Source organism: Rubrobacter aplysinae, from assembly GCF_001029505.1.
Classification (GTDB): Bacteria; Actinomycetota; Rubrobacteria; order Rubrobacterales; family Rubrobacteraceae; genus Rubrobacter_A; species Rubrobacter_A aplysinae.
The window spans coordinates 1-55,538 of record NZ_LEKH01000016.1 but is presented as its reverse complement, the minus strand read 5'-3'; the positions used below and the strand labels follow the sequence as shown (position 1 = coordinate 55,538).

General features: G+C 65.7%; 59 protein-coding genes and 3 tRNA genes. 23 read left to right on the top strand and 39 right to left on the bottom strand.

All coding sequences use genetic code 11. The features are described from left to right. The first annotated feature begins 475 nt into the window (after positions 1-475). Positions 476-1,189 carry a DUF3105 domain-containing protein gene (locus ABD53_RS13235; protein WP_053058066.1) on the top strand — a complete coding sequence of 238 codons (714 nt, stop codon included), beginning with the start codon at positions 476-478 and terminating at the stop codon, positions 1,187-1,189. Between the two features lie 138 nt (positions 1,190-1,327). Here the strand turns inward: ABD53_RS13235 and ABD53_RS13230 are convergent, their stop codons facing one another. The 6 genes from ABD53_RS13230 to ABD53_RS16145 form a co-directional block, all read right to left on the bottom strand. Further along, positions 1,328-1,633: a hypothetical protein gene (locus ABD53_RS13230; protein ID WP_047866282.1), complete on the bottom strand. Its 306-nt coding sequence runs from the start codon at positions 1,631-1,633 to the stop codon at positions 1,328-1,330. 89 nt (positions 1,634-1,722) lie between these two features. After that, a complete protein-coding gene (locus ABD53_RS13225) occupies positions 1,723-2,043 on the bottom strand; it encodes a hypothetical protein (RefSeq protein ID WP_160309695.1) in 321 nt (106 codons plus the stop codon). 51 nt (positions 2,044-2,094) lie between these two features. After that, positions 2,095-2,907, bottom strand: a complete 813-nt coding sequence (locus tag ABD53_RS13220; RefSeq protein WP_152670777.1) for a hypothetical protein — start codon at positions 2,905-2,907, stop codon at positions 2,095-2,097. 242 nt (positions 2,908-3,149) lie between these two features. Further along, positions 3,150-3,539: a DUF2267 domain-containing protein gene (locus ABD53_RS13215; protein WP_047866279.1), complete on the bottom strand. Its 390-nt coding sequence runs from the start codon at positions 3,537-3,539 to the stop codon at positions 3,150-3,152. Positions 3,540-3,673: 134 nt separating this feature from the next. Beyond that, complete coding sequence (locus tag ABD53_RS13210) at positions 3,674-4,045, bottom strand: hypothetical protein (protein ID WP_047866278.1); 372 nt, start codon at positions 4,043-4,045, stop codon at positions 3,674-3,676. Positions 4,046-4,436: 391 nt separating this feature from the next. Then, positions 4,437-5,195 carry a helix-turn-helix domain-containing protein gene (locus ABD53_RS16145; protein ID WP_053058065.1) on the bottom strand — a complete coding sequence of 253 codons (759 nt, stop codon included), beginning with the start codon at positions 5,193-5,195 and terminating at the stop codon, positions 4,437-4,439. A 205-nt stretch (positions 5,196-5,400) separates the two neighbouring features. Between ABD53_RS16145 and ABD53_RS13200 the strand changes: the two genes are divergently transcribed. The 4 genes from ABD53_RS13200 to ABD53_RS13185 all read left to right on the top strand — a co-directional run bounded on the left by ABD53_RS13200 (position 5,401) and on the right by ABD53_RS13185 (position 8,483). After that, positions 5,401-6,681 carry an AI-2E family transporter gene (locus ABD53_RS13200; protein ID WP_047866277.1) on the top strand — a complete coding sequence of 427 codons (1,281 nt, stop codon included), beginning with the start codon at positions 5,401-5,403 and terminating at the stop codon, positions 6,679-6,681. Between the two features lie 89 nt (positions 6,682-6,770). Next, positions 6,771-6,986: a hypothetical protein gene (locus ABD53_RS13195; protein WP_047866276.1), complete on the top strand. Its 216-nt coding sequence runs from the start codon at positions 6,771-6,773 to the stop codon at positions 6,984-6,986. Positions 6,987-7,085: 99 nt separating this feature from the next. Beyond that, the gene (locus ABD53_RS13190; RefSeq protein ID WP_047866275.1) at positions 7,086-7,535 is read left to right on the top strand and encodes an Hsp20/alpha crystallin family protein; all 450 of its coding nucleotides are present in this window, start codon (positions 7,086-7,088) and stop codon (positions 7,533-7,535) included. Between the two features lie 144 nt (positions 7,536-7,679). After that, complete coding sequence (locus ABD53_RS13185; protein WP_053058064.1) at positions 7,680-8,483, top strand: formate/nitrite transporter family protein; 804 nt, start codon at positions 7,680-7,682, stop codon at positions 8,481-8,483. A gap of 112 nt (positions 8,484-8,595) precedes the next feature. Here the strand turns inward: ABD53_RS13185 and ABD53_RS13180 are convergent, their stop codons facing one another. Together ABD53_RS13180 and ABD53_RS13175 are read right to left on the bottom strand one after the other, a co-directional pair. Further along, positions 8,596-8,850, bottom strand: coding sequence for a hypothetical protein (locus ABD53_RS13180; RefSeq protein ID WP_047866274.1), 255 nt, complete (start codon positions 8,848-8,850; stop codon positions 8,596-8,598). A gap of 231 nt (positions 8,851-9,081) precedes the next feature. Next, positions 9,082-9,465: a matrixin family metalloprotease gene (locus tag ABD53_RS13175; protein ID WP_152670776.1), complete on the bottom strand. Its 384-nt coding sequence runs from the start codon at positions 9,463-9,465 to the stop codon at positions 9,082-9,084. A gap of 248 nt (positions 9,466-9,713) precedes the next feature. Between ABD53_RS13175 and ABD53_RS13170 the strand changes: the two genes are divergently transcribed. Together ABD53_RS13170 and ABD53_RS13165 are read left to right on the top strand one after the other, a co-directional pair. Next, entirely contained in the window at positions 9,714-10,055 is a 342-nt protein-coding gene (locus ABD53_RS13170) for a hypothetical protein (protein ID WP_047866272.1), read from the top strand. A gap of 396 nt (positions 10,056-10,451) precedes the next feature. Continuing rightward, positions 10,452-10,524: transfer RNA gene (locus ABD53_RS13165), tRNA-Ala, on the top strand. Positions 10,525-10,535: 11 nt separating this feature from the next. On the opposite strand, the gene ABD53_RS13160 is transcribed toward ABD53_RS13165, so the two are convergent. The 4 genes from ABD53_RS13160 to ABD53_RS16140 form a co-directional block, all read right to left on the bottom strand. Beyond that, positions 10,536-11,027, bottom strand: coding sequence for a DUF4385 domain-containing protein (locus ABD53_RS13160; RefSeq protein ID WP_047866271.1), 492 nt, complete (start codon positions 11,025-11,027; stop codon positions 10,536-10,538). A 25-nt stretch (positions 11,028-11,052) separates the two neighbouring features. After that, the gene (locus ABD53_RS13155; protein WP_047866270.1) at positions 11,053-12,105 is read right to left on the bottom strand and encodes a DNA topoisomerase IB; all 1,053 of its coding nucleotides are present in this window, start codon (positions 12,103-12,105) and stop codon (positions 11,053-11,055) included. Positions 12,106-12,284: 179 nt separating this feature from the next. Continuing rightward, positions 12,285-13,106, bottom strand: a complete 822-nt coding sequence (locus tag ABD53_RS13150; protein WP_047866269.1) for a ZIP family metal transporter — start codon at positions 13,104-13,106, stop codon at positions 12,285-12,287. A 292-nt stretch (positions 13,107-13,398) separates the two neighbouring features. Beyond that, positions 13,399-13,995 carry a hypothetical protein gene (locus ABD53_RS16140; protein WP_152670775.1) on the bottom strand — a complete coding sequence of 199 codons (597 nt, stop codon included), beginning with the start codon at positions 13,993-13,995 and terminating at the stop codon, positions 13,399-13,401. Positions 13,996-14,021: 26 nt separating this feature from the next. On the opposite strand from ABD53_RS16140, the gene ABD53_RS13140 reads away from it, so the two are divergent. After that, on the top strand, positions 14,022-15,113 hold the full coding sequence (locus ABD53_RS13140) for a Nif3-like dinuclear metal center hexameric protein (protein WP_047866292.1): 1,092 nt from the start codon (positions 14,022-14,024) through the stop codon (positions 15,111-15,113). Positions 15,114-15,163: 50 nt separating this feature from the next. Here ABD53_RS13140 and ABD53_RS13135 read toward each other — a convergent pair whose 3' ends face one another. Beyond that, complete coding sequence (locus ABD53_RS13135; RefSeq protein ID WP_047866268.1) at positions 15,164-15,619, bottom strand: hypothetical protein; 456 nt, start codon at positions 15,617-15,619, stop codon at positions 15,164-15,166. A 119-nt stretch (positions 15,620-15,738) separates the two neighbouring features. Between ABD53_RS13135 and ABD53_RS13130 the strand changes: the two genes are divergently transcribed. Then, a complete protein-coding gene (locus tag ABD53_RS13130; protein ID WP_047866267.1) occupies positions 15,739-16,068 on the top strand; it encodes a hypothetical protein in 330 nt (109 codons plus the stop codon). A gap of 72 nt (positions 16,069-16,140) precedes the next feature. Continuing rightward, positions 16,141-17,712 (top strand): murein biosynthesis integral membrane protein MurJ, encoded by a 1,572-nt coding sequence (gene murJ, locus ABD53_RS13125; RefSeq protein WP_152670774.1) that lies wholly within the window; start codon positions 16,141-16,143, stop codon positions 17,710-17,712. A 413-nt stretch (positions 17,713-18,125) separates the two neighbouring features. Here murJ and ABD53_RS13120 read toward each other — a convergent pair whose 3' ends face one another. The 6 genes from ABD53_RS13120 to eat form a co-directional block, all read right to left on the bottom strand. Then, positions 18,126-18,587, bottom strand: a complete 462-nt coding sequence (locus ABD53_RS13120) for a C40 family peptidase (RefSeq protein WP_084709665.1) — start codon at positions 18,585-18,587, stop codon at positions 18,126-18,128. Between the two features lie 319 nt (positions 18,588-18,906). Continuing rightward, positions 18,907-19,674, bottom strand: a complete 768-nt coding sequence (locus ABD53_RS13115; RefSeq protein ID WP_047866265.1) for a 3-oxoacyl-ACP reductase — start codon at positions 19,672-19,674, stop codon at positions 18,907-18,909. 2 nt (positions 19,675-19,676) lie between these two features. Beyond that, positions 19,677-21,038: an aldehyde dehydrogenase family protein gene (locus ABD53_RS13110; RefSeq protein ID WP_047866264.1), complete on the bottom strand. Its 1,362-nt coding sequence runs from the start codon at positions 21,036-21,038 to the stop codon at positions 19,677-19,679. After that, entirely contained in the window at positions 21,022-21,783 is a 762-nt protein-coding gene (locus ABD53_RS13105) for a gamma-glutamyl-gamma-aminobutyrate hydrolase family protein (RefSeq protein ID WP_235401617.1), read from the bottom strand. The genes ABD53_RS13110 and ABD53_RS13105 overlap by 17 nt, the downstream gene beginning before the upstream one ends. Before the next feature lie 14 nt (positions 21,784-21,797). Further along, positions 21,798-23,144 (bottom strand): glutamine synthetase family protein, encoded by a 1,347-nt coding sequence (locus tag ABD53_RS13100; RefSeq protein ID WP_047866290.1) that lies wholly within the window; start codon positions 23,142-23,144, stop codon positions 21,798-21,800. A gap of 60 nt (positions 23,145-23,204) precedes the next feature. Beyond that, the gene (gene eat / locus ABD53_RS13095; protein WP_047866262.1) at positions 23,205-24,659 is read right to left on the bottom strand and encodes an ethanolamine permease; all 1,455 of its coding nucleotides are present in this window, start codon (positions 24,657-24,659) and stop codon (positions 23,205-23,207) included. Between the two features lie 244 nt (positions 24,660-24,903). On the opposite strand from eat, the gene ABD53_RS13090 reads away from it, so the two are divergent. Beyond that, positions 24,904-25,638: a GntR family transcriptional regulator gene (locus ABD53_RS13090; protein ID WP_327287078.1), complete on the top strand. Its 735-nt coding sequence runs from the start codon at positions 24,904-24,906 to the stop codon at positions 25,636-25,638. A gap of 15 nt (positions 25,639-25,653) precedes the next feature. Here the strand turns inward: ABD53_RS13090 and ABD53_RS13085 are convergent. Continuing rightward, positions 25,654-25,729: transfer RNA gene (locus ABD53_RS13085), tRNA-Arg, on the bottom strand. 148 nt (positions 25,730-25,877) lie between these two features. Here ABD53_RS13085 and ABD53_RS13080 point away from each other — a divergent pair. Genes ABD53_RS13080 through dtd form a run of 3 tightly spaced genes read left to right on the top strand, consistent with a single transcriptional unit; the run spans position 25,878 to position 27,531 of the window. Continuing rightward, positions 25,878-26,627 (top strand): metallophosphoesterase family protein, encoded by a 750-nt coding sequence (locus ABD53_RS13080; RefSeq protein WP_047866260.1) that lies wholly within the window; start codon positions 25,878-25,880, stop codon positions 26,625-26,627. A gap of 25 nt (positions 26,628-26,652) precedes the next feature. Further along, on the top strand, positions 26,653-27,048 hold the full coding sequence (locus ABD53_RS13075; protein ID WP_047866259.1) for a DUF2203 domain-containing protein: 396 nt from the start codon (positions 26,653-26,655) through the stop codon (positions 27,046-27,048). Positions 27,049-27,090: 42 nt separating this feature from the next. Next, the gene (gene dtd / locus ABD53_RS13070) at positions 27,091-27,531 is read left to right on the top strand and encodes a D-aminoacyl-tRNA deacylase (RefSeq protein ID WP_047866258.1); all 441 of its coding nucleotides are present in this window, start codon (positions 27,091-27,093) and stop codon (positions 27,529-27,531) included. A gap of 27 nt (positions 27,532-27,558) precedes the next feature. Here dtd and ABD53_RS13065 read toward each other — a convergent pair whose 3' ends face one another. Beyond that, positions 27,559-28,335, bottom strand: coding sequence for a class I SAM-dependent methyltransferase (locus tag ABD53_RS13065; protein ID WP_047866257.1), 777 nt, complete (start codon positions 28,333-28,335; stop codon positions 27,559-27,561). A gap of 158 nt (positions 28,336-28,493) precedes the next feature. On the opposite strand from ABD53_RS13065, the gene ABD53_RS13060 reads away from it, so the two are divergent. Both ABD53_RS13060 and ABD53_RS13055 read left to right on the top strand, forming a co-directional pair. Beyond that, the gene (locus ABD53_RS13060) at positions 28,494-28,838 is read left to right on the top strand and encodes a hypothetical protein (RefSeq protein WP_047866256.1); all 345 of its coding nucleotides are present in this window, start codon (positions 28,494-28,496) and stop codon (positions 28,836-28,838) included. A gap of 218 nt (positions 28,839-29,056) precedes the next feature. After that, complete coding sequence (locus tag ABD53_RS13055) at positions 29,057-30,991, top strand: ABC-F family ATP-binding cassette domain-containing protein (protein ID WP_047866255.1); 1,935 nt, start codon at positions 29,057-29,059, stop codon at positions 30,989-30,991. Between the two features lie 123 nt (positions 30,992-31,114). On the opposite strand, the gene ABD53_RS13050 is transcribed toward ABD53_RS13055, so the two are convergent. The 6 genes from ABD53_RS13050 to ABD53_RS13025 all read right to left on the bottom strand — a co-directional run bounded on the left by ABD53_RS13050 (position 31,115) and on the right by ABD53_RS13025 (position 35,883). Beyond that, positions 31,115-31,188, bottom strand: a tRNA-Pro gene (locus ABD53_RS13050). A 134-nt stretch (positions 31,189-31,322) separates the two neighbouring features. Then, on the bottom strand, positions 31,323-32,480 hold the full coding sequence (locus ABD53_RS13045) for an N-acetylmuramoyl-L-alanine amidase (protein WP_047866254.1): 1,158 nt from the start codon (positions 32,478-32,480) through the stop codon (positions 31,323-31,325). Between the two features lie 169 nt (positions 32,481-32,649). After that, on the bottom strand, positions 32,650-32,916 hold the full coding sequence (gene groES / locus ABD53_RS13040) for a co-chaperone GroES (protein ID WP_047866253.1): 267 nt from the start codon (positions 32,914-32,916) through the stop codon (positions 32,650-32,652). Between the two features lie 141 nt (positions 32,917-33,057). Further along, the gene (gene trxA / locus ABD53_RS13035; RefSeq protein WP_047866252.1) at positions 33,058-33,393 is read right to left on the bottom strand and encodes a thioredoxin; all 336 of its coding nucleotides are present in this window, start codon (positions 33,391-33,393) and stop codon (positions 33,058-33,060) included. Between the two features lie 166 nt (positions 33,394-33,559). Then, positions 33,560-34,513, bottom strand: coding sequence for a 1-phosphofructokinase family hexose kinase (locus ABD53_RS13030; RefSeq protein ID WP_047866251.1), 954 nt, complete (start codon positions 34,511-34,513; stop codon positions 33,560-33,562). A gap of 191 nt (positions 34,514-34,704) precedes the next feature. Continuing rightward, positions 34,705-35,883: a D-alanyl-D-alanine carboxypeptidase family protein gene (locus ABD53_RS13025; protein WP_053058060.1), complete on the bottom strand. Its 1,179-nt coding sequence runs from the start codon at positions 35,881-35,883 to the stop codon at positions 34,705-34,707. Between the two features lie 267 nt (positions 35,884-36,150). Between ABD53_RS13025 and ABD53_RS13020 the strand changes: the two genes are divergently transcribed. Next, the gene (locus ABD53_RS13020) at positions 36,151-36,690 is read left to right on the top strand and encodes a thioredoxin domain-containing protein (protein ID WP_047866250.1); all 540 of its coding nucleotides are present in this window, start codon (positions 36,151-36,153) and stop codon (positions 36,688-36,690) included. 399 nt (positions 36,691-37,089) lie between these two features. Here the strand turns inward: ABD53_RS13020 and pyrF are convergent, their stop codons facing one another. The 7 genes from pyrF to ABD53_RS12985 all read right to left on the bottom strand — a co-directional run bounded on the left by pyrF (position 37,090) and on the right by ABD53_RS12985 (position 41,557). Further along, positions 37,090-37,956, bottom strand: coding sequence for an orotidine-5'-phosphate decarboxylase (gene pyrF / locus ABD53_RS13015; protein WP_047866288.1), 867 nt, complete (start codon positions 37,954-37,956; stop codon positions 37,090-37,092). A gap of 190 nt (positions 37,957-38,146) precedes the next feature. Continuing rightward, complete coding sequence (locus tag ABD53_RS13010; protein ID WP_407690114.1) at positions 38,147-38,455, bottom strand: HU family DNA-binding protein; 309 nt, start codon at positions 38,453-38,455, stop codon at positions 38,147-38,149. A 77-nt stretch (positions 38,456-38,532) separates the two neighbouring features. Beyond that, positions 38,533-39,069, bottom strand: a complete 537-nt coding sequence (gene pyrE, locus ABD53_RS13005) for an orotate phosphoribosyltransferase (RefSeq protein ID WP_047866249.1) — start codon at positions 39,067-39,069, stop codon at positions 38,533-38,535. Beyond that, positions 39,066-39,389 (bottom strand): hypothetical protein, encoded by a 324-nt coding sequence (locus ABD53_RS17335; protein ID WP_047866248.1) that lies wholly within the window; start codon positions 39,387-39,389, stop codon positions 39,066-39,068. Before ABD53_RS17335 ends, pyrE begins: the two co-directional genes overlap by 4 nt. A 71-nt stretch (positions 39,390-39,460) precedes the next feature. Next, entirely contained in the window at positions 39,461-39,715 is a 255-nt protein-coding gene (locus tag ABD53_RS12995; protein ID WP_047866247.1) for a hypothetical protein, read from the bottom strand. 2 nt (positions 39,716-39,717) lie between these two features. Next, a complete protein-coding gene (locus ABD53_RS12990; protein WP_047866246.1) occupies positions 39,718-39,978 on the bottom strand; it encodes a metal-sensitive transcriptional regulator in 261 nt (86 codons plus the stop codon). Beyond that, on the bottom strand, positions 39,971-41,557 hold the full coding sequence (locus ABD53_RS12985; protein ID WP_235401615.1) for a UDP-N-acetylmuramoyl-L-alanyl-D-glutamate--2,6-diaminopimelate ligase: 1,587 nt from the start codon (positions 41,555-41,557) through the stop codon (positions 39,971-39,973). The genes ABD53_RS12990 and ABD53_RS12985 overlap by 8 nt, the downstream gene beginning before the upstream one ends. A 353-nt stretch (positions 41,558-41,910) precedes the next feature. Here ABD53_RS12985 and ABD53_RS12980 point away from each other — a divergent pair, with 353 nt between their 5' ends. Together ABD53_RS12980 and ABD53_RS12975 are read left to right on the top strand one after the other, a co-directional pair. After that, the gene (locus tag ABD53_RS12980) at positions 41,911-43,026 is read left to right on the top strand and encodes a sigma-70 family RNA polymerase sigma factor (RefSeq protein ID WP_047866245.1); all 1,116 of its coding nucleotides are present in this window, start codon (positions 41,911-41,913) and stop codon (positions 43,024-43,026) included. A 32-nt stretch (positions 43,027-43,058) separates the two neighbouring features. Next, positions 43,059-43,877: an inositol monophosphatase family protein gene (locus tag ABD53_RS12975; RefSeq protein WP_047866244.1), complete on the top strand. Its 819-nt coding sequence runs from the start codon at positions 43,059-43,061 to the stop codon at positions 43,875-43,877. A gap of 38 nt (positions 43,878-43,915) precedes the next feature. Here the strand turns inward: ABD53_RS12975 and ABD53_RS12970 are convergent, their stop codons facing one another. Further along, positions 43,916-46,306 carry a transglycosylase domain-containing protein gene (locus tag ABD53_RS12970; protein WP_053058057.1) on the bottom strand — a complete coding sequence of 797 codons (2,391 nt, stop codon included), beginning with the start codon at positions 46,304-46,306 and terminating at the stop codon, positions 43,916-43,918. Positions 46,307-46,423: 117 nt separating this feature from the next. Here ABD53_RS12970 and ABD53_RS12965 point away from each other — a divergent pair, with 117 nt between their 5' ends. Beyond that, entirely contained in the window at positions 46,424-47,623 is a 1,200-nt protein-coding gene (locus ABD53_RS12965; RefSeq protein ID WP_047866243.1) for an aminotransferase class V-fold PLP-dependent enzyme, read from the top strand. A 118-nt stretch (positions 47,624-47,741) separates the two neighbouring features. Then, positions 47,742-48,329, top strand: coding sequence for a biotin transporter BioY (locus ABD53_RS12960; protein WP_053058056.1), 588 nt, complete (start codon positions 47,742-47,744; stop codon positions 48,327-48,329). A gap of 16 nt (positions 48,330-48,345) precedes the next feature. Here the strand turns inward: ABD53_RS12960 and ABD53_RS12955 are convergent, their stop codons facing one another. Beyond that, positions 48,346-49,029 carry an HAD-IA family hydrolase gene (locus ABD53_RS12955; RefSeq protein WP_047866242.1) on the bottom strand — a complete coding sequence of 228 codons (684 nt, stop codon included), beginning with the start codon at positions 49,027-49,029 and terminating at the stop codon, positions 48,346-48,348. Beyond that, positions 49,029-49,862: a 5'/3'-nucleotidase SurE gene (gene surE, locus ABD53_RS12950; protein WP_047866283.1), complete on the bottom strand. Its 834-nt coding sequence runs from the start codon at positions 49,860-49,862 to the stop codon at positions 49,029-49,031. Before surE ends, ABD53_RS12955 begins: the two co-directional genes overlap by 1 nt. 285 nt (positions 49,863-50,147) lie before the next feature. On the opposite strand from surE, the gene ABD53_RS12945 reads away from it, so the two are divergent. After that, positions 50,148-51,134 (top strand): glucosyl-3-phosphoglycerate synthase, encoded by a 987-nt coding sequence (locus ABD53_RS12945; protein WP_047866241.1) that lies wholly within the window; start codon positions 50,148-50,150, stop codon positions 51,132-51,134. A 61-nt stretch (positions 51,135-51,195) separates the two neighbouring features. Here ABD53_RS12945 and ABD53_RS12940 read toward each other — a convergent pair whose 3' ends face one another. Both ABD53_RS12940 and fusA read right to left on the bottom strand, forming a co-directional pair. Continuing rightward, positions 51,196-52,176, bottom strand: a complete 981-nt coding sequence (locus ABD53_RS12940) for an NAD(P)-dependent alcohol dehydrogenase (protein ID WP_047866240.1) — start codon at positions 52,174-52,176, stop codon at positions 51,196-51,198. Between the two features lie 114 nt (positions 52,177-52,290). Then, entirely contained in the window at positions 52,291-54,342 is a 2,052-nt protein-coding gene (gene fusA / locus ABD53_RS12935) for an elongation factor G (protein ID WP_047866239.1), read from the bottom strand. 147 nt (positions 54,343-54,489) lie between these two features. Here fusA and ABD53_RS17045 point away from each other — a divergent pair, with 147 nt between their 5' ends. Beyond that, positions 54,490-55,434 (top strand): hypothetical protein, encoded by a 945-nt coding sequence (locus ABD53_RS17045; RefSeq protein ID WP_152670772.1) that lies wholly within the window; start codon positions 54,490-54,492, stop codon positions 55,432-55,434. Positions 55,435-55,538 lie beyond the last annotated feature (104 nt).

Sequence of the window (55,538 nt, the reverse complement as noted above, 5' to 3'; positions counted from 1 at the left end):
TAGGGGACCATACCCACCCTCTCCTCCTGGAGCCCCGGCTCCTTGAAGCTCCCGGCATTGTTGCAGATGCCAGGGATGCCGGGCAAGTCGGTATAGAAACGGTATCGAGGAGAGGTTCATCTTCCGCAGCGGTCTCTACGCCGGGGCGTGCTCCGGGTTCTCCTACACGCGAATACACGCGAAGCGCGCCGCCGGACGTTACGGTCTGGATGCCGGGGACGTTCTCGTGAAACCCGCGAAGGAGACGAGCGTCTCCTGGACGCGTTATACGCAGGGCCCCACCCAAGAGCTTCCGCTCACATCGGGGAGGCAGACCACAGTCCAGCACAAAGTAATACGACGCACTATTTCGGCAAACGGTAAGCTGTTAAATTCATTTAGGCTCAATTATACGGCACAGTATCCGGAAGCAGTTCCCGCCCGGAACCGGCTCCGGCGACGTTCAACCACGGGAAACACTGGAGAGTAGGAGAGCGTGGAGAGCACGAAAACCCGTATCCCGGCGGTCTTTCTCATGCTCGCCCTCGTGGTGCTGTCCGCATCCTGTGGCGGGGGCTCGGGGGAGGCCGATTTCGAGACTACGAACGGCACCGCGGCGACCTCGAAAAGCGGAGAGGAGCGGGCCTCTAAGGCCTCTGGAGCCTCTGAAAGCGGGCTAACACCGGCGGAGGCGACCGTCGGTCCGGAGGAGAACTCGAGCATGCTGCCGGCGGGCGGCGGAGAGCCAGACCCGGCACAGCCGCCACCGGAGAACCCGCCGGAAGGCGTAAAGACGTATCCGGCAACGACGAACGGCCTCGTCGAGGGCGAGGTGGACTACGAGCGGACGCCGCCGACCAACGGAGACCACGGCCCGCTGTGGCAGAACTGCGGGTTCTATCCGGAGCCGGTGCGGGACGAGAACGCGGTCCACAGCCTGGATCACGGCGCGGTCTGGATCACCTACGGGCCGGATCTCCCGCAGCGGCAGGTGGATACCCTGCGCTCTTACTCGGACGAGGAGTATGTGCTCGTAAGCCCGTATCCGGATCAGCCCGCCCCGGTGACCGTGACCGCCTGGAGAAACCAACTCCGTCTCGAAGAGGCTGGCGACCCCCGACTCGATCAATTCGTCGAGCAGTTCCGTATTAGCCAGACGGCTCCGCTCTCCGGTAACGGCTGCTCCGGAGGCACGGGAAGCCCAGTCTGAACATTCCCTGGCGGTGGCACATCCTGACGGAGTGGGCTTATCTGTGCTGCCGGGCTCTTTCCGGGACTTTGTCGAGCTTTGTGGGACTTTACGGGAGGTTTGATCGGCCGTCTACACGCGCCCCGGGCCGGGTGATCCTTATCCTTCGCGCTCCTCCGGGCGTGGCTCGTGGCTCATGTCCGGTGCGCGCGTAAAGTCGTCCAGCCCGGAACCGGAGATCAACTCCGGCTCCGATACGTTATCCAGGGCCTCGTCTAGCTCCGCCTCGCTGCTCGCGCCGGACAGCCCGAGCCGGGTGGTTAGCATGTCCCCGAGCTCCTCGTCGGAGAGGTTTTCGACCTCGGAGGTCAGCTCGCTCATCCGCGCCTCACTAAGCTCGGCGGCCTCAAAGTCGTTGATCATGAGCGAGATCAACTTCCGCTCCCTCTTGCTCCGGTCGGCCATTAGCGGCCTCCTCCCTGTAAACGGACGTGAATAGCGTGGATGATGCGAATGGCCCGGATGAAACCGGGTGTACCTACCGGGCTCTCGGGCTAGGAGAGCTCTCCGGCGGCCTTGTCGGTCAGCCCTCTTACCTCCGCGTGGCGCAGCGGGGTCACCTCCGAGCCTGAGGTATGACACTCCGCGTCCAGATAGCCTTCTTCCACCAGGTCTATTAGCAGCCTGTGGGAAGAGGGCTTGTCGAGGCCGAAGTCGCTCCCCAGGCTCTCTACGGTGTCAGCGTCTAGCTTCACGTAGCCGCCCCCCGACGACTGGCCTCCCTGTGCCTCCTGCTGACGGCCCAGCCAACCGCGAACCGCCTGTAGCATCTGCTGTGTCTGGTGCTCGCTGAACTCCGTAAGTGCCATCGCCATCTCTCCTTCTACTCCAGGTACCCTGGGCTTGGCTGATCGTTTACTGATGCTTTACTGATTGTTAGTGGGTTCGGAGGCGGCGTCGGAAGAGGCCCAGTCCGGCGTGGTGCGGGCGGCCCAGGAGCCGTATGTACTGCTCCCGTCATGCCCTTCTTTTCGGCCCTGGGGCCTCTGCTCACCGTCCGGCTGCTGCTCCTGACCGTCTTGCCCCTCTTGACCTTCTTGGTCTTCTTGGTCTGAGTGCTCTCCTTCGTCCCGCTGCTGCTCGAACTCCTCCGCGCTGTCCGGGGACTGGTCGCCCGTGCCGCCCGGCAGCCGCTCTTCCAGGACCTCGACGAGATCGTCCATGTCCCGGCGGGTGGCGTTGCGGATGCCCTGGTAGAGGAGCGGGTTTATGCCGTAGCTCTCGTCGTAGTCATCCCCGTTCATGCCCTCGTAGAAGGTCCTTACCCGGATACCGTGCTGGAGGCCTTCCTCCTTGAGCGTCTCCTCGAGAGAGTGCATGTCGTCCCAGAGGCACCGGATCTCCCCGCCCGGCGCAAGGAAGTCCATGCCGTCCCTGAGGTAGAAGAGGTCGGTCAGGACGAACCCGGTCGAGCTCTTTATGTTCGCCGAAAAGTCGAAGCCTATGTTCTTCGCCGGACCGCCGCCGACGTTGCGCACGACGAGGTCTATCTCCGGCAGCCTCCGGTAATCGGCCTCGACGATGATCTGGGGCCGCCCGCCGGAGATCCTCTGCTCCCGCTGCTCGTCTATGGTGTATCTCTGGAGCTTCACGAGCCGCCAGTACAGGTAGGCGAAGATGAAGCCCACCAGAATGCTGGAGACGGTGGAGGCTATCTGGGTGATGGTCATTACGCTCAATGTGGTTCTTCCTCTGCTCTTCTTCTGCTCTTCTTTGCTCTGCGGTTCTATCTTCTGCGCTTCTATCTACTCTTGCCTGATCTTCCTTGCCCGGCTCTCTTATCGAGAGCTTATCGAGCTCGGAGAGCCGCATACTGGCCCAGTTTGCTCCCACTCCCGGTAAAGGCTCCTGTAAGGGACTGTACGGGAAATGCGCGTAAGTTCCTACCCCGAGGGGCTCCTGGCTCCGCGTTTTAGCTCCGTTAGCTCCGCTTGTTGAAGAGCGGCTCGAACTCCTCCGGGAGCTGGCGCTGGATGTCCGCGAGCTCGCCGCCGGTCACCGCCCGCGTGAGCTGCTCCATCACCGTGCTAGCGTGCTCCACGGCCGCGTCCGGCGAGGAGACCCCTTCCCGCTCGGCGACCCTCAGGTAGAACTCGTCCAGTGAGAAGGGCTCGGCCTCCTCCGACTGATTACCGGACTCTAGCTGTGTCTGTAGCTCGGCGGGCAACTGGGCCGCGAGGTTCTCCGCCTCTCCGCCGCTTATGCGCTCGCCGAGGGTGGACAGCGTTGCCTGGATGGCGAGCTCGGCGTCGCCCGGGGCCCGGGTCTGTATCTGCTCGTTTACCCGATTCACAAACTCCTGATACTGCACGTCCGCTCCTTTTCTCGTCTCTGCACTCTTAGCTCTGGTATTTAGGCCGTAGCTCTACTTTCCCCGCGCCACGGCGCAAGACCGCACTCCGCCGCGCACTCCGTGGCGGCCTCGCGTGGTCTTGCGCGGTCTCGCTAGCTGGAGATGGAGGCCGCCTCGTTGGAGAGCAGGCCGCCGAGGGCCTTGAGCTTCTCCTCTACGCCGGGACCGGCCGAGGTGCCCCTTTTATCCGCCACGGCCTGGACCTTGGAGCCGAGCTTGTTGAGCAGCTCGCCTACGGCTCCGGTATCCAGTCCGCCGTCGCCGACACCCTTGTCAAGCTCCTCACGGAGCTGGAGAAGATCCCGCGATATGTCCACGAGATCCTCCTCGCCGGAGGCTTCCAGCTTACGCTGCCAGCCGGAAACTTCAGCTATAGCCCTATCCAGCACCAGCTCTCTTACCCCGTTTCCGAGGTTCGTGAGCGTACTGTCGAGGTCCTGGGTACTTATCTGCGCTTCTGACATCTCTTCATCCTTTCTCTTATCGTCTTTCAGCCTCTATGCCACGTTGTAGCAACGTCTTTTCACCACCAGAGAGACCCCCGCCGGGGTACGCCGGGACCGGGGAGACGGCCTATCGCAACCCGACCGCTCTCCGGGAGGACACCCGACTCCAGGCCGGGGCCTCGGACGCCGCCAAGCCCCGCACCCTCGTCGGAGAGCGAGATCCACCGGCCACGAGGCCGCTCACGGTCCAGGCGTATCCGAGAGTGAAGGAGTCTCATCCGTCTACCGGCTCATCTTTTCCCGGTAACCCTCTAACGAAACCCTCTCTGGCTACGGCCCGGCTCCCGCGCCTTTCCCGAGCCTACCGTATCTCCCGAAAAATCTGATCAGAGCCTGCTCCCCTAACCCCCTAATCCGGGGGCGTGGGGCTGGTACGGCTCAGGGACATCCCCTCCTCGGAGAGCCATATGGAGCCAGAATGCTGGAGCTGGGCCCGGCGGTCACCACCGTCCGGCCACTCCCCGAGCGCCTCCTCGAGCACGCTGGTCTTGACCACCACCGAGCTACCCTCGACGAACCTGGTAAGCGACCTCTGCTGCTCCAGCGAGGCGTCCAGGCTCAGCCGCTCCTCCCAGTTGAAGGCGGCCCAGACCGAGCGTCCGTCCACGGGCTCTTCAGAGGCGAGCCGCTGGAGCTCCTCGGCCCGCTGCCCCGGCTTGGACACGTCCGCCAGCATCCGGAACCGCCCCTCTCCCTCCAGCCTCCGGGCCTCGAAGCCGTGCCGTTCGAGAGAGGACTTCAGCCGCTCGAGGCCGGTCCCCGAGGCACCGGCGTGGTACTTGATCAAGACCCCGCCACGGGCCTCACCGACCTTGAAAAACGCCGCATCCAGCCGGTGCATCAGGTCCACGCTCTGGGCGATGCCGAGCACGTTGTCCGGCACCTCGATAAAAGACCTCAGCCTGCCGGCCAGCGTCTCGGGCTGCTCGCCACGCTCCATGAACTCCTCCAGCGCCCCGCGCCGGATACGCCACAGTCGCCCGGCCTTGAAGCACGGCAGCCGGCCGTCCCGGCACCAGCGGTGTACCGTGACGTTTCCGACCCCCAGGTAAGCGGCGACCTCCCCCACCTCCAGTATCTCCTTGCTCTCCGATAATGCGCCCCGCAATGCGCCCCCTCTGGCAGCCCGGTCCACGCGATCCACCTTCCCGCCGCCTGCCACGACCTACGGATATACGACAAAACGATTACGACTAAGCTCTTGAGAGTATTTTAGTGTACTCTAGCGCACTTTTGGGTAAGAGGCAACACCGGCGCGAACGGCAGGGACTGAACACCGGCGCGAACGGCAGGGACTTTACGAGAGGAAGGTAATGCCCGAGAGGTCCGAGAGGCACGAGAGGTACGAAGAGGATGGTCCGCGCAGGCTGGTCATCGCCGACTACGTGCAGTACATAGCACTCGCCGTCGGCATATTGCTGCTCGTGGTGCTGGTGCGCCAGCTCGTGGGGGTGCTCTTGATCTTCCTCGCGGCGGCGATACTGGCCTACGTGCTCAACCCGGTCGTGAAGCGGCTGGAGGGCCGGAGGGTACCGAGGGTCGTGGCGGTGCTCGGGGTCTTCGCCGTACTGGGGACGGTGCTCGGCGTGGCGGGGCTGGCACTGGTCGTGCCGGCGGTCCGGCAGATACAGAGCCTCTTCAGCAACCCCCAGATCCTGGTGGACGGCGCCACGCAGCTCGTGGACCGCGCCCGGTCCATCCCGTACCTCGGGGATCAGATCGGCAGCCTCGACCGCCAGTCCTTGATGAGCCGCGCCCAGAAGGCGGCGCCCTCCGGGCAGACCGTCTCCAGGGCGCTCACCGGCTTCGTCGGCGGCGTGTTCGGCACGGTATTCAACCTTTTCCTGCTCGCGATCATCTCCATCTACCTGCTCGTGGACCGCGAGAGGGTGACGGGCGCGGCGCTCTGGGCGCTGCCGGAGACCGTGCGCGACCAGACCGTACAGATGCTGGAGGTGGTCGAGCAGCGTTTCGTCAAGTTCATCAAGGGTCAGCTCCTCCTGTGCCTGCTCATGGGGGTCATAGGGTGGGCGATAGTGCAGTTCACCATCGGAAGCTACGCCATAGCGCTCGGCCTCTGGGTCGGGCTCATGGAGTTTATACCCGTGATCGGGGCATTCCTCGGGGCCGTGCCGGCGGTCGCGGTGGCGTTGCTCGTGAGCCCGGTCCAGGCCCTCGTGGTGGCCGCCCTCTTTCTCGTGGCCCAGCAGATAGAGGGCAACATCCTCGTCCCGAAGGTGATCGGCGACTCCGTGAACGTCCATCCCCTTTGGGTGCTCTTCGGCGTGATGGCCGCCTCCACCCTCTACGGCATCGTCGGAGCCCTCTTCGCCCTGCCCGCCATAGCCATAATCTCCGCCGCCCTCGGCTACCTGAGACAGACCTTGCTCTTCGAGCCGTGGCGTAAACCCCCGGTCTCGAAGGCCGGCACACCGGCCGGGAGAGGGGACCGGGGCACGCCGCAGACTCCCCCGCAAGCCCGCGACGGCGGCCCCGAGCGCCCCCCGGAGACCGGTTCCGAGCCTGCGCCGACCTTCCCGGGAGACCGCCGTGGCGAGATCGGCGGGCAAAGCGGACGAGACCGCCGGGAATGATGCCGAAAAGAATTTTAGAGCACTTTGGTTTAATGAAGCGCACTCTAGGGTACTCTTGGTTTCGTAAGCAAACCTCGTAAGGAGGAAACATGGTTGGCGGAACCGATAACACCGGCCTCAGCGATCGGGTATACAACCTCATCAGCGTGCTCAATCGCGCGGCCGAGGGCGGCTACACGTACGCCCAGTACATAGACGACGCCGAGAAGGAAGGCGACACCGAGCTGGCGCAGTTCTTCCGGGAGTCCCAGCAGCAGGACGCCGAGAGGGCGCAGAGGGCGAAGTCCCTCCTGGGCCAGCGCTAGGCTCTAGCCAGGCTGTACGGGGGAGGCGGAAGCCCGCTTCCCCCTGCGCGGCGGACGCTAGTGCGGGCGCTCAAAGCCTTGCACGGAAGGAGTTGAGGCATGACGAACCCGTTTAGAGGATTCTTCGACAGCATAAGCGAGAACAACCGGGCCGTGGAGAACTGGATGAGCGGTCCCCATCCGGGGGAGGTACAGAAAGAGCGGGGCCACGCCGACGCCTGGACACCGGAGTTGGACGTGGTCTCGGAAGGCTCGGACCTGGTGATGCTGGTCGACCTTCCCGGAGTCAGGGAGGACGGCATAGACCTCTCGCTGTCGGATGGTATTCTCACGATATCCGGGCAGAAGAGCTCGCGCGACACTAGCGGGGAGTACTACGCCCGGGAGCGCCGCTTCGGCTACTTCAGGAGGAGCGTGACGCTGCCGCATGGTGTGCGGGCGGACGGCGTCGAGACTTCCCTGGAGAACGGGGTACTTGAGATCTCGGTCCGGGATTACGCCACGCTCTCCGAGCCACAAAGCGTCAAGGTTGGGAACAACCAGAGCTAGGACTCTCCGGCGGCCCCGACCACGAGGCACGCCAGCAAATCCAGCACATCCGGCGCATCCGGCACGATAAGCGGTGCTACACGGTGCGGAGCTGTGTAGTGAGATGATGCGGTAAACACCACCTTTTAGAGAGACCGGGTTCGCATGGCCGCCTCGAAATCGGCGCAGCAGATACTAGAGACCGTCATACAGGACGGCAAGAACGAGTTGGATCGGGCGAGCGCCGGTCTGGCGGTTAGCGGTTTTGCTGCGGGTCTCAACGTCTCTTTCGCCACGGTCGCCCTCGCCATCGTCGCCTCCCTGACGGGCGGGGTGGGCCTCGCGGCATACGCCGTGTATCCACTGGGGTTCCTGATCGTCATCCTCGGCAGGTCGCAGCTCTTTACCGAGAACACCGTAACGCCGGTAACGGTGGTACTGGCCCAGTCCCGGCGGCTGCCGAACATGCTCAGGCTGTGGGCCATTGTATTTATCTTCAACGTCCTAGGCACCCTCGTGTTCGCGGTGGTCGCGTACTACGGGAAGCTCCTCAGCTCGGGCGGCATGGAGTACCTGCTGGAATACGTCTCGAGCAAAAACGCCTACGGCTTCTGGACAACCGGCGTGAAGGCCGTCTTCGGGGGCTGGCTGGTGGCGTTGATAGCCTGGCTCGTGGCGGCCTCCCAGGACACGATCTCCCAGATCTTCTTCGTCTCGGCGCTCTCGGCGCTAATACCGGCGGCAGGGCTGACTCACTGCATCGCGGGCTCTTCGGCGGTGCTGATGGGGGTCTTCTCGGGCGACGTGAGCGTCGCGGAGTACCTCGGCGGCTTCATGCTGCCCACGACGATCGGTAACATAGTAGGCGGCCTCGTGCTGGTAACCCTGCTGAACTACGGGCAGGTCGCGGGCTCCAAGGTAACCACCCGCCTATCGAAGGTTACGGCCTCGGAGGGCGCGGACGAGTAGAGAGACCGGATAGGCTAGATAGGCTCTCCCGTTTACGGTCTACGTGAGGCTCTATCAGAGACGACGAGCCGGGGTAAACAAGGTTGCTCAGCAGAGCGGGAGAAGGGCCAGCCTACTCGCCCAGCTCGTTTATATCTTCCGTCGTGTGGTCCACGAGCCAGAGCTTGCTCAGGCCATCCTGCCAGACGGTTCCTCTGCTCCCGGTCTCGCGATACTCCCAGACGTCGTAGCCCCTCTCGGCCAGGAACCCCGCCGCCTGCCAGACCGTCTCCGTCTCGCTTTCCTCCTCCAGCTCGTTTCTGAAGTGGGCGTCCCAGATTTCCTGCGCCGTAAGCCCCTGTAGCTCCCCCACGCCCTTTCTGCCCATAGCACCCCCCGAGTCTGACCGCGGGCCAAGCATAGCCCTTACTTACAGAGATTATAGAGATTCTACTACGAGGGCCTGGCCTCCAGGCTCGCGTGTCTTGGCGCGCTCCTCCGTGAGAGCCGGCCAGGATATCCGGCGGATTCACCCGGCATCCAGAAGTTCCCGGACCGGCTCCCGGATCGAACGGAGATTTCGAGCAGGAGGCGGAAAAGCCTCCTTACCCTCCCTATGCTACAGCCCGGTGATGAAGATCACGGGGTTCATGATGGAAGAGTAGGCGCTGTGCAGCAGGCCCCTGGAGTGCCCCATCTCGTGTGCGACGACCCGCGCGAAATCCTGTGGTCCGGCGCCCAGGTTATTCAACAGGCACTGGTTGACGATCACCTTGCCATAAGTCTGGTACCCGTCGGAGAACCAGTTATAGGTACCGACCGAGCCTCCACCGAAGCAGGAGTAGACCACCGGCACGTACCCGTCGCTATCGATCCCGGCCGAGCCGGTGCTCGCCTCGGCTTTACCCACCGTCAATGCCACCACGAGAGCCATGCAAAGACCCACGATGCAGACCCTCACGGCACGGACGGCACGGGCGTCACGGCCCATCCACCTTTCCATTAATTTTCCCCCTCCTGGTCTCGCTCTCCCGCGCCTGCCGGAGCACCGGTGGCACGGAACGACTATTACTACAGTCGGGAACCATATATTAATCGGGTTCCGATCGCCAGCGGCCCGTACCGGATAGCGAGTTATTCAGAGTTATTCAGAGTTATTCATCTTGCGGCTACGCCCTATATGAAGGGTCTGGAGAAGTTCTACCCGCAAGGGCTTTGAGAGCGGGAGCTTTGATGATAACTTTGTGACCGATGATCTCGTTCCTGCGCACGATGTTCGACAAGAAGCCCAAGGTCCCGGACCCGGGCCAGAGGGTACTGCTACTCGAAAACGAAGAGTGGCGCGTGGGCTACAGGGCGGTCTCCGAGCCGATCACCGCCGAGACGGGGGAGATCGTGATCCTGGTCGCCGGGGAGGAGGAGTTCCGGGCGGCCCGCTGGGACAATCGCCTCGCCGACGGCAAGCCCTGGCCGGTCTCCCGGATGACGGTGCCCCGGCGCGACGAGCAGCGCGCCAGACGTAAAGCCCGGCGGGACGCGCGCCGTGGGGCCCGGAATGGACGCAAGTTAGAGAGCCCAGAGAAAAACCGGTAGCCCTGATCCTGGCCCAGGTGTCAGAACCTTTCTCCTACAATGTACGACCATTGCCGTGAAATACGACTCTGGCCCGGGAGCGGGTTGAGCAAGCCAGCGACTCCCCCCTCTTAGCTCCCGGGGGGCGTCTTTGGTTGCATAGGCTCGGGCTGGATCGGCTACGGTAGGAGCGGGCTTCGAAAAGGCTCTCCATGAGGCGCCGAAAAGCGGCTATAGGCACGGCTGGATCAGGCCTCCCCGCCCCTTCACCTTTCCGGCACCGGGAAGGTGCGCAGGACCGGCAGTTCGCGAGGGTGGGGAGCACGACACGGCCAACAGCCGCCACCGGCGGCCCGGCTCTAACCGCTTGAATTTCGATGACCGGCTGTTAGGATTGCGAGGCGCTGGCAGGTACCAGGGCCCGTAGCTCAGTTGGGAGAGCGCCGCCTTCGCATGGCGGAGGCCGGGGGTTCGAGTCCCCCCGGGTCCACTTCAGGCCGGTTATTCCGTAGGGTCCTCGCCGGACTTCTCCCTCTCCGCCCAGTTTCTACGCCGACCCGCGTAGTACTCGTCGTCCCGGGCGAGCACGTACTTCTCGTAGAAGATGCGAGCCGCCGCGGCCTTCTCACCGTCCAGGGCACCCTCGTCCTGGGGTCTTACCTTTTTAGACTCCTCCTCGTACTTGCGGCCCGAGCGGTGGTTCGCGTAGCGCCGGGCCCGGGTGTAGCCCATCTGTAGAAACTTGCGAGCCATGTCCATACCGACGAAGTCACCGGCTTCCCGGTACTCAAGGAATATGGCGTATATCTTCTCCGAAGATTCACGGGCTATCCCGGGGGTCTTGAAGCGCCAGTGCGGGAGGATCTCGGACTTGTAGGGCTCCACGAGGAGGACGCCCTGCTCGCCTCTACCCGTCTTGTAGAGCTCCGGCCTCTTCCGGAAATCCGTGTTCTCGAAGTCCAGCCCGTAGTCGAACTCACCCTCGACGCCCACTCCAAACCTCCATCCTCCGGGTCCTCTATGCCGCCTCTTCCAGCTCCCGGCGCAGACGGCCGCCGAGCAGCCCGAGCAGGGCCTCCTCTTCTTCCGTAAGCCCCTCCTGCTCGGCGGCTATGACCTCCTCCACCCGGTCGGCACCGCGCGCTATCACGGAGCCTTCGAGGTAGTGGTCTATGAGGCGCGGGCTCACGTAGGAAGCCCGGGCGATGTCGCGGGTGTTGCCGAGTCTCTCTGCGGCCTCGTCGACCGCGGCGAGCACGTTCTTCTGGGCCGCCTTCTCGTCCTCGGCGGCCCCGAGCTCGGAGAGCTTTACGGCGGCGACCAGGGTGCCCGCCCAGGTGCGAAAATCCTTTGGCGAGAACTCCTCGCCCACGACCCGCTTTACATAGGCGCTGAGGTCCCTGGACTTCACGTCCCGGACCTCCCCTTCTCCAGTGCGGTACTTGAAGACCTCGTTGCCGGGCAGGGCCACGCACTCCTCGACGACGGTCCTCAGACGCCGGTCGGTCACGGCCTGACGCCGGACCCGGCCCCACTTGCCGGAGTACTCGAAGATTATGGTGTCTCCGTCTATGGTGAGATGACGCTCGCGCAGGGTCGCGATGCCATAGGTGCCATTCTTGGCGTAGCGCTCGTCCCCGACCCGGAAGTAGGCCACGTTCATGAGCCGCGTCATCGCGGCCAGCACCTTCTCCCGGTCCGGCCCCTCGCGGCGGAGGTGGGCGCTGGTGGTCTGTCGCATCCCGGGCAGGGCGTCGGCGAAGCGTAGCACCCGCTCGAACTTCTCCCGCTCTTTCTGCTCCCGGTAGCTGGCGCTGTACTGATACTGTAGCCTGCCGCTCGTGTCGTAGCCGACGGCCTGCACCCTGGCGCCGGGGCTCTTCGCTATCCGGGCCTGCCGCCAGGCCGGGGGGACCTTCAGACCCTGTATGCGCTCCAGGGTCCGCCCGTCACGCACGGTCTCGTTCATCTGGACGTAGCGGTAGAAGAAACCACTCTCCTTGGTGCCGAGCCGCCGGATACCAGTGCGGAAGAGCACGTGTTCCCCCGCCTTCTGCGCTTTCTGCGCCATCCTCGCTTCCGTGCTCCTTCCGCAAACCGTTTGCACCGCCCGTCCCGCATGTCCTGAGCGGGTTGTTCTGGTTCTTCTAGATATTCCAGGTTATGCAGCCGGATCCCTTGCGGTCCCGTAAGAGCGGCCACAACCCGGCGATTTCCTGTCGAACGCCGATGAAAGGCCGGTGGGGGCGGCTAACCCAGGGCCACGTCGAGGGTCATCATCACGGCGAAGCCGAACATCAGGGACATCGCCGCTATGTCCGGGCTGCCGCGCTTGGCCTCCGGTATCAGCTCCTCGGCGACGACGAAGATCATGGCCCCGGCCGCGAACGCGAGGGCGTAGGGCAGTATCGGCTGCGCCACGACCACGGCGACCGCCCCCACGACCGCGGCTATCGGCTCGACGATCCCGGACATCTGCCCGAAGAAGAAGCTCTTGCCCGGCGACATCCCCTCGCGTCTCAGGGGCATGGAGACCGCCGTCCCCTCGGGGAAGTTCTGGAGCCCGATCCCGATGGCCAGGGCGATGGCCCCGCCCAGCGTGGCCGCCGGCACGCCCGCCCCGAGCCCGACCCCGACCGCCCCGAAGGCGACCCCGATGGCGAGTCCTTCGGGTATATTGTGCAGCGTAATCGCCGAAACGAGCAGCACGCTGCGGCGCCAGTGCGTCTCCACCCCCTCGGCCTCGGTTATCGAGAGCCCGGGATGCAAGTGCGGTAGAACGCGGTCCAGCAGCCGCAAGAAGACGCCGCCTAGCAAGAACCCGATGAGCGGCGGCACGTACTCCGGCAACGACCCTGCGCCCGAGAGCTCGATGGCCGGGGCGAGCAGCGACCAGAAGCTGGCCGCGATCATGACCCCCGCCGCGAAGCCGAGCATCCCGTCCAGCAGCTTGCGGGGTACCTTCTTCGTGCCCAGTACCAACGCCGCTCCGAGGGCCGTCATGCCCCAGGTGAAGACCCCGGCGAGCAGAGCCTGCAAGACCGGCGGCATGCCCGCCAAAAACTCACTCATCCCGGCCCCCCGACGCACCCGGCCACCAACGCACCCGGCCCGCAGATCCGTCCAACCGGCTCAAGTTGTCCCGCACCTGTTGCACGCTTCTCCGCCGCCGCGACCATCCGAGTAACAATCGGCCCTGGATCACGTAACAAGCCTCCCAACTAGATAAAGTAAATATTTTAGCCTAGGCTAAAATAAAACGCAGCCGAGGCTCTTTGTCAAGCCGGGCCCACTACGCCCAGGCGGGTGAGGGAGTTTCCGGGACGAGCCCGGGCCGGGCTCTGTGTGTAGCTCTATTTCGGGCTCAGGTGAGCAGGAACACGACGAGCCCTCCCAGGGTTCCGGCCAGCGCGCCGGAGGCTATCTGTCCGGGGGTGTGGCGTCCGGTCGCGGTCCTTGCCCACCACACGGGCGGTAGCAGGAGCACGGCGGAAAGGCCCCAGGGGCCGAAGGCGTGGGCCAGGGCGATGGCCGCGCCGCAGACGGCGGCGGCGTGGAGCGATATCTCCTCTTCTGGGACCAGGATCGCCAGCAGGGTAACGAGCGTCGCGTGCACGAGCACCACAGAGCCGAGGCCGAACGGGACGCCCAGCAGGGTGAGGAGCGCCCACGCCAGGAGGTACTGCGCCGCCACGACACGCACCGGCCGCAAGGCCCCGCCCCGTGAGAGACGCGCCGGGTCGCCGAGCCTCACGTTACGGCGCAGGTAGCCTAGATACGCGGTGGAGAGCCCGGAGGTCAGTAGCAGGCACAGCGCGGCCCAAAGCGTCCCCGCAAGAGCAGACTCCGCCCCCGCTACCCCGAGCGCGAGGAACAGCGGCGCGGAGATCACGGGCATCCGGGTGGCGTTCGAGAAGATCCAGACGAACCAGACGCTTTGGACGAGTGCTCCGGGGCTCACGTCCGGCGGATTGTACAATGCCGCCCATGAGCACAGCCACCACTACCGTAAGAGACGTAGCCCGCGCCGTGGAGCGCGTGGCCCCGCCGTCGCTGGCCGAGAGCTGGGATAACTGCGGCCTGCAGGTCGGAGACCCGGACGCCGGGGTAAGCCGCGCGCTGGTCGCGCTCACCCCACTGGAAGAGGTCTTCGAGGAGGCGGAACAAAGAGGCGCGGACTTTCTGCTCTTCCACCATCCCCTGATCTTCGGCGGGCTACACTCGGTGGACACCGGGAGGTATCCGGGCGGCCTGATCTCCCGCGCCATAAAGAGCGGCGTCGCGGTCTACGCCGCGCACACCAGCTACGACTCCGCCCCGGACGGGGTCTCGGTCGCGCTCGCCCGCACCCTCGGACTAGAAGGACCACTGGACGTGATCTCGGCCCGCGGCGGGCTGCGAAAGCTCGTGGTCTTCGTCCCCGAGGAGGCGCTCGGCAGCGTTTCAGAGGCGCTCGACAGGGGCGGGGCGGGCGTGATCGGGGACTACACCCGCTGCACGTTCCGCACGCCGGGCACGGGGACCTTCCTGCCGGGCGAGGCCTCGGAGCCGTACTCCGGTGAGCGCGGCAGGCTCCAGCACGAGAGCGAGATCCGCCTCGAAACCGTCGTCGCAGCCCACGATGCCCCCCGCGCCCTGAAACTAGCCCGTAAAGCCCACCCCTACGAGGAGATGGCCTACGACCTCTACCCCGTCGACGGCCGCCCCGAGGGCTGCGGCCTCGGGCGCGTGGGGGAGTTGCCGGAGCCGCTATCTCCCCGGGAGCTAACGGAGCGCGTCTCGGCGTCTTTAGGCTTCGAGGCCCGGTTGGTGGCCGATCCCGGCGTTCGAGAGATCCGGCGCGTAGCCGTGCTCGGGGGTTCGGGCGGCTCGTTCCTCGGCGAGGTGGCGGCCTCGGGAGCGGATGCCTACGTCACCGGAGATCTCAGCTACCACCACGCACTGGACGCGGAGCACCTCGGTCTCGCCGCGATAGACGCCGGTCACGGACCGAGCGAGTTCCCCGCGCTGGCCCCACTCGCCGAGCGACTCGGGGAGATGGTAGACGTGCCGGTGGAGGTTAGCCGGGTGCGGCGCTAGCTCTGTCAGGTCCGCTCTCACGGCCGCCCTCACACCCGCGACACCGAAGCTTACTCGTCCTTTAGCCGCAGGTACTCGTCCACGCGGAGCTTGAAGGTGGTCGCATGCTCTGCGCCCCCGGAGTCCACCACCACGAGACCGAGCTTTGGCGTCCCCGTACATCCGGCGTCCTGGAGCCTGCTGGAGAGCTCCTTGGCCCGCATCCAGAGAGTCGCGGAGCCGTCTGGCGGTATCTCTCGTGGGAGCCCGCCCCTATCATTCTCCTCGCCACTCCCTCCACTCCCGTCGCCGCCAAGCTCGCCCGTGAGATCCAACACGGCACCCCGCCCGGCCCGCAGGTAGATCCTCTCGGCAACCGCAGCCTCAGGGCCCGGGTTGTATACCGTAAACAGCACGTAGAGCGGCGAGACGTCGCCGTTTTTCAGGGGGAAAGCGCCAAGCGACTGCTCCGGCCGCAGCCTCCCCGCGCCACGCCGCCCGAATAAACCCAGGATGCCCGAGACCATACCGGGATTCTACGCCACGCGAGGGAGTCTCGGAACTCCCTGAGAACGCTTTCGCTTAAACGGTCTCCGGCACGGGTTATCCTGCGCGAAGAGTTTGGCATTGTAAGGAGGGAGACGCGGTGAACGCCGAGCAAGGGGCCTCCGGCGAGGTGCTCGTAAAGATACACAAGCACCTGCGGTACGCCTTCGTCTTGCTGGGGCCGGATGCAGGGTCCACCAGGAAACGTATAGACCAGGCGCAGTACGAGATAGAGCGGCGCCTCGGGCGACGGCCGATGCTCCTCGAAGGCGAGTGCCCGAGCAAGCCCGCCTTAGAGCACCTCCTGGAGGCAGATGCCCTCGCGGGAGAGCACCTCGGACCCGGGAAGCGGGCCAGGAAGATAAGGCGCTCGATCCACGAGGCTCTCTCCGAGGGCGACCACGAGATAGACAGGATCGACAGAATCTAGCACCGAGAGCCACCTGGTTTGGTCCGCGGAGCGGTTAGACATCCCGAAGGTCCGGGGGTTAACATCCCGCGGGTGTCCGCCCTCCTAAAGTCCGTGGTCTCCATGTCGGTGGCTACGGCGCTATCCAGAATCACGGGCTTTCTGCGTACCATGACCCAGGCGGCGACGCTCGGGACCGGGGTGGTGGCGAACGCCTACACCTTCTCGAACACGCTGCCGAATCAGGTGTACGAGCTGTTCATGGGCGGGCTACTCTCGTCAATCTTCATCCCCATCCTGGTCGAGCGCCTCACCAACAACGGAGAGGAAGACGCCCGCCGGTTGGTGGGCGCGCTGCTCACCCTGATCCTGCCGGTGCTGACCGCCGTGGTGGCCGCCGGGGTCGTCTTCGCCCGGCCCATAGTCAGCTTCACGACGGGCTGGAGCGGCGCGACGGGCGGGGAGACGACGGAGCTCGCGGTGCTCTTGTTCAGGATCTTCGCGGTTCAGATACTCTTCTACGGCCTCGGGGCGCTCGGGATAGGTATCCTGAACTCCCACCGGTATTTCTTCCTACCGGCCATAGCCCCGGTGCTGAACAACCTGGTCGTGATCGCCGCCTTCGGCGGCTACGCGCTCCTGGCCCCGGAGAGGCTTGAGGCCGCGATCCTGCTCCTCGCCTGGGGCACGACCCTCGGGGTCGCGCTGATGGGCGCGGTCCTCGTGCCGACGGCGTACCGGCTCGGATACCGGCCCCGCCTCAGGCTCGGGCATCCGGCACTCGGCACGGCAGCCCGGCTCGCGGGGCCCATGTTCGTGTTCGTGGCGGCCTCGGTCGGGGTACAGCTCTTCGCCTACTACCTCGCGACCCGCTTCAACGCGGCCCCGGACCTGCAGTACGCCTTCGTGGTCTTCCAGCTGCCGTACGGGATCTTCATCGTCTCCATAGCGATGGCCCTGATGCCGGACCTCTCGGAACGCTTCGCCCGGGGCGATGTGGGAGGCTACCGCCAGACGCTCTCCTCCGGCATCAGGACCGCCTCGTTCATCTCGGTCCCGGCGGCGGTCGGCATGGCCACCCTTTCCGTGCCGGCGATCGGGCTTCTGTACCAGCGCGGGGACTTCGACCTCGGGGATACACGGTTGGTGGCGGCCATACTCGCATCCTACTCCTTCGGACTCGTGGGCTACTCTGCCTACTTCGTGCTCGCCCGCTCGTTCTACGCCCGCCAGAACACCCTGACGCCGGCGGCGATCAACGCCGGCCTGCTCGCGCTGTACGTGGCCTCGGCGGTCTCGCTCTCCGCCCTGTTCGGCATCCGGGGCGTCGCCCTGGCGTTCACCGTCTCCTACGGTGCGACCGCCCTCGTCCTGCTGGCGGCGATGCGGCGTGAGGTCGGGGGCGTGGACGGACGCCGGCTTGCCTCCTCCCTGCTGCGAATAGGGCTGGCCGGGGCGGTTATGTATGCCGTCGCCTCGGCCGGGACGACCTTGCTGGGAGAAGGCTTCGAGACCCTCCAGTACGCGCTCACCCTGTTGCTCGTCGGCGCCGTGTCCCTCGCGGCCTATCTCGCAGCGGCCCTGATGCTGAGGATCGAGGAGCTGCGCTCCGTGGCCGCGCTACTAAGACGAAGGTCCTCTTCGGAGGCCGGTAACCAGGAGTAGTGCACCATCGGATACCGCCTCGTGGCCCGCACCCCTCGGCGATAAGAATGGAAGCATGAGAGAAGCACCCTGACCGTCACGCGACCGGACGACTCTCCGATAAAACGTAGCCGTCAAAGCCTCGGAGCCTCGGAGACCAGGAGAATGTTAGAGAAGACCACGACCCGTCTGCTCGACCGGGTGCAAAAACCCCGACGCTCCGGTGAATAACGGGCTCGCGTGGTATCCCCATTTTATATTCCATCAGGTGAGACGCATGAGCCGTGAGATAGAAATGCCAACAGACAGAGCGGGCGACAGGGAAGACAACAAAAAAGACGGGCGGGCACCCGGAGGCACCCACCCGCCAGAACTACCCGGAGACGCCGCCAGAAGGCGACGCCCCCGTGGTCCGGGACGCTTTCTTAGGCCCCTTAGGTAACGTCCTTCGCGCCGACGTAGCCCCAGTACTGCCCTATCGGAGTCTCGGTCACGCCGACGCCGTGCTTGGCGCTCACGACCGTGCCCTCGCCGGTGGCGATGCCGACGTTCGAGATGCCGCCGTAGCCGTCGGTGAAGAAGACCAGGTCGCCGGCCCCGGCGTTCGAGGCGGAACCATAACCATACTGCGCGGCGGGGCTATCCGGCAAGGATACGCCGAACTGCGACATGACGCTCATGGTAAGGCCCGAGCAATCCACACCATAAGGGGTAGCCGCCGAAGCGCCACCGAAGACGTAGGGAGTGCCGATCCAGCTCCTCGCCTCCTGTACGATCTGCTGATCCGTGGCCGTCTGAGCCTCGGCTTCCTCGGAAGACCCTAGCAAAAGAGCCACCGACAGAAGCATCGCGGTTGCAACGAGCACCGCTAAACGTGTTACAGCAACATTCTGCATCTATGCCCCTCCAGACATACGTTAACCAACAGGCGAAGAGGATAGAGCATAAAGCCCGCTCTGTCCGAGCACCAGGTTATTTTTTTCACGTCGCGTCGTGTAAGAGGCGGTCTTTAGGGCTCGCCGCATCCGCCTCTGATGGATGGGCGTCGAGGGAGCCCTACACCCTGGCTCCCGGCCTACGTATGTTCCGAGACGGGCAAAATAGTAAGCTAGCAAAGTTCTCGGCGCAGCGGCGTATCGCCTATGGCGTCCAGTATGCTTTCCGAGATACCGCCGTTACGCGCCGACCTTTGATCCACCATAGCCTCCCTTCCACCTACTCCGGGGTAACGTACGCCCCGGAGAGCCCGCCGTCCACCATGAAGGTCGAGGAGGTGATGTAGGAGGACTCGTCAGAGGCCAGGAAGAGGGCGGCGTTGGCGATCTCCACGGCCTCCGCAAAACGGCCCATGGGCAGGTGAACCATTCTGCGGGCGGCCTTCTCCGGGTCATTGGCAAAGAGCTCCTCCAGGAGCGGGGTGCTGACCGGCCCGGGGCACAGGGCGTTGACCCTTATGCCCTCGCGGGCGAACTCCACCCCCAGCTCGCGGCTCATGGAGAGGACGCCGCCCTTGGAGGCGGTGTAGGAGATCTGGGACGTGGCGGCGCCCATCACCGAGACGAACGAGGCGGTGTTTATGACCGATCCGCCGCCCCTCTCCCGCAGGTACGGTATCCCGTACTTGCAGCACAGGTATACGGACTTCAGGTTCACGTCCTGCACCCGCTGCCAGACCTCGTAGTCCGTGTTCAGGATGGACTCGTCGTCGGTCGGGGAGATTCCGGCGTTGTTGAAGAGGACGTCTATGCCGCCGGAGCCCTCGGCGGCCTCCCGGTACATCCGCTGCACGTCCTCGGGAGCGGTGACGTCGGCGTGTATGTAGGAGCCGCCGACCTCCGCGGCGGCGTCCTTGCCCGCTCCGTGGTCCAGGTCGACCACGTACACGCTCGCCCCCTCCTCGGCGAAGCGCCGGGCGCTCTCGCGGCCTATGCCGCCCGCTCCGCCGGTTATTACCGCGACCTTGTCCTGCAGGCGTCCGGGCATGGCTAGTCCTCCTCCGTCTTGAAGTAGACGCTCTTTGGCTCGGAGTATTGCTCCAGGGCGTGCGGGCCGAGCTCGCGCCCGACGCCGGACTGCTTGAATCCGCCGAAGGGCGTAGAGACCCGTACGGAGGTGTTGGAGTTTATAGAGAGCACGCCGCTGTCTATGCCGCGGGCCATCCGCATCGCCCGCGCACCGTCGCGGGTCCAGATCGAGCCGGAGAGACCGTAGATCGTGTCGTTTGCGAGCCTTAGAGCCTCCTCCTCGCCCTCAAACGGGATGACCACGGCGACGGGGCCGAAGATCTCCTCCCTCGCGGCCCGGTCGGAGATGCTCACCGGCGAGAGCACCGTCGGCGCGAACCAGAAGCCCTTGCCTCCGGGCGCTGAGCCCTGGGCCGCCACCGGCGCGCCCTCCGGGACGAACGAGGCGACCTTCTCGCGGTGCTCGGCGGAGATGAGCGGCCCTATCTGGGTGTCCTCGCTCATGGGATCGCCCACCCGCAGGGCCTCTACCGACTCCTTGAGATACGAGAGGAATTCATCGTAGACGCCCCTCTCCACCAGGATGCGCGAGCGGGCGCAGCAGTCCTGTCCGGCGTTCTCGAACACGGCGAACGGCGCGGAGGCCGCGGCGGCCTCGAGGTCGGCGTCGGCGAAGACGACGTTCGCCGACTTGCCGCCGAGCTCCAGCGTCACCCGCTTAATGGTGCCGGCAGCGGCGGACATGATCCCCTTCCCCACGCCGGTTGAGCCGGTAAAGGCGATCTTGGCCACGTCCGGGTGCTCGGCGAGGGTCTGGCCAACCGTGCTGCCGGGTCCGACGACCACGTTTATCACGCCCTCGGGGATGCCGGCTTCGAGGGCGATGCGCTCGAACTCCAGCGCGGTTAGCGGTGTGATCTCGGCCGGCTTCAACACCAGGGTGTTGCCGGCGGCGAGCGCCGGGGCCATCTTCCAGCTGGCGATGGTCAAAGGGAAGTTCCATGGCACTATGAGCCCGACCACGCCCAGGGGCTCCCGGAAGGTCATGGTCACGCCGCCGGGGACGGGGATGGTGTCGCCGAGCAGGCGCTCCGGGGCCGCAGCGTAGTAGTGGAACGTCTCCGCGACCATCCCCATCTCGGCGCGGGCGTCGGAGATGGGCTTACCGGTGTTCCTCGACTCCAGAAGCGCCAGACCCTCCTGCTCGTCGTCCAGGGCCGCGGCCAGCCGCCGGAGCATGCGGGCCCGCTCGTCCGGGGCGACGGCGCTCCATTTCGGAAAAGCCTCGTTCGCCCGGGCGACGGCCCTGTTCGCCTCCTCTTCGGAGGCGGGCTCCAGCCTGCGCAGCACCTCCTCGGTTGCGGGGTTAACGACCTCCAGCACTTTTCACCTCCGTAGACTCTTTTAGCTCCATGACTTTCGAGACCAGCGCCTCTATGACGCGGCTATTCTCGTCCTCCTCTGGGTGCCAGAGGACGCCGAGGAAGAACGGCTTCTCCGGGTCCTCTATAGCCTCCACCGCGCCGTCTTCGGGGTCTTTGCCGGTAACCACGAGGCCGGGGCCGGCCTCGCGCACCCCCTGATGGTGGTGGGACTTGACGGGCGTGGTCTCCCCTCCGACGGCGCGGGCGGCGAGCGAGCCGGGCTCCAGGCCGACCTCGTGGTCGGAGAAGATGCCGCGGGTCACGCGGTGGCCCTCGTGGCCGAGTACGTCCGGCAGGTGTTGCTCGACGGAGCCGCCATAGACGACGTTTAGCATCTGCATGCCCCGACAGACGCCGAGTGTGAGGTCGCCACGCTGTCTCGCGGCCCGGGCCAGCGAGAGCTCGTAGGCGTCGCGCTCCTCCTGCACGGGCCCGGCCTCCGGGTGCGGTTCCTGGCCGTAGAGCGCGGGGTCGAGGTCGCCCGCACCGCCGGTAATTATCACGGCGTCGAGGAGATCCAGAAGCTCGCCCGGGTCTCGGGTGTCTTCCGGATCGGGGCACAGGAGAACCGGGCGTCCTCCGGCCCGCTGCACCGCCCGCACGTAGCCCGCCGGGCTCATGACGGCGGGTACATCCTCCCAGGCACCGTAGCTTACGGTCTCGGTCGCGGCGGTGATGCCGATGTTCGGTCTTGCACTTCTCACGGGACTCATGGGGGCTACAGCCTCTCGAAGTTGCGGTAGCGTTCCCAGTCGGTAACGGCGGCCTCGAAGGCTTCGATCTCGACGCGGGCCATATTCGTGTAGTGCTCGACCACCTCGTCGCCGAACGCCTCGCGAGCCATGGAGCTCTCGACGAAGAGGTCTCGCGCCTCGCGCAGGGTCGGGGGTACGCGGGGCTTGTCCGTCTCGTAGGCGCTGCCGGAGTGCTCCTCTTCGAGGGACAGGCCGTTGTCCATGCCGTGGATTCCGGCGGCGATCATGGCTGCTAGGGCCAGGTAGGGGTTCACGTCGCCGCCCGGCACGCGGTTCTCCGCCCGCAGCGAGGGGCCGTGGCCGACGACGCGCAGCGCGCAGGTGCGATTGTCCCTGCCCCAGGCGACCTTGGTGGGCGCGAAGCTGCCCGGCGTGTAACGCTTGTAGGAGTTTATATTCGGCGCGAAGAGCAACGTGAGCTCCCGCATGCCGGAGATCTGACCCTGCAGAAAACTCTCGAACATCGGCGAGAAGCCGTGGCCTTCCCCGGCGGCGAAGACGGGTGAGCCGTCCTCACCCTTGAGACTGAGGTGTATGTGGCAGGAGCTCCCCTCCCGCTCGTCGAACTTGGGCATGAAGGTCAGCGCGTAGCCGAGGTCGGCGGAGATCTCCTTGGCGCCGTTCTTGTAGATGGCGTGACCGTCGGCGGCGGCGAGCGCCCGGTCGAAGCGGAAGTTGATCTCGTGCTGGCCGAAGTTGCACTCGCCCTTGGCGTCCTCGACGACGAGCCCCGCGCCGGACATGTCGTTGCGGATGCGCCGCAGCAGGGGCTCTACCCGCGACGTGCCGAGCAGAGAGTAGTCCACGTTGTACAGGTTCGCGGGATCGAGCTCCTTGTAGCCCTTGCGCCACGCAGCCTCGTAGGTGTCGTTGAACACCATGAACTCGAGCTCCGTGCCCGCCATGGCCGTCAGCCCGCGCTCTGCGAGCCGCTCTATCTGGCGGCGCAGGATCTGGCGCGGCGAGGCCACAACGGGCGTGCCGTCCTCCCACTCCAGGTCGCACATCACGAGGGCGGTACCCTCCTGCCAGGGGACGCGCCGCAGGGTGTCGAGATCGGGCTTGAAGACGAAGTCTCCGTAGCCTCGTTCCCAGGAAGCCATGGCGTAGCCTTCCACGGGGTTCATCTCCACGTCCACGGCGAGCAGGTAGTTACAGCCCTCGGCGTCGTGCTCGACGACCTCGTCCAGGAAGTGCTCCGCCGTGAGCCGCTTGCCCTGCAGCCGGCCCTGCATGTCCACCATCGCCAGCAGCACCGTGTCTATGCGTCCCTCTCCGGCCTCAAGCCGCAGGGTGTCGAGGTCGAGCATGCCTTCTCTGTCTACCGTCTCCAAAGTACTCCTCCTGAACCTTTAGTTTCTCTAGCTTCTTTAGTTTTCGACCAGCTCGGACTCGGCCTCTTCTATGGCCGCGAACTCCTCCTCGGGGGCCTGGGCCACGAGGTGGTGACGGCTGTAGAGACCGAAGTAGGCTATGGCTATCGCGTACACGACCGCCGTCCCGATGAGCACGCGGGGGTCCACCAGGAACCCGGCGACTATGGCCGCGAGGCTCAGGACGAGCGCCACACCGGAGGTGAGCGTCCCGCCCGGCGTCTTGTAGGGTCGCTCCAGGTCCGGCTCCCTGCGGCGGAGCACGATGTGAGAGAGCATCATCAGCGCGTAGGAGAGGGTCGCCCCGAATACGGCTATGAGGATCAAAAGGTCCCCCTGACCGGTAAGCGACAATAGAAACCCGATGACTCCGGGTACCAGAAGCGCCATAAAAGGCGTCCTCCGGCGGCCGGTCAGCGAGAGCACCCTGGGGAGATACCCGGCCCGGGAGAGGGCGAACGTCTGACGGGAGTAGGCGAAGATGATGGAGAAGAAGCTCGCTATGAGGCCCGCCAGCCCCACGACGTTCACGAAGCCCGAGAAGATGGTTTGCCCGCCGTAAGCCTCGGGCGCGGTGAGCGCCGCCGGCAGGGGGTCGCCCACGTCCTGCAGGGTCGAGGAGCCCGCGCCGCCGGGACCAAAGGTGAGAATAAACGCGGCGAACACGAGCAGCACCAGCATCCCCCCTATGAGCCCCCGGGGCATGTCTCTGGAGGGGTTACGGCTCTCCTCCGCGGCGAGCGGCACTCCCTCTATGGCGAGGAAGAACCAGATCGCGTACGGCAGCGCCGCCCAGATGCCCAGGTACCCGAAGGGCAGGAACGGGCTGGCCCCGGCGGCGTCGGTCGGCGCGATGTCGAAGAGGTTGGCCGGATCGAAGTGCGGGATCATGCCTACCATGAACACCACCAGCGCGAGCGCCGCAACCGCCGTGATCGCGAACATCAGCTTCAGCGCTTCTCCGACGCCGTACAGGTGTATACCGATAAAGATCGCATAAAAGAGCAGGTAGACGAGCGGCCCGCCGAAGCCGACGAGCGACTCCACGTACGCCCCGATAAACGTGGCGATGGCCGCCGGGGCTATGGCGTACTCTATGAGTATCGCCGTCCCCGTGAGAAAGCCTCCCCACGGCCCCATCGCCCGCCGGGCGAACCCGTACCCGCCCCCGGCGGTGGGTATCGTCGAAGAGAGCTCCGCCAGCGCGAAGACCATCGTCGTATACATGGTCGCCATGAGAATGGCCGCGATAAGCAAGCCGCCCCACCCGCCCTGGGCAAGCCCGTTGTTCCACCCGGCGAAGTCTCCCGAGATGACGTAAGCAACGCCGAGGCCGACCAGGAGCACCCATCCCGCGGCCCCACTCCTTAGTTGACGGTTCTCGAGATACTCTTCGCCGACACTCTCGTGATCCACGCTCTGTCTGGCTCGCCTCTGATCACCTTCCGTCACCTCTACCCCTTTCCCAAATAATGAACGAATGAACGCCGCGAATCCCCACAGGCAACGAACATTACTTCATTCCGGTGATTAAGTTAACAAAAATTTATTTGTTGTGCAAACATACAAATAGGTTATTTAGTGAGGAATCTGCCACGAGGCTTTAGAGGTTTCGTTGCTACAATCTTTTTGAGAAGGAGGAGAGATAGAGCTGGAACGTAACCAGATCGGGCCCTTGAGCAAGAGTCTTCTCTACGTGCAAGTGGAGGAGCAAATAGAGGATTTGCTGGTGGGCAGGCGCTACAGGGTCGGAGACCGCCTCCCGACGGAGGCGGAGCTCGTGGGTAGGCTGGAGGTCTCCCGGGCAACGGTGCGCGCCGGGCTGGCGCGGCTGGTAGAGCGCGGGCTGTTGGAGCGCCGGCAGGGTAGCGGAACCTTTCTCGTCAGTCCACCGAGAGGGGTGAGGCTACGTAACGGCCTCGAACGGCTGGAGACCTACACGGTACACGCCCACCGGCTGGGGCTGACTCTGGACAGCCGGGATCTCCGGGTCGAGGAGGAGGCCGCCGATTCGTCGGAGGCCTCGACGCTCGACGTGGCCGTAGGAGCCCCTTTGGTAAAGGTCTCCCGTACCCTTCTCGTGGACGGGGCGCCCGCCGCCTGGATGGTGGACGTGGTCCCGGAGGGGCTCATGTCGGCGGAGGTTGTGAGAAAGCGGATCAGGCCGGAGGCCATGCTGCTGGATCTCCTGGTCATAGAGGGCCTGCAGATCGGGTTCAGCAAGCTCTCCATAGATGCCGAGATAGTCTCCCCGGGAGAGGAGGCGGGGCGGAGGCTCTATCTCGGAGCCCCTTCCGCCGCGCTCTCATTGGTGGAGACCATGTATCTCGGAACCGGGCGTCCGGCGCAGTGGTCGTACAACCTGTTCTTACCAGGACACCTCGACCTGCACGTCGTCCGGGAACTCTACGAGGTACGCGAGCCCTCTTAGGGTGGAGGTTGAGAGTGGCGGGCCCGGAAGGATTCGAACCTCCGACACCTGGTACCGGAAACCAGTGCTCTATCCCCTGAGCTACGGGCCCACGCAGCGCGGCCTGAGCCGCCTGAGCATGGTAACCCAGCCAGAGGCTCCGTTCAACGCCAGGCGAGCCGTCGAACGGGTCGTCGGGGTTCGGGCCCCGCGCTTTGAGAAAGCCTCCGCAAACGGTTAAACTACCGCGTCTGACGCCCATGTACGCGGTGATCTCGGACATCCACGGCAATCTGGAAGCGCTCGAAGCGGTTCTGGACGACATCCCAGAGGGGGTAGACGAGGTCTACTGTCTGGGAGACGTAATCGGCTACGGCGCGAGCCCCAACGAGTGCTGCGACCGGGTCAGGGAGCGTGAGATCCCCGTTATAAGCGGGAATCACGACCTCGCGGTTACCGACCCGGAGACCGACCTTGCGTGGTTCAATCCGGTCGCCGCCAGAGCCGTGGAGTGGACGCGCGAGCGGATCACGGCCGAGAACGCCTCGTTTCTCTACTCGCTACCCCGGACCATGTCGGGGCACGGGGCGTTCTTCGTACACGGCTCCGTGCGGGACCCGGACGAGTACATCATGGACTCGGCGGCCGCGGAGAAGAGCCTCTCTCTGCTTGCCCGGGAACATCCCGAGGTTGCACTCTGCTTCTTCGGCCACACCCACGTCAAGGCCATCGCCCCATTCCCCGGCGATCAGGCCCCGGTCGGGCCTTCCGAGCCCATAGACCTCTCGGAAGACGGCCCGTACCTGGTAAACCCGGGCTCGGTCGGCCAACCCCGCGACGGCGACACTTTCGCCTCCTACGTGCTCGCCGAGGGCACGGAGCCAGACTCGGACCGGCCGCCGAGCATAGCTTACCGCTTCGTGGAGTACGATCTGGGCTCCGCGCAGGAAAAGATAAGGGCCGCCGGGCTGCCGGCCGTCCTCGCCGACCGGCTCGCCCAGGGCCGCTAGGCTCGGCAAGGGCGGGAGGAGCGACGTGGAGCAGGGCTTCGAAAACTTCAAAAGGCTCTTTAGCGTACGGGAGGCAAACGAGCTTTTGCCCCTGATGGAGGAGTGCCTCGGGGAGGTCGCCACCCGCCGCGACGCCATGCGCGAGAAGGCGCCGCACCTGGAGCCCATCCTCGCGGCGGCGGGCGCGAACGGGGGCGGTAAGGTGGGCTCGGAGTACGGCGTCGAGGCGTACAACCTGTACCTGGCCATAGAGCGCATCCGGGAGGAGGGCGTTTACCTGAAGGACCTCGACTCGGGGCTGCTGGATTTCCCGCACGAGCGCGAGGGCCGGGTCGTGTTCCTCTGCTGGCACCCGCCGGAGGAGGAGATCCTGTACTGGCACGAGCTGGATGCCGGATATCCGGGCCGCAAGCCGCTCTAGCTCGCCGGATATGACGGGCACGTCAGGTAAGAAGACCGGGCCGTGAAGATCGTGCTACAGAGAGTACGCCGCGCCTCGGTAGCCGTCGGGGACGAGCCGGTCTCGGAGATAGGCCCCGGCCTCCTGCTGCTCGTGGGCGTGGCGGCGGGCGATAACCGGGAGGCGGCCGACTGGCTCGCCCGCAAGGTCGCCGGGCTCCGGGTCTTCTCCAACGAGAGCGGCAGGATGAACCTGAGCGTGGCGGAGACCGGCGGCGCGGTGCTGGCCGTCTCCCAGTTCACCCTGCTCGGCGACGTGCGCAAGGGCAACCGCCCGAGCTTCGTAGAGGCCGCCCCGCCGGAGGAGGCCCGGCCACTCTTCGACTACCTCTGTGAGAGGCTGCGCGAGCACGGCGTTCCAGAGGTAAGGACCGGACGGTTTGGCGCGATGATGGACGTCGAGCTGCTAAACGACGGCCCGGTAACGCTCGTGCTGGAACGTTAGGGGTTCAGTTAGGGATTCAGTTGAGGTTCAGGCCGGCCTCCGCCCTTCGACGTAGAGTGTGGCGGGCCGGGTGTACCCCTCTCGGGCGATCCGCCCGCGCAGGGCCAGGCGCTTCTCCTGGAGAGACTCGTGAGCCGGGGCCTCCTCCTCGGTCTCCGCCAGGGAGAGCCGGTCGAGGTGCCGTATCCCGAACGGCGGCAGCGTCCGCCAGGTCACCCCGGCGAGCTCTCTCTGGTGCAGTGAGATCAAGCGCCCCGGCCCTCCTATCCCGTAGGGTTCCTCCCCGTGGAGTATCCAGCGGGCCTCGTCTTCGAGCGCCTCGTCCGCGAGCTGGACGGCGGGCACGGAGTCTATGAAGTCGTCGGTGGCGAGCCTGCCGCCGGGCCGGAGGGCCGCGGCGAGGGCGCTTATCGCGGCCTCCGCTCCCCGGAGGCTCGTGTCCAGCTCGTGGAGCAGGCCCGCGGAGTAGACGAGGTCGAACGAGCCGGGGGCGAAGGGCGGGGAGAATACGTCCCCGTCCAGGACCCGGACGGTACAGGGTAGCCCGGCCCCGGCGATCCAGCTCCGCGCGTCACCGGCTTTCCCGGAGTCGGCCTCCAGTGCGGTCAGCGAGCCTCCGGGGCCGATCTTCTCGGACAGTCCTTCGAGCCACAGCGGTGCTGCGCCGCCCGCATACAGCACACTCATGCCGGATACGTCGCCGAGGAGGCCCAGGGCCCGGTCGCAGAACGAGATGAGATCCTGCTCGAACTCCTCGCGCTCGGCGGCGGAGAGCGGGCCTCCCGGAGGCGGTCCAGCCTGCATTCTAAGCTCCCGGTCCGGGCAACTCGTCTCCCTCTCGCCTCTTGTCCGGCCCGCGGCCATCTCCAGTTGGCTCTGAACTCGCACTAACCCGCGTGCCCGGACCATAGCCGATACAATCAAGCAGATTCTAGAGGACCCGTGTACCGGAGAGGAAGGGCATGAATCGGGCCGTTCTCGCAATCGTGATGTGGACGCTGTTGACGCTGCTCGTGGCAGGGTGCTCCGGCGAGACCCCTGGTCAGGACTCCGAAGGCGCCCCGGACTCGCCCGGCAGAGACTCCGAGAAGACCATACAGGTTCCGCTGGACGAGCCCACCGTGCGGGATGCCAGCCCCCGGACCCCGGAGGAGCTAAGCGAGGCCCAGCGGGAGCTCGACGCCCAGTGCGCCCAGATGGACGTCCAGGAGGCCCAGGAGATGGGCATGCCCCCCGAGGAGTTCGGCTGCGAGGCAGACGGCACGGGCGTTCCGGTCCAAGAGTGGCTGGATCGGGGCGAGCAATAAGCCGCGCACCGGCCGGTACAGAACCGTCCTTATACGGCCTCTGGGTATGCAGTCTCTAGGGGCGTAGAGCCACGTCGCCCCCGCCCCGGGGTAATCCGGGCTTGACGGCGCGGTAGAAATCAATGGGTGTGTAATGGTACGTGTAGTCTCTCGGATGTGGAAGTTTATTTGGTTTTTCTGATTTTTCTGGTCTTTCTGGTTTTGCCGGTGTCTTCGGCATGAAGGTTCTCATAGCGAGCGAGCTGGTCAAGTACCACGGCGGCGACCTCAAGGTTCTCTCCGGCGCGACCTTCTCCGTCGAGGCCGGGGAGAAGCTCGGCATGGTCGGGCGCAACGGCGTCGGCAAGACGAGCCTCTTGCGCCTGCTCGCCGGCCAGGAAGAGCCCGACGGCGGCTCCATAGACAGCCCCGGCGGCTCCAGGGTGGCGCTGACCAGCCAGAGCCTGTACGCCGGGCCGCGCGGCGAGGTCTCTGTGGAGGATGAGATCTTCGGCGCTTTCTCGGGCATGATGCGCCGGGAGAAGGAACTCGAAGAGCTGGCGGCGAGCCTCGGCGAAGGCTCCTCCGGAAAGGAGATGGAGCGCTACGGCCGCCTGCAGTCCGAGTTCGAGCGCGACGGAGGCTACGAGTACCGCGCCCGCGCAGCCTCCACGCTCACCTCGCTGGGCTTCGACCCCGACCAGTGGAAGCGGCCCGTCGGGTCCTTCTCCGGCGGCGAGCAGAGCCGGGTCGCGCTGGCGCGGCTGCTACTGGAGGAGCCGGATCTCGTCCTCCTCGACGAGCCCACTAACCACCTCGACCTCCGCGCCATCGAGTGGCTCGAGGAGTTCATAAAGTCCTCGAAGAGCGCCGTGCTCGTCGTCAGCCACGACCGCTACTTTTTGGACTCCGTCTCGGACGCGACCCTGGAGCTCGAAGACGGCCAGGTAAACCGCTACACGGGCGGCTACACCAGCTACGTGGAGCAGAAGAAGGCCGCCGACGAGCGGCTCGCCCGCAAGGCCAAGGCGAACGCCGAGCGCCGGGCCCAGCTAGAGCGGTTCGTGGAGAAGAACCGCGCCAAGGCCCGCAAGTCCAGCCAGGCAAAGAACAAGCAGAAGATGCTCGACCGCATGGAAAAGGTCGAGGCCCCCAAAAACGGCAAAAACTCCAAGAACATGCGCCTCGACCTCGGCGAGCAGCGCCGGGCCGGGCGGGTCGTGCTAGAGCTATCCGGCGTCGGCTACGGCTACGATAGCCCGAAAAACGGCTCCGGCGGAGAGGCCGGAGAAGGCGGCCGTCTGCTGTCGAACCTCGGCCTCGTGGTCGAGCGTGGTGAGCGGGTCGCCATGCTCGGGCCGAATGGAACCGGCAAGAGCACCCTGATGCGCCTCGCAACTGGCGAGCTCGTACCGGAGGAGGGCCAGGTACAGACCGGCCACAACGTGACCCCCGCATACCAGGACCAGCAGCTAGAGCGCCTGGACGACAAGAAGACCGTGCTCGAAGAGGCCATGTCGACGACCGGCTTCGACCGGGCCGGGGCGCGGGATCTCCTCGGGGCGTTCCTCTTTTCCGGCGAGGAGGTTTTCAAGAAGGTCGGCGCACTCTCGGGCGGCGAAAAACGGCGGCTATCGCTAGCCGAGATCGTGGCCAGCGACTCGAACCTCTTGCTGCTGGACGAGCCGACAAACGACCTCGACATCCCGGCCCGCGAGGCACTCGAAGAGGCCCTCGTAAATTATGGCGGCACCATCTTCTTTATCTCCCACGACCGCTACTTCCTGCGCAAGCTCGCAACCCGCGTCGTCGAGCTCGAGAACAAGGGGCTCACGAACTACCTCGGCGGCTACGACTACTACCGTTCCCACCGCCGTCTGGACGAGACCGGCAAGGATGGTGGCCGCAAGAAGCCCCGCCGCCGCGTCCGCCCGGGCATGAGCCGCGAGCAGAACGTCGTCGCCACCCGGCTCGTCGCGGTGGAGGGCGAGATAGACGCCACCGAGCGCCGCATAAGCCGCCTCGAAAAAGAGCTGGCAACCTCCGAGACCTACACCGACGCCGAACGCTCGCGCAAGGTCGTCACCGAGCACCGCGAGCTCAAGACAACCCTGGAAGGATTATACGAGGACTGGGAGTCCCTGATGCGGGAGGCCGAAGCGGCGGATCTGTAACCGTTGGCTATCGGCGCTCGGCTATCAGCAAAACCCTGGCACTACCGGACTATCCGACAAGAATACCGTCGGCGGGAGCCGACGGGGGCCGACGGCTGGAAATAACTACCGACCACTGTGGAGTCGGGACGAGAGGATTTGAACCTCCGACTTCCTCGTCCCGAACGAGGCGCGCTACCAGGCTGCGCTACGTCCCGACTGAGGGCCCATTCTATACGAGGAGCCCGGCTTTGACCACCACCACCACATCGCCGGTTTTGGATGATCCGGGCTGCGAAAGAATGTGCCGGGAGAAACTCCCGGCCCTCGGCGGGCTCACGGGGGCCTGCGGCTATACGGCTATAAACCCCGCGTCGCGGCCCGAGTACTGTTTCAGAGACTTGGCCACGGCTTCGGCCACCGTGACGGGATAGTAGCCGTCCCTGGCGAGCTCGAGGTCGTCCGGGTTGGTGAGATACAGGGGCTCTATCACCAGAGCCGGGATGTTGGTCTCGCGCAGTATCTCGTAGGAGCGCCCGAACTCGCCGAGGTCCGTGGTCTCTAGCGCCCGGCTCACGCCCCGTTGCACGTAGGTCGCGGCCATCTGGCCCCGATGGGACTGGTAGCCGAGCCGGTCGAAGTAGAAGGTGGCCGTGCCGTTTGCCCCGGGAGAGTGGTAGGAGGCATGATGGATGCTTATGACCATGCTCGCTCCGGAGGTATTGGCCAGATACGCCCGATTCGAGTTGGACACCTCGACGTCGTCGCTGCGGGTAAGCAGGACCTCCTTCGCCGGGAGTATCTGCGCCAGCTCCATTGCGATGGACAGGTTCAGGTCCGCCTCCGAGGGGCCGCCGTCCGGCGGCAGATAGCCGGCATCGCGCCCGCCGTGCGCCGCGTCCACCACGATGGTCCCGGAGAACAGGTCGTCGGCGAAGTAGCCCCCGTACTTGTCCGGCAGCGGATGGGTACCCAGGCTCTGATCGGCGTAGGTGCCGAGCACCTTGAACAACGCCGCGTCTACCGCCCCGTCCGCGACGAGCCCGGCGTTTTTCTGGAAGTCCGCCGCAGCCCGGGCGGTACGGGCGTCAAAGAGGCCGTTCACCGCGCCAGGGTCGAAGCCGAGATCGTTTAGCATCCTTTGTAGCTGCATTACGTCGGCCCCGCGGAACGGCGGCTGCCGCAGGTACAGTAGCCTGCCGCCGGGCCGGAAACCGCTCTCCACCAGCTCCCACCAGGTAACGGGACCGACGAGACCGTCGGCCAGCACACCGACCGACTGCTGGAAAGCCTTTACGGCGCGCCTGGTATCGGCGTCGAAGACGCCGTCTATCCCCCGGCTACCGAGCTCGAAGCCCGCCGAGTGCAGCCGGGTCTGGAGGTCCACGACCTCCCGGCCCCGGTCTCCGGGGGCCAGATAGCGGGCGTTGGCACCCGGGCTTCTCTGGTGAGTCTCGTGGGACCGGTGGTTTTGGCGGCTCTGTCGGTTCTGGGGGTTCTGAGAGTCCAAGGCTGTCTACCGGAGGCTCCGGGCCATACCCACCATGCGCGCCGAGATCGAGAAACTTGGAAAGCTCGGCAAAGCCAGAGCGCCGAGCCCTCTTGCCGGAGGTGCCGCGAGGGCCCTGCCGGGAGGCTCGGCGCTCTGTTTGGCGGACACTGGCCTCGTGGCCGGTGCTCTAGTCTTCGACGACCCCGAGGATGTCCTCGGCGTCCAGGATCATGTAGTCCTGGCCGTCGAGCTTGATCTCGGTTCCGGCGTACTTGGCGAACACTATCGTGTCGCCTTCCTTGACCTTTACCTCTTCGCCGTCGCCGACCGCGACGATGTCGGCGGTCTGCGGCTTCTCCTTGGCGGTATCCGGCAGTACGATGCCAGACTCGGTCTTCTCCTCGCGCTCGATGATCTGGGCCAGAGCCCGGTCACCTAGGGGCTTGAACTTCATGATCTTCCTCCCTCGTCTATGACTTCACGCCGGTCTCTACCGGCCCTCGAAAGAGCCGCGAGCCGGATTGCCGCTCGCGATTGTAACCGTGCGGGTTACGAGACGCAATTGCCGGGGCCTTGCCGGGGCCGGGGCTCCGGCTCAGGCCTCGCGGGGCCTCTCGGAATCCAGCCCGAGCTGCGCCGAGAGCTGGGGCTTGGGGAGGGCGCCCACGGCCTTCTCCTTTTGCTCGCCGCCCTCGAAGCGGATGATGGTCGGGATGCTCTGGACGCTGTAGCTCATGGCCGTCTGCGGGTTATCGTCCACGTTGAGCTTTACGAAATGCACGTCGTCACGGCTTTCCGAGAACTCATCCAGGATCGGCGAGATCCTCTTGCACGGGCCGCACCACGGGGCCCAGAAGTCAACTATGACCGGCTTGTCGGCCTGTAGTACCTCGTTTTCAAATGTCGCGTCGGTTACCTCGCTAACCGCCATCGAGAACCTCCGTGTCTCAAAATTTTCCGCGCTTTTTCACGCTTGCCAGGACATTCTAGCATGGGCCGGTAAGCCTTCCCGCGCCGGGTAGCCGTCCCCGCGGGCCGCCTCTACGTAGCTCTGTGTACCTACGTGTACTTCTCTGTATCCTCTGCGCCTCCACGGGCTACAAGCGGTGCTTGCCGCCGGAGTGGACCTCGACCTGCACCTCCTCCGCCAGCTCCTCGGCGTGCCGGGCCTCGAAGGAGCCGGCCCCGAGGGTCTCGGCGTTCGCCGCCGCGCAGCCCGCGGCTAGCTTTACGGCGTCCACGGCCGAGAGGTTACGGTGGAGCATGCCGCTCAGGAGACCGGCGAGATAGGCGTCGCCGCTGCCGATGGTCGAGCGCGCCTCGACCCGGGGTGCCTGGGCCGAGATCACGCCGTCGGCGGTGGTCAGGTAGGAGTGCCCCTCTGGCGAGGTAACGCAGGCTCTCTCGGCACCGAGCTCCACGAGCCGGGCCGTGCCCCGCGAGAAATCGTCCTCCTCAATGAAGTCGAAGCCGGCCACGCTCTCGGCCTCGCCCTGGTTCGGGCTGACGAGCGAAGGCCGGGCCTTGAGCGCGACCTTGAGCACCTGCGGGGTGGAGTCCACCACGGTAAAGATCCCCCGCTCCCGCGAGCGATGCACGAGCCCGGCGAGGAAGTCCTCGTCTATCCCCTCGGGGAGGCTTCCGGCGAAGACCACGGCGCTCGCGTACTCCATCAGAAACTCCAGGCGGCGGGTGAACTCACGGGCCTCGGCCTGGGTTATGAGCGGCCCGTGCTCGTTTATCTCGGTCTGCACGCCGCTGGTGGGGTCCACTATGGCGGTCGAGGTCCGCGAGGAGCTTGCTATCTCCACGAGATCGAAGGGTATGGACGCCTCGGAGAGTCCGTCGCGGATCGCGTCTCCGCTGCGCCCGCCGGCGAAGCCCGTGGCGAGCACCGGCGCGCCCAGCTCCCGCAGAGAGCGGGCTATGTTCATCCCCTTGCCACCGGCGCGGGAGATGCTCTCCGAGGCCCGGTGGCGCTGCCCGAAGTTCAGGCTGGGCACCACCATCGTCCGCGCCACGGCGGCGTTGAGGGTTACGGTCAGAATCATGCTCGGATCATGCTCGCGCGCCTCCTGCCTTCTCTTGCATCCACGTCCCGGACGCTGCCCGCGCCCGGCCCACGACTGCTCACGGCTTCCCGCCCCCTACATCAAACCCCGCGGACTTTCGCACGGACGGCTCATGTAGGAAGCTCCTGTATTAGACGTAAAAACGCCGGATACTCTCCGGCCTGGCTGGGTCATCTCCCGTCCCCGAAGATACTCCCGGCTGTATACCACAGTCTTTGCCACAGGGAGGCCTCCTCGTAGCCTTCGGCCGCGACCAGCGGCGCCTGGGCCACGCGCTCTCCCCCGCTCTCGGCTACTATCCGCCCGAGCCTGTCTCCGGCCTCGGCCGAGCCGGGCAACTCGTCCACGACCTCTACCCGGCGCTCTACGCCGGCCCCGGCAGCGACCAGCCTCTCGGCCCCCTCTCCGGCCACCAGCCGTACCTCCTGATCGGGCCGCTGGGGCAGAGGCTCGCTGGCGTAGCGGCGTCCGGCCCTTATAACCTGCCGCCGGTCATAAGCGGAGAAGCCGTACTCCAGCTCCTCGGTGGCGGCACCGAAACGGTCCTCGGCATCTAGCAGGACCGCTATGTAGGACTCGTCGCCGTCGGCGGCGGAGGCGACGAGGCTCGCCCCGGCGGCGGGGGTCGTGCCGGTCTTTACCCCGTTCGCGGCGGGGTAGGAGGCGAGCAGCTCGTTCGTGGTTTGCAAGGGTATATCCCGGCCCCGCTCCGTGTCTATGACGGCGGAGGGGGTGTCCACGATCTCCCGCAGCGCGGGCTCCGATAGCGCCCGGCGCGCCATCTTTGCCAGGTCGTCGGCGCTGGAGTATTGCTCGGGATGATCCAACCCGACCGGGTTCTCGAAGCTCGTGTGCCGGAGACCCATGTCCCCGGCGTAGCCGTTCATCATCTGCACGAACTGCTCGACGCTGCCGTCGCCGACGTGGTAGGCCAGAGCGTAAGCGGCGTCGTTGCCGGACTCAAGCATGGCCGCCGTCAGGAGCTCTCTCACGGTGAGCACGTCGCCCTCACGCAGTCCGACGTTGCTGTACGGGGGCCTGGCGTACTCCGCGGCCTCCGCCGAGACAGTCACCTCCTCGTCGAGGCTCGCCTCGTCCAGGGTCACTAGGGCGGTCATGATCTTGGTCGTCGAGGCCATCGGCAGCTCCTCAGAGGCGTTCTCTCCGGCCAGCCGCTCGCCGCTCACCTCGTCCACCAGCGTCCACGCGCCAGCCGATACGTCCGGCGCTCCCGGCTGGCCGCTCTGGGCGGACGCCGGTGACGCAGAGCAGAGCGCCACGGAGGCCGCGAGCGCGCACATCAGGCACACCAGGCACATGGAGTGCGCGGAGCGACCGGAGGCCGTCAAGCGGCGCCGGGAAGCGGGACGTAGACGACCCGAACCGTATGCGTTCTTTGATCCCAAGGCTCCCAAAGCTCCAAGAGGTTACAGAAAGAAGCAGCCTGTAACAAGCTCTGGGCAGAGTTCCAGGCGGAGCACTACACAGAGCACCACGCGGAGCGCCGAGCAGGCTACAATGTCGGATGTGTCCGGCCCCGCCGGGGACTTCGCCGGAGATGGTGTTCGAGAGGCCCGGGAGATGTTTCGTTAGATGCCGCATATCTTGGAGAGCAGTTGAGGCGGCTGGTGATCGTGGCGGTGCTGGTCGCCGTGGTGGCCTTTATCTACCGCGACCCACTGGAGCTCAACTCCTCGGAGCCCGAGAGCACCGGGACCGGCACCCTGACCCTCGCGCAGCCCTCTCCGGCGCCCGGAGAGGTCGCGCCCAACTTCGGCGCGACCCGGATGAACGGGGAGGAGTTCGAGATGCCCGACGACGGGGCCTACGTGATCTCCTTCTGGAGCGGCCTGAACCAGGCGTCCCAGAGCTCGCGTCCGGCTTTCGAACGCCTGGCGGGCCAGTACGCCGGCTCGGAGGTGACGTTCGTGGCCGTGTACGTCGGCGGCATACCCAGAGACGACCGTGGCGACGCCCCGTACGCCGTCATACAGGACGGCGCCGGCGAGCTGACCTCCCTGTACAACGTCAAGCGCGTGCCCCGGATCTTCCTCGTCAAAGACGGAGAAGTACACCTCTCCCAGGACGGATTCTCCGAAAGACAGGAGCGCGACATGAGACGAGAGCTAGAGGACACCCTACGGTCGGACGGCTAGGTTAACCGGGGTAACAGAGGCAGACAGCGTAAACTAATGTAAGCGGTGCAAACGGTGTAAATTACAGGCTCACGACAGTCGCACCCGGCACGAAGAGACCGCACCAGAAACAGAAGAAACAGGAGGAATCATGGCCCGTGACAACCTGGTAAATCTGCTCGGCGTAGTGATAGCGATCGGTATAGTGGTCGTCACCGTCGCCGGGGTCGTACACCTCTTCTAAGGCGGTTGGCACGAAGCTTGCGTCCCGCCGCAAACCGTGTATTCAGCACTCGGGTATCGGCTTCCTGACGGAGCATTCTGTACGAAGGTGTATGAAGGTTCGCTCCTTCTACAAAACCCACAAAACGCTTTATAGACTCTAGCGCTCTCCGGCGACCCTAACCTTCCCTGGAAGTCTCAGGGTCGCGCCCCGGCCTCTCGTAACGCTTCCCTGGCCTCCGCCGCGGCCCGCCGGGCCAGGCTCCGGTAGTCGGAGGCGGGGCCGTCCGCCCCGCCAGAGTGTCCGGCTTCGTACGCGTATAGGACGCCCCGGCTACTGTTGACCAGCACGCCGCCGCCCCTGCGGTCGAGCATCCCCTGTATCGCCCGCGCCGAGCCGCCCTGGGCCCCGAAACCGGGCACCAGGAAGAGCGCATCCGGCATCAGCTCGCGGACCCTGGCCCCGATCTCCGGCCGGGTCGCCCCGACGACCGCGCCCGCGTCCGAGTAGTCGCCGCGGACCTCGCCGAGCCCGGCTACGAGCCGGGCGGCCAGCTCGAAGAGCGGCGGGCTCCCCGCTCCCTGCAGCTCCCCGGCCGAGGGGTTGGAGGTGGCGACCAGGGAGAACACGCCTCCGCCCCGACCCAGACGCCGCGTCTCCCGCAGGAAAGGCTCCACAGCGTCTGCGCCCATGTATGGGTTCACCGTAACGCAGGCAGCCCCGTACACCGCGAGGTGCGCCTCTGCGTAGGCCGCCGCCACGGGGCCTATATCGCCCCGTTTGACGTCCGAGATCACGGGCAGGTCTAAGTCGCCCGCCGCCGCTATCAGGTCCCGGTACACCTCCATGCCCTCCGGTCCCAGACGCTCGAAGAACGCGGCCTGGAGCTTTACCGCCGCCGCCTCGGGCTCCACGGCCTCCAGCGCGCCGAGACAGAACTCCCGCACCGCCGCCGACTCCGGAAATCCATCAGAGACCCGGGAGAAGATCTCCGGCGGCAAACGCCCCGGATAAGGGTCGAGGCCCGCGACGAGCACGCTGCCGCGCCGGCGCGCGGACCGCATCAAAGCCTCCAGCACCCACCTCCAGACTCAACCGACCAGAACTACCCAGAGCCGTTCAAAACCATTCAAAACCGCCCGGAACCGCCCGGAACCGCTCGAAACCACGCAAAACGTGCGAAAGCCCCGCGGCGGAGACCCGTGTCTCCGGGCCGCGAGGCCCTGTAGCATACGCAACTATCGCAGGCGGCTGCTACTTGATCGCGTCCTTGAGGGCGTTGCCGGCCGTGAACTTCGGTACCTTCGAGGCGGCGATGTTGATCTTGGACTTGGTCTGCGGGTTGATGCCTTCGCGGGCCTCGCGCTTTTGCACGTAGAACTTGCCAAAGCCCGTTATCTGTACGTCTACTTCGTTGTTGAGTGAGTCGGTCACTACCCGCTGAAAGGAGTCGAAGAACCGCTGGGCTTCACTCTTGGAGACCGTATGCTCCTTGTTGTCTTGGTTCATCTCATCAGCGATCTTCTCTATAAGCTCGCCCTTGTTCATTGCCTTATCCGCCATTCATGACCTCCTTGTTTGGTCTCCATCCTCGTCCCGCCGCGCAATTCGGAGGACTATACCAGAGCCTCCTACGGGCCTCAATCCCGGTTTTCTACCCCTAGATCGGCCATTCTAAGCAGGGCCTCGAACGGAAACTCCCCGAGATCGGCCCCCGGGCTCTCCCGGCGGTCCAGCACGGCGAGCAGCTTTTCGACCCCGCATCCGGCCTCCACGAGGCCGCGGGCGGCCTGTAGCGCCTGGGCCCCGGTGGTCACGACGTCCTCGACGAGCGCGATCTTCTCTCCCGCCCGTAGCCCGCCTTCCAAGTTCCGCGCCGTGCCATAATCCTTGGCGCTCCGGCGCACTATTACATACGGGATCCCGGTGCGGAGCGAGAGCGCCACCACCAGCGGCACCGCCCCGAGCTCCACGCCGGCGAGCCGGTCTACACCCTCGGGCAGCCTCCGGGAGAGCTCCCCGGCGAGCTCCCACAGGAGCCTGGGCTCGGTGGAGAACAGGTACTTGTCCACGTAGAACCGGCTGCGCTCCCCGCTGGAGAGCGTGAAGTCGCCTTCGAGGAGGGCGGCACGCCGCACGCGTTCCGCCAGACCAGTGTCCTCCCCGGATAAGCTCACCCCTCGCCCTTTCCGGGGCCTGCGCCTCCGGGGTTCTCGTGCTCCAGGCTGCCCAGAGCGGCGTCGAACGCCCCGAAGTCCACCCGGTCGAGCAGACCCTCGGCCTCCCCGGACTCCTGGCTCGCCTCGGAGATGCGGCTCTCTACGGCGGCATTGACCTCTTCCAGTAGCTCGATAGCCCGCTCTAGCAGGCCGGATAGCTCCCCATCCGGGGCGCGCCCCAGGCTCTCACCCAGGCTCTCCAGCTCGGCGACCCGCTTCTCCAGGCCCTCTATTCCCTCTATCCCGGGGCTTCCGTCCGCCTTCTCCGCGTCTTCCATAGGGCCGGACTATACATCATGTCTTACGCTTTTCCGCAGGCTCCCGCAGGCTCGGGTCCGCGAGTTCCGGCTTACTCCTGCGGCTTTCGCGACTCTTCCCGCTTATCCCGCCGGTCTCGTCTGCCGCCGGCTGCCTTTCCGAGAATCACCCCGAGCACGGCCGCCACGGCGAGCAGACCGAGTAGCGGCACGAGTCCCCAGACTAGGATGCCAAAGTCCGCGCGCTGCAGCAGCAGCCCGGCTAGCCCGGCCGCGCCGGCCAGCAGCGGCATGGCCCCGACCAGCGCGAACAGCATCACCATCGGGCTCGTCCGGTTCCTGGACAAGGCTACTTCACCACCCGGTCTATCGCCTTCAGGAGGTCGTTTATCATCTGTTCGGAGGCATCGTCCTCTTCCGCCCGGTCCTCGATATAGTCCTTGAGGACGACGGTGTTTATGCGCCGGATGGCGGAGAACACGGCGTTGGTCTGCTGCACGACCTCGGCGTAGGTTACGCCCTCCTCCTCGACCATCTTCTCGATGCCCCGCACGTGCCCCTCGACGCTCTTGAGCCGCCGCAGCACCTCTTTTCTGGCCTCCCTACGCACCCTGACTGCTCCTCTCACTCCTCTCCGAGCTCTCCCCGGCCAACTCCCCGAGCAGCTCGCCGACGACGGTTGCGTCGTGGAACGGCACGTCCTCTCCGGGCAGGTGCTGGACCCGCTCGTGGCCCTTGCCGGCGACGAGCACCACGTCCCCGCGCCGGGCGTAGGAGAGGGCGCGGCGTATCGCCTCGCGGCGGTCCAGGATCACCTCACACGCCCCCTTATCCGCCCCGGACTCGACCTCGCGGGCTATCTTCTCCGGGGGCTCTGAGTAGGCGTCGTCGGTGGTTATGATCGCCACCTCCGAGAGCCTGGCGGCCACCCGGCCCATGAGCGGCCGCTTCGCCCCATCCCGGTCCCCGGCGGCCCCGAAGACACAGATCACCCGCCCGCCAGCAGCGACCTCGCGCGCCACCCCGAGGGCGGCTTCGAGGCCCACGTCGGTGTGGGCGTAGTCCACGATCACCTCGAACCCCGGCTCCCCCGCCCCGCGGGCCGTGACCCGCTCGAACCGGCCCGGCACCTGGGGCATCCCGGCGACGGCGCGGGCCACCTCGGCATCATCCACCCCGGCCGCGAGCGCGAGCGAGGCCGCCCCCGCCGCGTTCATGACGTTATAGCCGCCGAGGAGCGGCGTCTTTAGCTCCAGCCTTCTCTCCGCTCCGGCTCCCCGGCAGAGGGTGAACGCCGTGCCCCGGGGCTCCGTCCGCACGCTCTCGACGCGGTAGTCCGCGTCCGGCGCGGCGCCGAAGGTGGTCACGCCTTCCACCTCACGGGCCAGGCGGCGGCCGTGCTCGTCGTCGGCGTTGGCGAGCTTGGGGCCGCCTTCCACGACCCGGTAGAAGAGCTCGCGTTTCGCCCGGTAATACTCCTCCATCGTGCCGTGCAGGTCGAGGTGATCCCGGGTGAGGTTGGTGAACAGCGCGCCCGCGAACCTCACCCCGGAGACCCGCTTGAGGGCGATGCCGTGTGAGGAAACCTCCATCGCCACCCGCCGCGCGCCGGAGTCCCGCATGGCCGCCAGCAGACGCTGCACCTCGGTCGCCTCGGGGGTGGTCCTTATCGCGTCCACCCGCTCCCCACCGATAATGGTCTCCGCGGTGGTAAGCAGCCCCGTCTCCTCTTCTCCTCCGCAGCCGGCCAGTATCGAGTACAGCGCGTAAGAGGTGGTGGTCTTGCCGTTGGTGCCGGTCACGCCGTACACCTCCATCTCGTGCGAGGGGTCGCCGTACACGGCGCAGGCCAGCGCGGCGAGCGCGGCCCGGGCGTCGGGGACCACGGCCACGGGATAACCCGGCACCCCGCGCTCGGCGACCGCCAGCTCCGCGCCACGCTCCAGGGCCTCGGGCACGAACTCCGCCCCGTCGTGCCTGAAGCCCGGCACGGCCACGAAGGCGACGCCGGGCCCGGCCTCGCGGGAGTCGTGCGTCACCCCCGTTATCTTCCCTTTGGAACCATCTGGCGGGGCGTCGGCGGGCGGCTCCACGCCAAGCACCCGGGCCACCTCTCCCCGGCCCAGTGGGACGGCCCCGGAGACCGTTTGCTCATGGCGTGCAGACATGCCGTGTAGTGTAGCAAGCAACAGCCCCCCGGAAGCACGCCGGGAGCCGCCGGGACGGGAGCATCATGCGGTCCCCTATGTGTCCGGAGTAACAATAATAGCCGGAAGCCGGTAAACGAGATTACTTAAATTTCCGGCTTTCTCCCCATTTTCGTGTGATAACCTACCCAAGTCGCTCTCCAGGAGTTAATAAGGATTTCACCGAGACTTTCGTCTTGTCGGGTTCTCGTTGGGTCCCTGTAGCCTTTATTGGCTGGCCCCTGGAGATACGAAGTTACGAAGTCGCGTTACCGGCGCGGGCCGCGGCGTAAGGTTGTGGCGGAAGCGACGGCCCGGACCAACAGAGATCTAGATCCGGCCGAGAGAGGAGATGGATGTCGACCGAGAACACCATGGTGCTGACGGAGCGCACGGATGAGCTTCTCAACCGGGGACGCAGTCAGGGTTTCGTCAGTACGGAGGAGGTCACCGACCTGCTGAAGGAAGGTGAGCTCTCGGCGACGGAAGTCGAGGAGTTCTACGCGGCCTTAGAGGAAGAGGACATTACCGTGGTCGAGGGCGAGGCCGCGGACGCCGTGGAGGCCGCGGAGAGGGTAAGGGCCCAGGCCCCGGCGGAGAACCCGATGCCCGAGGTTCCGGCGATGCAGATCGCCCACGCGGTGGCCACCGGGGACTCCATCAGGATGTATCTGGCCGAGATCGGGCGTGTCCGGCTCCTGACGCACGCCGACGAGATCCGGCTCGCAAAAGGCATCGCCCGCGGCGACAAACGCTGCAAGGATAAGCTCGTGGAGGCCAACCTCCGGCTCGTGGTCTCGATAGCCAAGAAGTACCGCAACCGGGGAGTCTCGTTCCTGGACCTCATCCAGGAGGGGAACCTGGGCCTGATCCGGGCGGCGGAGAAGTTCGACCACACCAAGGGTTACAAGTTCTCGACCTACGCGACATGGTGGATCCGGCAGGCCATCACCCGCGCCATCGCCGACAAGGGCCGCACCATCCGCATCCCGGTACACATGGTGGAGAAGGTAAACAAGTTCCACCGCACCCACCGCCGCATGACCCAGGACCTCGGCCGCGAGCCGTGGGACGAGGAGATAGCGCGCGAGCTCGAGATCACGGTGGACGAGGTACTGCGCCTGCAGGAGATCAGCCAGCGCGCCATCAGCCTCGAGACCCCGGTCGGGGAGGAAGACTCTTCGTCTCTGGGCGACTTCCTGGAGGACGCGACCTCCATCACCCCGACCGACGCCGTCTCGGACTCGCTGCTCAAGAGCCACCTGCACGAGGCGCTGAACGAGCTACCCGAGCGGGAGCGCCAGATCGTGGAGCTGCGCTTCGGGATGAAGGACGACCGGCCCCGCACCTTGGAGGAGGTCGGCCGGGAGTTCGACATCACCCGCGAGCGGGTGCGTCAGATCCAGATGAAGACCCTGAACCTCCTGCGGGAGCAGCGCCGCACGCAGAACCTGCGCGAGTACCTGAAGTAGTGAACCTGTAGTGAATCCGGAGTGACCCGGCGGTGAGCCGAGACACCATACGAGAAGAGCTACACGGCTTCGTCTGCGACGTGGCCCGTTCGGCGGGAGAGCTACAGCTCTCCCGCTACGAGCGTCCGGGGGAGATCACGGAGAAAGAGCCCAAGGACCTCGTTACCGAGGTTGATTACCTCTGCGAGGAGCTCTTGATCTCCCGCATACAGGAGTTCTACCCCGAGGACGCCATCCTCTCCGAGGAGCGCGGCGGTGAGATAGCCGAGAGGGGCCGGAGCTGGCTCCTGGACCCGGTGGACGGCACGGCCAACTTCTCCCGCGCAAACCCGCTCTTCTGCGTCTGCGTCTCGGTGGTGGAGGACGGCGAGGTGACCCACGCCGCCGTCGCCGCGCCACGGGTCGGCGACCTGTATCACGCTTATCTGGGGGGTGGCGCCTACCGCAGCACGGGGGGCAAAGACGGCGAGCGGGTCAGCGTCAGCGATACCGCAGAGCTGGAGTACGCCTTCACCGGCGCGGACCTGTCTTTTACCGGCCTGCAGAGCGCGGGGGCGGAGTCGGATCCCCAAAAACGGGGACTGCGTGAGGTTTTCTCCACGAGCTGGCAGCTCCGGGCCCTGGGTAGCGCGGGCATTAGAGGAGCCTGGACGGCGGCAGGATACCTGGACGTCTCCATCGGCACCCGCAACACCCTCTGGGATTACGCGACCACCGCGCTGCTGGTCTCCGAGGCCGGCGGACGCTGCACGGACTCCCGGGGCGAGCCCTGGAACCTCGATTCCGACGCCCTGATCGCCACCAACGGACGCCTGCACGACGAGGTGATCCAGACCCTTTCCGGCGGCTAAAACCGCGTCAGCTACACCCCTCTCCCCCGATACCGAGCCTAGCGGCCCGGGCTCCGGGGCCTTACGTTACCCGGGTTGCCAGGAGCGGCGTCCTGCCGCCACGCGGGCTGGCCGCTCACGCCCGGCTCCGGGGCTTGAGGGGCCGCCTGCTGGCGTTGCTGCCGCTGTTGACGCTGTTGACGCTGTTGCTGTCGTCTCTGGGACCGCTGCTGACGCTGCGCCCGAGACGGCTCTGAAGACGGAGGAGAGACGGCGGGTTGCGTGCTCCCGCCTGAAGGCGTGTTGCGGCCCGGCGTGACCCGGTCCAGGAAATCCTCCGGCCCCCGGTTAGCACCCTGCCCGTTCTTCTCCCCGGCGGTGGTGTCTTTCGCGGTGCCCTCCGTGGTAGTTTTCCGGACCGTGGTCTCCGGTTTCTCCTGCTCGTCTGGCGGGATGCCGACCTTGTTCTCCCGCAGGCCTTCCAGGAAGTCCTCGCCGGGCTCCGCGAACTGCTGTGCGGAGTAGCGGCCGACCACGCTCTGCATGTACACGGACCAGATGTCGAGCGGGAAGTTCTCGCCGTTGATCTCCTCGTAGCCCCGGATGTTTACCATCGAGCGCCGCTCGGTCGGGTAGCCGACCCACACGCTGGTCGTGAGCTGCGGGATGTAGCCGACGTACCAGGCGTCTATGAAGGCGTCGGTGGTGCCGGTCTTGCCGGCGGACTCCCGGCCTATCTCGGCGGGAATGTCCCGGTAGTAGCTCGCGGTCCCACCCTCTTCCACGACGCCTTTCAGGGCCTGCGTAACGGCCGCCGCCTCGTCCCCGGAGAGCACCCGCTCCTCCTCTAGCTCGTGCTCCTCCACGGTCTCGTCCTCGCCGTCCACCGGACGCTTTACTTCTCTTACCAGATACGGATCGGCGTGGACCCCGCCGTTCGCGAGCGTGGAGTACGCGGAGGCCATCTCGAGCGGCGACACGCCCTCGCCGAGACCGCCGATGGCGGTTGACGGGTAGGGCTCGAGCTCGGCCTCTACGCCCATCGCCTCGGCGGTCTGTATAACCTTCTCCATCCCGAGGTCCAGCGCGAGCTGCACGAATACGGTGTTGTCCGACTGCGCTATGGCCTTGCGGAGGTCTATCTCGCCGCGCCGGATGCTGTCGTAGTTGTCCACCTCGTACACCTCGTCTGAGTCGGACAGCGGTATCTGCAGGAACTTTGACTCGTACACGGTGTCGAGCGAGATGCCCTGTTTGATGGCCTCGGCGAGCACGAAGGTCTTGAACGTGCTGCCGGGCTGGCGCTTGGCCTGGGTGGCGAGGTTGAACTGCACGTCGGCGAGGTCCGAGCCGCCGACCATCGCCCTCACCGCGCCGCTCGAAGGCTCCACGGAGACCAGCGAGGCCGAAGGGTCGCCCTCTTCCGGCTTGACTATCTGCTCTACGGCGGCGTCGGCCTCTTTCTGGAGCTCCGGGTCGAGGGTAGTGTAGATGTCGAGGCCGCCCTGGTAGAGGGTCTCCCGGCCACGCTCGCGGATGATCTCCTGGCGGACGGCGTTCAGGAAGTAGTCGTCAGCCTCGTTCTCTTCCAGATTGCCCCGGTCCACGCCGAGGTCGGAGGAGACGGCCTCCCGGTGCTCGGCCTCGGAGATCCTATCCTGTGCGAGCATGTTGTCTAGCACCACGTCGCGGCGCTTGCGGGCGCTCTTTGGGAAGGCGAAGGGGTCGTAGGTGCTCGGGAGGTTGATGATCCCGGCCAGCATCGCGGCCTCGCCGAGCTCCAGCTCGCTGGCGGACTCGTCGAAGTAGGCGCGGGAGGCGGCCTCCGCGCCGTAGGCGTTCTTCCCGAAGTACACCGTGTTCAGGTACTGGTTGAGGATCTCCTTTTTGGAGTGTTCGTCCTCGTACTGCCAGGCGAGGGCGGCCTCGTTGATCTTGCGCTGGAAGCTCGGCACCGCCCTGAGCTCTTTGTCTATGTAGGTGTTCTTTATGAGCTGCTGGGTGATGGTGGAGCCGCCTTCCTGCACGGAGAGGGTGCGCAGGTTCGAGGCCATCGCCCGGCCTATGGCCTCGAAGTCGAGGCCTTCGTGCCGGTAGAAGCGGTTGTCCTCGATGGCGACCACGGCGTCACGCAGGTAGGGCGAGACCTCGTCTCGTGGCACCACGTAGCGGTTCTGCACGCCGTGCAGCTCGTCCACCGGCTCGCCGTCCCGATCGTAGACGACGGAGGTCTGGGCGAGCTCTGCGGCCTGGTAGTCGTCTATCTCGGGCAGCTCCTCCGAGAAACGGTCGTAGGCGTAGCCAAAGCTCGCGACCGCCCCCAGAGAAGCCACCACGGACACGACGCCGAGCGCCACGAGCACGTTCCTCACCCGGGGCAGTGCTCTGTTTCTCTGACGCCGGCGCAGGGCCCTGCCGCGCGCGACCCGGACCGGATCGTTTCTCGACATAGAGGGTTTATTATACCGGAGAGAGCATCTCCTTCCCCGTGGGACCCTCCCCGCGGTGCGGGATATTCTCGTGGCAACTGGCGGAGTCGCACGTAATGAACGTAAGGAGCACAACCCTTGAATCCCTCGAACTCCTCGAATCCCCTGAACAGCGCCCGGAAGCTGCCGGCCGACCCGCGGGCCTCGATACCGCGCGAGAGCATCCCGGCCCTCGCGGACAACGACTACGCCTACCTAAACTCCGGCGGCTCCGGCCCGCCGACGCGGGACGTGGTGGAGGCCGGGCGCGCCACCGACGAGCTGTGCCTCGGCGAGGCCTACCTGCAGGGCGCGGCCTTCTTCGCCCGCCAGGGCGAGGCGAACGACCGGGCGCGCGGGGCGGCGGCCCGGCTCGTGAACGCCGACCCCGGGGACCTGGCCCTGACCCAGAACACGACCCACGGCATGAACCTGGGCATCTTCTCCATAGACTGGCGCGAGGGGGACGAGGCGATCTCGGTCTCCAGCGAGCATCCGGGATGCATCGCGCCGCTACACGAGGTCGAGGCCCGTTTCGGGGCGAAGCTAAAGCTCGTGGACCCGCCGGTGACGCCGGAGAAGATCCGGGCCGCCATGACCCCGCGCACGCGGATGGTCGCGCTCTCGCACGTGGACTGGACCACGGGCGAGGAGCTACCGCTGGCGGAGATAGCCGGGATCGTCCGCGAGGGGGGCGCACTTACCCTGGTAGACGGCGCACAGTCGGTCGGAAACATATCCGTGGACATCCCGGCCACCGGCACCGACCTGTACGCCTTTACCGGCCACAAGTGGCTGCTCGGTCCCGAGGGGATGGGCACGCTCTACGTCCGGCCCGGATCTCCGGTCCGCAGCCCGAACGTCGGCGGAGCCTCGCTCGCGGACGGCTTCGACTACGAGGGGAGCTACAGCCAGCACCCCGGGGCCCGCCGCTTCGAGGCCTCGACCACGAGCCCCGCCCTCGCGGGCGGCTTCGCCCAGGCCGCGGAGGACGCGATACGTCGCGGCGACGCCGGGCCCGACGGCATCCGGAGCCGGGCTGAGCTCCTGATGGACATGCTCGATGAGCTGCCGGGAGTCGAGATCGTCTCCCCGAGGCCCGTCCACTCCGGGCTCGTTAGCTTCACGGTGTCCGGGGTCGGGTCCAAGGAGGTCGCGGACAGGCTGCTGGAGGAGCGGCTCGTCGTCCGCTTCATACCCGAGCCCCACCCGTACGTCCGCGCGAGCACCCACCTCTTCAACACCGGAGAGGAGCTCGAAGCCCTGACCGAGGCCGTGGGACGCCTGCAAACCACGTAGAACCACGTAGAACCACGTAGCCCGGCGTGCGGCGGGGGCTCTGCAAAACACGCACGTTCGGCTATGATCCACGCGTTGTGTGTAGCGTCGTGAGTAGCTTAGAGGGGGAGGCGGGATCTTGAGACCGGCGGCGATGGTTCGTATAGCACTGATGACGGCGCTCACGGCGGTGATGACCCAGATAGCCGTCCCGATACCTCCGGTCCCGTTTACCCTGCAGGTGCTGGCGGTGATGCTTGCAGGTTACCTGCTGGGCCCCCGCTACGGGGCGATGGCGATGCTGGTGTACCTGCTCATCGGGGCGGTCGGGGTCCCGGTGTTCTCCAATTTTGGGTCTGGGCTCGGCCACTTGCTGGGGCCTACTGGCGGCTACCTTTTGTCGTACCCGCTGGCGGTGGCTGTTGCCGGGCTCGTGGCCCCGGCTCTCGCGGGATCGCGGCGGCCGGCGGCGATAGCCTGGGGCGTCGGCGCGGGTGTAGCCGCGCTCGCGATTATCTACGGGGTCGGCGCGAGCTGGCTCGCGGTGCAGGCGGGGCTCTCCCCCGGCGCAGCCTTCGCGGCCGGGGTCGCGCCTTTCGTGGTCTTCGACGCGGTAAAGGTCGTGTTCGCGACCGTGCTAGCGGCGGCGGTCGCCCCCAGAATAGCCTCGACTCGGCTCTTCGTCGGCCCTTCCAGAGAGCCCGGCGGGTCGGGCCGGGTCAGGTAGGGGCGGTCAGTTAGTCTCAGGTAGTCTGGCTCTGGCCGGCGAGCCGGAGCAGCGTGTCCACCACGCCTCCTATGTCCTCGGAGAGGTGATCCGGCCCTGCCTCCCGGAGGCTCTCGTGGGGGAATGCTCCCCAGCTAACCGCGACGCTAACGAGGCCGGCGGCCTTCGCGGCCGCGACGTCGTAGGGGGCGTCCCCGACGTAGACGGCTTCCTCGCGGGTGGCGCCCAGCATCTGGAGGCCCCGCAGGAGCGGCTCGGGGCGGGGCTTGTGCTCGGTAGTGTCCTCCATCGTCACGAAGCGGTCCACGACCCGCCCGAGCCCGGGAAAGGTCTCTAGCGCCTGGTCCACGGACGCCCGGCGCTTGGAGGTGACCACCCCGAGATCCAGTCCGGCCTCCTGGAGCCGGGAGAGCGCCTTCTCCACCCCGGGAAACTCCTTTATGAGCTCGTCGTGGTGGGCCTCCTGGTGGCTTCGATAGGACTCCAGCAACTCGTCCACGCGCTCCGGGTCGAATGCCTTCATCTGCTCCGGTAGAGGCGTACCGACCCCGTTCAAGAGCCTCTCGCGCGGATAGTCCCGGCCCAGGACGGCGGAGGTGGCGTGGCGCATGGACTGGTGGATCAGCTCTGTCGTGTCCACGAGCGTGCCGTCGAAGTCGAAGAGCACGGCGCTCAGGGGCGTCTCCCGCTTCTGCCCCATCAGCCGGTCTCCGCTTCGCCGGAGACGTCTTGGGGGTCCTCCAGGAGCGACCCGAGGTTCCAGCCGGAGATGTTCTGGATGCCGTCGGAGTCCGTGAGGTTCAGGTGTACCGGGGTGATACTGATCTCACCCTGCTCCACGGCGAGCAGGTCGGTGCCCTCCTCGTGGTGGTGCCTGGGCGGGTTGTTGTAGATATCGTAGGTCACGCTGCCGTCCTTGTCGGCGATCTCGACGAGCTCGTCCTTGTACAGCCTGCGGCCCAGCCGGGTTATCCGGGTGCCGGAGAGCTCGGAGAGCGGCAGGTTCGGGGCGTTGACGTTCAGGATGCGCTCGGCGGGCAGCTTCTCCACGGCGGCCTCGGCCAGCCGCGCCGAGAACTCCGCCACGGGGCCGAAGTGCAGCTCCGGCTCCACACCGGAATGCCAGGGCCGCTCTGTGGAGAGCGAGACGGCAATGCCGGGCACCCCGATCACGATCCCCTCAAAGGCCCCGGCGACCGTGCCCGAGTAGGTTATGTCGTCGCCGAGGTTCTCGCCGTGGTTGATCCCGGAGAACACGAGATCCGGCTCGAAGTCCATCAGCCCGAGCGATACCAGCCGCACGCAGTCCACCGGCGTGCCGCTGCAGGCGTACCCGGTCACCCCGTCGGCCATCGGATGCTCTTTGAGGCGCAGCCGCTCGTCGAAGGTGATGCTGCGCCCGACGCCGGAGCGGTTGCGGTCCGGGGCCACCACCAGCACCTCGGAGACCGCCTCGGACCGCTCCAGGGCACGCCGGGCGGCGGCGATACCGGGAGCCTCTATCCCATCGTCATTGGTAAGTACGATTCGCATCTTTTGCATCTACTATTGCTCTTTGGGTTAGACATCACAAAGCCCGAAGACGCACGCCGTGTAGCGCCGTCGCTCGGGATTGCCTAGTTTACCATTACGATCACCGGACCAGCGTTCCCGCGTTAACCGGACCCGTGGGGCCAAAGCACTACGGGGCAGGATGGATCAAAACAGAACAGTACAGGATAAACGCCGCATGTATAAAGCGTGTATAAAATTTCGGGTAGAAGGGTAACCTCTAACTCGCCCCAACCCTTATAATCAGTATTAGCAGGAGGTAGCATCGTGAGACCAGACAGCGCCGCAGAGTGGTTCAGCCGCCGTTCATACGAGCACTCGCAGTTCCCGGACCCCACGGAGCTGGGGCGTCGGAAGCGGGATCTCGGCCTCACGGTCAGCTTGGTGCTGCCGTGTCACGAGGTCGCCGAGACGGTCGGCGGGATAGTAGACGAGATACGAGGCGTAAACGAGCGGACGACACTGGTTGACCAGATCGTCGCCGTGGACGCGGACTCCGAGGACGGGAGCGCGGAGGTAGCCGCGGAACACGGGGCGGAGGTCTACTCGGAGAGCGATCTGATGCCGTCCTACGGCGGTGCCCACGGTAAAGGCGATGCCATGTGGCGCTCCTTGGCGGTGGCGACCGGGGACATCGTGATGTTCGCCGACGCCGACACCAGGGACTTCAAGCCCGAGTTCATCTCGGGCACCCTCGGCCCGATACTGACCGTACCGGAGGTCCGGTACGTGAAGGCCGCCTACCGCCGCCCGTTCAGGTCCGGCGAGAACGTAGAGCCCGACGGCGGCGGCCGGGTAACGGAGCTCTCCACCAAGCCGCTGTTCAACCTCTTCTACCCCGAACTGACCGGCTTCGTACAGCCGCTGGCCGGAGAGTTCGCCGCGGACCGGGAGCTTCTCCTGTCCATACCGTTTCTGACCGGCTACGCGGTGGAGACCGGGATCATGATAGACGTGATGGGCAAGGTCGGGCTGGACGCGATGGCCCAGGTAGACCTCGGCGAGCGCCAGAACCGCCACCAGCCGCTCCGCGACCTCTCTCGCATGTCGTACTCGGTGCTGCGCGCCGTCGCCCGGCGGCTGCGCGAGGACGGCAGGCTGCACCAGATCCGGGACGCCAGCCTCCCGGACACCCTGTTCCAGTTCTCCGACTACCGCCACGCCGTAGCAACGCCAGACGGGCTGGAGCTAATGGAGTACGTCGAGGAGCTCGTCGAGCGCCCGCCGATGGCCGAGGTACAGCGGGTCGGGTAGCTCTTAGCGGTCAGCCTTTAGGAGTGAAGCCCCCGAGCCCGCTCGCCGGGCCTCCTGCGCCTCACACGGTGATGACGACCTTTCCCCTGGCGTGTCCCTCCAGGAGGTACCGGATGGCCTTGGGTGACTCGGCGAGCGGGTAGGCTCGATCTACGACCGGCGTGACCTTCCCAGACTCGATAAGTTCCTTCAAGGCGATCATATCCTCGTGGTTCTCCGAGGAGATAAACGTGCCGAGCTTCTGACTCACGAACGGCGACAACGCGAGCGCCCGGAGCTGGCGATCCGTACCCCCGAGCCACCGTCCACCGTTCTCGCCGCCGACGATGACGAGGATCCCCCGGGAGGCGAGGGCATGCCGGAGGTGCGAAAGCGAAGAGTTCCCGCCGATGTCCAGGATCACGTCGTAGCGTCGCTCCCCTCCGGCAAATTCGGCGAAGTCCTCCCGAGTGTAGTCGAGGACGTGATCCGAACCGATGGATCTCACCATCTCGGCCTTCGTGGCGCCGCACACGCCGGTGACCCGCGCGCCGAAAGCCTTGGCTATCTGCACGGCGAAGGTGCCCACACCGCCCGATGCGCCGATGACGAGCACCTCCTGCCCCGGCTCTACCCGTCCGTGGTCCCGCAGGCCCTGCAAGGCGGTCAATCCGGAGATGGCGATCACCGCCGCCTGATCGAAGGTGAGGTTTTCCGGCTTGGACGCGAGCTTCTTCTCTGAGGCACGCGCATACTCGGCGTACGAGCCCGTGGCGATGCCGAACACCTCGTCTCCGGCCTGAAACCTGCTCACGCCATTTCCGACCGCCTGCACGACGCCGGCCACGTCCGAGCCGATAACGGGCTCCTTGGGCGCGCGCAGCCCGTACCCCGCGAGGCGCACGGGATACGGCAGACCCGTCATGAGATGCCAGACCTCCCGGCCCACGCCGGCCGCGCTAACGCCTACCAGCACCTCGTCGTCCGAGATCTCGGGCTCGTCAACCTCCCTGAGCTCAAGGGCCTCGGTCGAGCCGTAGGTATCCCGGGCGATTGCCTTCATAGCGTCTCCCTTTCACTGCGCGGGTACGCAAGATCTCCGTTTACCCCTCCTCAAACCGGCGCCGCGGCTACTCGTTACACGTTCTTGGTGTACTGTCGACGTTCCGAGCCGCTCCTACCCCACTTTCTCCTTCTCGGCCTCGGCATTTACGGCGAGCACCTTCTCGACCAGGTTCTCGGGGACCTCCTCGTAGTGGGCGGGCTCGACGTGGAAGTTCGCCTTGCCGCCGGTTATCGCGCGTAGCTCGCGGGCGTAATCGCGCAGGGAGGCCTGCGGCACCTCGGCGCGCACCACCTGGCGCTCGCCGCGCTGCTCGATGCCGAGCGGACGGCCGCGTCTGCCCGAGAGGTCCCCCATAACGTCTCCGACGAGCTCCGTGGGTGAGAGCACCTCTACCATCTGGAACGGCTCCAGCAGTACCGGACCGGCGTCCGCCACCGCGTTCTTGAAAGCCATCGAGCCCGCCACCTTGAAGGCCATCTCCGAGGAGTCCACCGAGTGGAAGCCGCCGTCGTAGAGCCGGACGCGAACGTCCACCACCGGATACCCGGCCACGACACCCTCGGCCATCGCCTCGAGGATGCCCTTCTCGACCGCCGGGATGTACTGGCGGGGGATGGCTCCGCCCACGATCTCGTCCACGAACTCGAAGCCCGCGCCGCGCTCCAGCGGCGAGACCTCGATGTGACAGTCTCCGAACTGGCCCCGCCCGCCGGACTGCTTTTTGTAGCGTCCCTGTGCGCTTGAGGAGCGCGTGATCGTCTCCTCGAACGGCACCTTCGGGGCGTGGGCCTCGATCCCAGCCCCGTAGCGCCGCCGCGCCCGTTCGAGCGCGAACTCCAGGTGCAGCGGCGCGAGACCCCGCAACAGATCCTCGCCCGTGGACTCCGAGCGTGTGAGCGCCAGCGACGGGTCCTCGTCGGCCACCCGACGCAGCGCCTCGAAGACCTTCTCCTCCTCGCCCCGGCTCTCGGCGGAGACCGCGCAGGCCGCCGTGGGCTCGGGCAGCTCGACCGGCGGATAGACCACGGTCCGGTCGGCGCGGCACAGGGTGTCGAAGGTCTGTACGTCGCGCAGCTTGGCTACGGCGATTATGTCCCCGGCCACGGCTTCGTCCGTGGAGACTCGCTCCTTACCGTACAGGTGTGACACGCCGCCGAGCCGCTCGGCGGTGCCGGTGCGGGGGTTCACGAGCGCCTCGTCCGAGCGGCATCGGCCACTCACCACCCTGAGCGCCGTTATGCGCCCGGCGAACGGATCCACGTAGGTCTTGAAGGCGTAGGCGCTAAAAGGGGCTTCGGTGTCGCAGAGGGCCTCGTCACCCTCCGTCGAGATCCAGCGCGAGCGGTCCACCGGCGAGGGAGCGCTGCCCGCGATCACGTCCAGGAGCCTATCCACCCCGATGCCGCGCTCCGCGCTCGCTGCCACCACCGGGATTATGAGGCCGTCGGCAATGCCCTTCTTTATGGCATCGAACGCCTCCTCGGTGGTGAACTCCTCGTCGGCCAGGTACTTCTCCAGCAGCGTGTCGTCGCTCTCGGCGATGGCCTCGAAGAGCCGGACCTTGGCCTCGTCCACCTCCGCCTCCATGCCGGACGGTATCTCTGAGGTCTGGCCTCCATCCACGAAGGCGAGGCCACTGAGCAGGCCGTAGATGCCCTTGAGATCCTCACCCTGCCCGATAGGCAGGTTGAGCGGCACGATCTCCTGACCGAACCTCTCCCGGAGCTGCTCGACCACGGCCCCGAAGTCGGCCCGCTCGCGGTCGAGGTGGTTCACGACGACCACGTGCGGGATGCCCTCCTTCTCGCCCCTACGCCACACCCTTTCCGTGACGACCTGGACCGGGTCCTGGGCGTGGACGACGAGCACCGCGCAATCGGCTACCCGATGGGCGACGAATGCGTCCCCGATGAACCCGCCGTCACCGGGAGTGTCGAGGAGGTTGATCTGACGCCCTTTCCACTCCAGGCTCGCTATCCCCATGCCGAGGGTCATACCGCGCTCGGCCTCCTCCTCGGCGTTATCGAGGATGCCCCCCGACACCCTCTCGCCGGGGCCCCTTCCGGCGCACAGGGCTATCATCTCCTCCCCGAGCATGGTCTTACCACTGCCCCGGTGTCCGATCAGGCACACGTTGCGAATAGTCTCCGGCTCGACGGCCATAGGGACCTCCTCTCCCGATTTTCCTATCCCCTCCCCGGCACTAGTAACGTCCGGGGCATTCAGCTTATCTCAGAGACCGTTCACAGGCTACTACTAAAGTAAAATTATCGGTATTGATAAAGTAAACCCAGAATTCAGAAGCTAGGAATGAGTGGCGTGAATCTAACCTTAACTGCTTATTTATCCCTTCTGTACCCTATTAGGAGCAGAGGTAATGAGGCCAACAAATTTCACGCGGCCGTAGAAGACTTGTGCAGTTTATCCGGTGAGCTTAGTTTAAGTTCTCATGGTACTGATGAGGCTGTGCTTCAAATCAGAGCCTTAGAGTCTTCTAGCTTAGAAGAGAAGCGGGTCAGAGAATATTTAGCAGCTTCTACTTCTATAAGAAAGTCAGCTCACCTTTCTCCTAGACCTACTATGATCGTCGAAGTCTCGCTAGACGCGACCGTGCCCACCGACTTTGCGAAGATGTACGATGACGAAGGTACAATAACTCGATACGAAGGTGAAGAAGCGAGAGTTGTATACAGTTCGGCAATTGGCTCTGATTTCGCGAGTTATATTCATAGGCTCATCGTCGCTGCAAATATTGCCCACGTTGGCTCTATTATATTGGATAAGTCAGTAATGGTCTCAGAAAACGGGTTAGAGGACATCATAGCCACTTGCAGCGCTCAATCACTTACGGAGGCTACAGAATATGCCCTGTCGATTGGTTGGCCTCCGATAAAAGCCTTGAACATTCTAGAAGTTTGGAATTGGATCTCTACTAAAAAAGGTTTCATGGAAGGGTTTGGTGGTGGTCCAACTGGAAGAGCTTTGAACGCTTTCACACACTTGCTACTTCCTGCAAGCATTATAGATGAAGGCACCGAGCTTTTCTGGTCGATGGTTGGCCTTGAAGCTCTATACACTAAAGGCAGCTCGGGAATTCAAGAGCAGGTAAGGGAGAAGAGTCAGCTTCTACTTGGTGCTCAAAATAGCCACAAGAAAGAGATAACTCGCATGTACGATCTAAGGTCTAGGTTCGTTCACGGGGACTTGAATTTCTCTGGCGCTCATCCCTCTGACAGCGCGTTTCACAGTAGATGAACCGCAGTTTGCCGGTACCCTGCGTGCTCGAAAAAGCCCAGGGCCTCTGCAGCAGTAATTGCGGATAGCGCTGCGCCCATCGCCTCTACTAGAGTCTTCTTGGT

Coding starts and splice junctions, on each gene's coding strand:
- ABD53_RS13230 (WP_047866282.1), bottom strand. CDS start 1,633: ATGGCCGACCGGAGCAAGAGGGAGCGGAAGTTGATCTCGCTCATGATC.
- ABD53_RS13225 (WP_160309695.1), bottom strand. CDS start 2,043: ATGGCGATGGCACTTACGGAGTTCAGCGAGCACCAGACACAGCAGATG.
- ABD53_RS13210 (WP_047866278.1), bottom strand. CDS start 4,045: ATGTCAGAAGCGCAGATAAGTACCCAGGACCTCGACAGTACGCTCACG.
- ABD53_RS13200 (WP_047866277.1), top strand. CDS start 5,401: ATGCCCGAGAGGTCCGAGAGGCACGAGAGGTACGAAGAGGATGGTCCG.
- ABD53_RS13195 (WP_047866276.1), top strand. CDS start 6,771: ATGGTTGGCGGAACCGATAACACCGGCCTCAGCGATCGGGTATACAAC.
- ABD53_RS13190 (WP_047866275.1), top strand. CDS start 7,086: ATGACGAACCCGTTTAGAGGATTCTTCGACAGCATAAGCGAGAACAAC.
- ABD53_RS13185 (WP_053058064.1), top strand. CDS start 7,680: ATGGCCGCCTCGAAATCGGCGCAGCAGATACTAGAGACCGTCATACAG.
- ABD53_RS13180 (WP_047866274.1), bottom strand. CDS start 8,850: ATGGGCAGAAAGGGCGTGGGGGAGCTACAGGGGCTTACGGCGCAGGAA.
- ABD53_RS13175 (WP_152670776.1), bottom strand. CDS start 9,465: ATGGAAAGGTGGATGGGCCGTGACGCCCGTGCCGTCCGTGCCGTGAGG.
- ABD53_RS13170 (WP_047866272.1), top strand. CDS start 9,714: ATGATCTCGTTCCTGCGCACGATGTTCGACAAGAAGCCCAAGGTCCCG.
- ABD53_RS13155 (WP_047866270.1), bottom strand. CDS start 12,105: ATGGCGCAGAAAGCGCAGAAGGCGGGGGAACACGTGCTCTTCCGCACT.
- ABD53_RS13150 (WP_047866269.1), bottom strand. CDS start 13,106: ATGAGTGAGTTTTTGGCGGGCATGCCGCCGGTCTTGCAGGCTCTGCTC.
- ABD53_RS13140 (WP_047866292.1), top strand. CDS start 14,022: ATGAGCACAGCCACCACTACCGTAAGAGACGTAGCCCGCGCCGTGGAG.
- ABD53_RS13135 (WP_047866268.1), bottom strand. CDS start 15,619: ATGGTCTCGGGCATCCTGGGTTTATTCGGGCGGCGTGGCGCGGGGAGG.
- ABD53_RS13120 (WP_084709665.1), bottom strand. CDS start 18,587: ATGCAGAATGTTGCTGTAACACGTTTAGCGGTGCTCGTTGCAACCGCG.
- ABD53_RS13115 (WP_047866265.1), bottom strand. CDS start 19,674: ATGCCCGGACGCCTGCAGGACAAGGTCGCGGTAATAACCGGCGGAGCG.
- ABD53_RS13100 (WP_047866290.1), bottom strand. CDS start 23,144: ATGCTCGACCTCGACACCCTGCGGCTTGAGGCCGGAGAGGGACGCATA.
- ABD53_RS13080 (WP_047866260.1), top strand. CDS start 25,878: ATGTACGCGGTGATCTCGGACATCCACGGCAATCTGGAAGCGCTCGAA.
- ABD53_RS13065 (WP_047866257.1), bottom strand. CDS start 28,335: ATGCAGGCTGGACCGCCTCCGGGAGGCCCGCTCTCCGCCGCCGAGCGC.
- ABD53_RS13060 (WP_047866256.1), top strand. CDS start 28,494: ATGAATCGGGCCGTTCTCGCAATCGTGATGTGGACGCTGTTGACGCTG.
- ABD53_RS13055 (WP_047866255.1), top strand. CDS start 29,057: ATGAAGGTTCTCATAGCGAGCGAGCTGGTCAAGTACCACGGCGGCGAC.
- groES (WP_047866253.1), bottom strand. CDS start 32,916: ATGAAGTTCAAGCCCCTAGGTGACCGGGCTCTGGCCCAGATCATCGAG.
- trxA (WP_047866252.1), bottom strand. CDS start 33,393: ATGGCGGTTAGCGAGGTAACCGACGCGACATTTGAAAACGAGGTACTA.
- ABD53_RS13030 (WP_047866251.1), bottom strand. CDS start 34,513: ATGATTCTGACCGTAACCCTCAACGCCGCCGTGGCGCGGACGATGGTG.
- pyrF (WP_047866288.1), bottom strand. CDS start 37,956: ATGCGGTCCGCGCGCCGGCGCGGCAGCGTGCTCGTCGCGGGCCTCGAC.
- ABD53_RS13010 (WP_407690114.1), bottom strand. CDS start 38,455: ATGGCGGATAAGGCAATGAACAAGGGCGAGCTTATAGAGAAGATCGCT.
- ABD53_RS17335 (WP_047866248.1), bottom strand. CDS start 39,389: ATGGAAGACGCGGAGAAGGCGGACGGAAGCCCCGGGATAGAGGGAATA.
- ABD53_RS12980 (WP_047866245.1), top strand. CDS start 41,911: ATGTCGACCGAGAACACCATGGTGCTGACGGAGCGCACGGATGAGCTT.
- ABD53_RS12970 (WP_053058057.1), bottom strand. CDS start 46,306: ATGTCGAGAAACGATCCGGTCCGGGTCGCGCGCGGCAGGGCCCTGCGC.
- ABD53_RS12955 (WP_047866242.1), bottom strand. CDS start 49,029: ATGGGGCAGAAGCGGGAGACGCCCCTGAGCGCCGTGCTCTTCGACTTC.
- surE (WP_047866283.1), bottom strand. CDS start 49,862: ATGCGAATCGTACTTACCAATGACGATGGGATAGAGGCTCCCGGTATC.
- ABD53_RS12940 (WP_047866240.1), bottom strand. CDS start 52,176: ATGAAGGCAATCGCCCGGGATACCTACGGCTCGACCGAGGCCCTTGAG.
- fusA (WP_047866239.1), bottom strand. CDS start 54,342: ATGGCCGTCGAGCCGGAGACTATTCGCAACGTGTGCCTGATCGGACAC.
- ABD53_RS17045 (WP_152670772.1), top strand. CDS start 54,490: ATGAGTGGCGTGAATCTAACCTTAACTGCTTATTTATCCCTTCTGTAC.